The sequence below is a fragment of the Exiguobacterium sp. s157 genome, assembly GCF_018618205.1.
GTDB classification, from domain to species: Bacteria; Bacillota; Bacilli; order Exiguobacteriales; family Exiguobacteriaceae; genus Exiguobacterium; species Exiguobacterium chiriqhucha.
The window spans coordinates 281,632-337,512 of sequence record NZ_JACSLQ010000002.1 but is presented as its reverse complement, the minus strand read 5'-3'; the positions used below and the strand labels follow the sequence as shown (position 1 = coordinate 337,512).

General features: G+C 53.2%; 62 protein-coding genes (2 of these 62 cut by a window edge). 26 read left to right on the top strand and 36 right to left on the bottom strand.

Annotated features, from left to right (window positions below):
• Window positions 1-421, bottom strand: the 5' portion of a protein-coding gene (locus tag KNP67_RS05585) for a hypothetical protein (protein WP_214756157.1). The gene continues 59 nt to the left of window position 1, outside the view; only the first 421 of its 480 coding nucleotides appear in the window; it begins with the start codon at window positions 419-421; its stop codon lies beyond the left edge, outside the window.
• A gap of 123 nt (window positions 422-544) precedes the next feature.
• Window positions 545-1,165: an FMN-binding negative transcriptional regulator gene (locus KNP67_RS05580; RefSeq protein WP_251130793.1), complete on the bottom strand. Its 621-nt coding sequence runs from the start codon at window positions 1,163-1,165 to the stop codon at window positions 545-547.
• A 79-nt stretch (window positions 1,166-1,244) separates the two neighbouring features.
• Here KNP67_RS05580 and KNP67_RS05575 point away from each other — a divergent pair, with 79 nt between their 5' ends.
• Window positions 1,245-1,931 (top strand): haloacid dehalogenase type II, encoded by a 687-nt coding sequence (locus KNP67_RS05575; RefSeq protein WP_214756156.1) that lies wholly within the window; start codon window positions 1,245-1,247, stop codon window positions 1,929-1,931.
• On the opposite strand, the gene paiA is transcribed toward KNP67_RS05575, so the two are convergent.
• Together paiA and KNP67_RS05565 are read right to left on the bottom strand one after the other, a co-directional pair.
• Window positions 1,906-2,427 carry a spermidine/spermine N(1)-acetyltransferase gene (gene paiA, locus KNP67_RS05570; protein ID WP_214756352.1) on the bottom strand — a complete coding sequence of 174 codons (522 nt, stop codon included), beginning with the start codon at window positions 2,425-2,427 and terminating at the stop codon, window positions 1,906-1,908. The two genes, KNP67_RS05575 and paiA, sit on opposite strands and share 26 nt — an antisense overlap.
• 8 nt (window positions 2,428-2,435) lie before the next feature.
• Entirely contained in the window at window positions 2,436-2,888 is a 453-nt protein-coding gene (locus tag KNP67_RS05565) for a MarR family winged helix-turn-helix transcriptional regulator (protein WP_214756155.1), read from the bottom strand.
• Window positions 2,889-3,030: 142 nt separating this feature from the next.
• Between KNP67_RS05565 and KNP67_RS05560 the strand changes: the two genes are divergently transcribed.
• Window positions 3,031-3,387: a DUF2200 domain-containing protein gene (locus KNP67_RS05560; RefSeq protein WP_021066203.1), complete on the top strand. Its 357-nt coding sequence runs from the start codon at window positions 3,031-3,033 to the stop codon at window positions 3,385-3,387.
• On the top strand, window positions 3,387-3,809 hold the full coding sequence (locus KNP67_RS05555; RefSeq protein ID WP_214756153.1) for a DUF1801 domain-containing protein: 423 nt from the start codon (window positions 3,387-3,389) through the stop codon (window positions 3,807-3,809). The genes KNP67_RS05560 and KNP67_RS05555 overlap by 1 nt, the downstream gene beginning before the upstream one ends.
• Before the next feature lie 53 nt (window positions 3,810-3,862).
• Here the strand turns inward: KNP67_RS05555 and KNP67_RS05550 are convergent, their stop codons facing one another.
• The 3 genes from KNP67_RS05550 to KNP67_RS05540 all read right to left on the bottom strand — a co-directional run bounded on the left by KNP67_RS05550 (window position 3,863) and on the right by KNP67_RS05540 (window position 8,029).
• Complete coding sequence (locus tag KNP67_RS05550) at window positions 3,863-4,525, bottom strand: ABC transporter ATP-binding protein (RefSeq protein WP_214756151.1); 663 nt, start codon at window positions 4,523-4,525, stop codon at window positions 3,863-3,865.
• Complete coding sequence (locus KNP67_RS05545; protein ID WP_214756149.1) at window positions 4,522-5,742, bottom strand: ABC transporter permease; 1,221 nt, start codon at window positions 5,740-5,742, stop codon at window positions 4,522-4,524. Before KNP67_RS05545 ends, KNP67_RS05550 begins: the two co-directional genes overlap by 4 nt.
• Before the next feature lie 577 nt (window positions 5,743-6,319).
• Window positions 6,320-8,029: a methyl-accepting chemotaxis protein gene (locus tag KNP67_RS05540; RefSeq protein WP_214756148.1), complete on the bottom strand. Its 1,710-nt coding sequence runs from the start codon at window positions 8,027-8,029 to the stop codon at window positions 6,320-6,322.
• Between the two features lie 205 nt (window positions 8,030-8,234).
• Between KNP67_RS05540 and KNP67_RS05535 the strand changes: the two genes are divergently transcribed.
• Window positions 8,235-8,882, top strand: coding sequence for a TVP38/TMEM64 family protein (locus KNP67_RS05535; protein ID WP_021066195.1), 648 nt, complete (start codon window positions 8,235-8,237; stop codon window positions 8,880-8,882).
• Window positions 8,883-8,995: 113 nt separating this feature from the next.
• Complete coding sequence (locus KNP67_RS05530; protein WP_214756146.1) at window positions 8,996-10,522, top strand: methyl-accepting chemotaxis protein; 1,527 nt, start codon at window positions 8,996-8,998, stop codon at window positions 10,520-10,522.
• Between the two features lie 35 nt (window positions 10,523-10,557).
• On the opposite strand, the gene KNP67_RS05525 is transcribed toward KNP67_RS05530, so the two are convergent.
• On the bottom strand, window positions 10,558-11,418 hold the full coding sequence (locus KNP67_RS05525) for an SDR family oxidoreductase (RefSeq protein WP_214756144.1): 861 nt from the start codon (window positions 11,416-11,418) through the stop codon (window positions 10,558-10,560).
• A gap of 147 nt (window positions 11,419-11,565) precedes the next feature.
• On the opposite strand from KNP67_RS05525, the gene KNP67_RS05520 reads away from it, so the two are divergent.
• A complete protein-coding gene (locus tag KNP67_RS05520) occupies window positions 11,566-12,000 on the top strand; it encodes an Rrf2 family transcriptional regulator (protein ID WP_214756142.1) in 435 nt (144 codons plus the stop codon).
• Window positions 12,001-12,022: 22 nt separating this feature from the next.
• Here KNP67_RS05520 and KNP67_RS05515 read toward each other — a convergent pair whose 3' ends face one another.
• Together KNP67_RS05515 and KNP67_RS05510 are read right to left on the bottom strand one after the other, a co-directional pair.
• Window positions 12,023-12,859, bottom strand: a complete 837-nt coding sequence (locus KNP67_RS05515) for a Cof-type HAD-IIB family hydrolase (protein WP_214756140.1) — start codon at window positions 12,857-12,859, stop codon at window positions 12,023-12,025.
• A 145-nt stretch (window positions 12,860-13,004) separates the two neighbouring features.
• Entirely contained in the window at window positions 13,005-13,886 is an 882-nt protein-coding gene (locus KNP67_RS05510) for an AraC family transcriptional regulator (protein WP_021066189.1), read from the bottom strand.
• Between the two features lie 156 nt (window positions 13,887-14,042).
• On the opposite strand from KNP67_RS05510, the gene KNP67_RS05505 reads away from it, so the two are divergent.
• The 5 genes from KNP67_RS05505 to KNP67_RS05485 all read left to right on the top strand — a co-directional run bounded on the left by KNP67_RS05505 (window position 14,043) and on the right by KNP67_RS05485 (window position 17,573).
• The gene (locus tag KNP67_RS05505) at window positions 14,043-14,288 is read left to right on the top strand and encodes a hypothetical protein (RefSeq protein ID WP_021066188.1); all 246 of its coding nucleotides are present in this window, start codon (window positions 14,043-14,045) and stop codon (window positions 14,286-14,288) included.
• Window positions 14,289-14,301: 13 nt separating this feature from the next.
• Complete coding sequence (locus tag KNP67_RS05500; protein WP_214756138.1) at window positions 14,302-15,282, top strand: aldo/keto reductase; 981 nt, start codon at window positions 14,302-14,304, stop codon at window positions 15,280-15,282.
• A 90-nt stretch (window positions 15,283-15,372) separates the two neighbouring features.
• Window positions 15,373-15,996: a DedA family protein gene (locus KNP67_RS05495; protein ID WP_214756134.1), complete on the top strand. Its 624-nt coding sequence runs from the start codon at window positions 15,373-15,375 to the stop codon at window positions 15,994-15,996.
• Window positions 15,997-16,126: 130 nt separating this feature from the next.
• Window positions 16,127-17,044: a TerC family protein gene (locus KNP67_RS05490; RefSeq protein ID WP_214756131.1), complete on the top strand. Its 918-nt coding sequence runs from the start codon at window positions 16,127-16,129 to the stop codon at window positions 17,042-17,044.
• Window positions 17,045-17,369: 325 nt separating this feature from the next.
• The gene (locus KNP67_RS05485; RefSeq protein WP_131471395.1) at window positions 17,370-17,573 is read left to right on the top strand and encodes a hypothetical protein; all 204 of its coding nucleotides are present in this window, start codon (window positions 17,370-17,372) and stop codon (window positions 17,571-17,573) included.
• Window positions 17,574-17,587: 14 nt separating this feature from the next.
• On the opposite strand, the gene KNP67_RS05480 is transcribed toward KNP67_RS05485, so the two are convergent.
• Window positions 17,588-18,085: a DUF305 domain-containing protein gene (locus KNP67_RS05480; RefSeq protein ID WP_128123443.1), complete on the bottom strand. Its 498-nt coding sequence runs from the start codon at window positions 18,083-18,085 to the stop codon at window positions 17,588-17,590.
• 172 nt (window positions 18,086-18,257) lie between these two features.
• Here KNP67_RS05480 and KNP67_RS05475 point away from each other — a divergent pair, with 172 nt between their 5' ends.
• From KNP67_RS05475 to KNP67_RS05465, 3 genes are all read left to right on the top strand, one after another.
• Window positions 18,258-19,712, top strand: coding sequence for a UDP-N-acetylmuramoyl-L-alanyl-D-glutamate--2,6-diaminopimelate ligase (locus tag KNP67_RS05475; RefSeq protein WP_131471396.1), 1,455 nt, complete (start codon window positions 18,258-18,260; stop codon window positions 19,710-19,712).
• A 76-nt stretch (window positions 19,713-19,788) separates the two neighbouring features.
• Window positions 19,789-20,466: a response regulator transcription factor gene (locus KNP67_RS05470; protein WP_029594726.1), complete on the top strand. Its 678-nt coding sequence runs from the start codon at window positions 19,789-19,791 to the stop codon at window positions 20,464-20,466.
• Window positions 20,463-21,857, top strand: coding sequence for a sensor histidine kinase (locus KNP67_RS05465; protein ID WP_214756126.1), 1,395 nt, complete (start codon window positions 20,463-20,465; stop codon window positions 21,855-21,857). Before KNP67_RS05470 ends, KNP67_RS05465 begins: the two co-directional genes overlap by 4 nt.
• A gap of 37 nt (window positions 21,858-21,894) precedes the next feature.
• Here the strand turns inward: KNP67_RS05465 and KNP67_RS05460 are convergent, their stop codons facing one another.
• The gene (locus tag KNP67_RS05460) at window positions 21,895-22,851 is read right to left on the bottom strand and encodes a F510_1955 family glycosylhydrolase (protein WP_131471400.1); all 957 of its coding nucleotides are present in this window, start codon (window positions 22,849-22,851) and stop codon (window positions 21,895-21,897) included.
• 59 nt (window positions 22,852-22,910) lie between these two features.
• Window positions 22,911-24,767, bottom strand: coding sequence for a heavy metal translocating P-type ATPase (locus KNP67_RS05455; protein ID WP_370448607.1), 1,857 nt, complete (start codon window positions 24,765-24,767; stop codon window positions 22,911-22,913).
• Between the two features lie 282 nt (window positions 24,768-25,049).
• Between KNP67_RS05455 and KNP67_RS05450 the strand changes: the two genes are divergently transcribed.
• From KNP67_RS05450 to KNP67_RS05420, 7 genes are all read left to right on the top strand, one after another.
• Window positions 25,050-26,549 carry a multicopper oxidase family protein gene (locus KNP67_RS05450; protein WP_251130791.1) on the top strand — a complete coding sequence of 500 codons (1,500 nt, stop codon included), beginning with the start codon at window positions 25,050-25,052 and terminating at the stop codon, window positions 26,547-26,549.
• 26 nt (window positions 26,550-26,575) lie between these two features.
• Window positions 26,576-27,157 (top strand): YdhK family protein, encoded by a 582-nt coding sequence (locus KNP67_RS05445; protein WP_131471402.1) that lies wholly within the window; start codon window positions 26,576-26,578, stop codon window positions 27,155-27,157.
• A 438-nt stretch (window positions 27,158-27,595) separates the two neighbouring features.
• Window positions 27,596-28,312: a peptidoglycan DD-metalloendopeptidase family protein gene (locus KNP67_RS05440; protein WP_058764770.1), complete on the top strand. Its 717-nt coding sequence runs from the start codon at window positions 27,596-27,598 to the stop codon at window positions 28,310-28,312.
• Between the two features lie 203 nt (window positions 28,313-28,515).
• Window positions 28,516-29,682, top strand: a complete 1,167-nt coding sequence (locus tag KNP67_RS05435) for a sensor histidine kinase (RefSeq protein WP_251130790.1) — start codon at window positions 28,516-28,518, stop codon at window positions 29,680-29,682.
• A 76-nt stretch (window positions 29,683-29,758) separates the two neighbouring features.
• Entirely contained in the window at window positions 29,759-29,905 is a 147-nt protein-coding gene (locus tag KNP67_RS05430; RefSeq protein WP_021066172.1) for a hypothetical protein, read from the top strand.
• A gap of 49 nt (window positions 29,906-29,954) precedes the next feature.
• The gene (locus tag KNP67_RS05425; protein ID WP_160327095.1) at window positions 29,955-30,107 is read left to right on the top strand and encodes a hypothetical protein; all 153 of its coding nucleotides are present in this window, start codon (window positions 29,955-29,957) and stop codon (window positions 30,105-30,107) included.
• Window positions 30,108-30,188: 81 nt separating this feature from the next.
• Window positions 30,189-30,536 carry a hypothetical protein gene (locus KNP67_RS05420; RefSeq protein ID WP_214756124.1) on the top strand — a complete coding sequence of 116 codons (348 nt, stop codon included), beginning with the start codon at window positions 30,189-30,191 and terminating at the stop codon, window positions 30,534-30,536.
• Window positions 30,537-30,634: 98 nt separating this feature from the next.
• Here the strand turns inward: KNP67_RS05420 and KNP67_RS05415 are convergent, their stop codons facing one another.
• The 6 genes from KNP67_RS05415 to KNP67_RS05390 are packed head-to-tail and all read right to left on the bottom strand — an operon-like array spanning window position 30,635 to window position 36,044.
• The gene (locus KNP67_RS05415; RefSeq protein ID WP_214756122.1) at window positions 30,635-31,324 is read right to left on the bottom strand and encodes a glycerophosphodiester phosphodiesterase; all 690 of its coding nucleotides are present in this window, start codon (window positions 31,322-31,324) and stop codon (window positions 30,635-30,637) included.
• A gap of 1 nt (window position 31,325) precedes the next feature.
• Entirely contained in the window at window positions 31,326-32,636 is a 1,311-nt protein-coding gene (locus KNP67_RS05410; RefSeq protein WP_131471406.1) for an ABC transporter substrate-binding protein, read from the bottom strand.
• 15 nt (window positions 32,637-32,651) lie between these two features.
• Window positions 32,652-33,461 (bottom strand): carbohydrate ABC transporter permease, encoded by an 810-nt coding sequence (locus KNP67_RS05405; RefSeq protein ID WP_034779184.1) that lies wholly within the window; start codon window positions 33,459-33,461, stop codon window positions 32,652-32,654.
• Window positions 33,458-34,363: a carbohydrate ABC transporter permease gene (locus KNP67_RS05400; RefSeq protein ID WP_214756120.1), complete on the bottom strand. Its 906-nt coding sequence runs from the start codon at window positions 34,361-34,363 to the stop codon at window positions 33,458-33,460. The genes KNP67_RS05405 and KNP67_RS05400 overlap by 4 nt, the downstream gene beginning before the upstream one ends.
• Window positions 34,360-35,451 carry an ABC transporter ATP-binding protein gene (locus KNP67_RS05395; protein WP_214756117.1) on the bottom strand — a complete coding sequence of 364 codons (1,092 nt, stop codon included), beginning with the start codon at window positions 35,449-35,451 and terminating at the stop codon, window positions 34,360-34,362. Before KNP67_RS05395 ends, KNP67_RS05400 begins: the two co-directional genes overlap by 4 nt.
• Complete coding sequence (locus KNP67_RS05390; RefSeq protein ID WP_031200014.1) at window positions 35,448-36,044, bottom strand: glycerol-3-phosphate responsive antiterminator; 597 nt, start codon at window positions 36,042-36,044, stop codon at window positions 35,448-35,450. The genes KNP67_RS05395 and KNP67_RS05390 overlap by 4 nt, the downstream gene beginning before the upstream one ends.
• A gap of 297 nt (window positions 36,045-36,341) precedes the next feature.
• Between KNP67_RS05390 and KNP67_RS05385 the strand changes: the two genes are divergently transcribed.
• Window positions 36,342-37,013: a hypothetical protein gene (locus KNP67_RS05385; protein WP_131471409.1), complete on the top strand. Its 672-nt coding sequence runs from the start codon at window positions 36,342-36,344 to the stop codon at window positions 37,011-37,013.
• Window positions 37,014-37,101: 88 nt separating this feature from the next.
• Here the strand turns inward: KNP67_RS05385 and KNP67_RS05380 are convergent, their stop codons facing one another.
• From KNP67_RS05380 to KNP67_RS05370, 3 genes are all read right to left on the bottom strand, one after another.
• Window positions 37,102-38,142, bottom strand: coding sequence for a cryptochrome/photolyase family protein (locus KNP67_RS05380; RefSeq protein ID WP_242678945.1), 1,041 nt, complete (start codon window positions 38,140-38,142; stop codon window positions 37,102-37,104).
• An 81-nt stretch (window positions 38,143-38,223) separates the two neighbouring features.
• Complete coding sequence (tnpB, locus tag KNP67_RS05375; RefSeq protein WP_131471411.1) at window positions 38,224-39,396, bottom strand: IS200/IS605 family element RNA-guided endonuclease TnpB; 1,173 nt, start codon at window positions 39,394-39,396, stop codon at window positions 38,224-38,226.
• A gap of 71 nt (window positions 39,397-39,467) precedes the next feature.
• Window positions 39,468-39,869 carry a cryptochrome/photolyase family protein gene (locus KNP67_RS05370; protein WP_251130789.1) on the bottom strand — a complete coding sequence of 134 codons (402 nt, stop codon included), beginning with the start codon at window positions 39,867-39,869 and terminating at the stop codon, window positions 39,468-39,470.
• A gap of 74 nt (window positions 39,870-39,943) precedes the next feature.
• Here KNP67_RS05370 and KNP67_RS05365 point away from each other — a divergent pair, with 74 nt between their 5' ends.
• Window positions 39,944-40,570, top strand: a complete 627-nt coding sequence (locus KNP67_RS05365; protein WP_131471413.1) for a class I SAM-dependent methyltransferase — start codon at window positions 39,944-39,946, stop codon at window positions 40,568-40,570.
• Between the two features lie 2 nt (window positions 40,571-40,572).
• Here the strand turns inward: KNP67_RS05365 and KNP67_RS05360 are convergent, their stop codons facing one another.
• The 6 genes from KNP67_RS05360 to KNP67_RS05335 all read right to left on the bottom strand — a co-directional run bounded on the left by KNP67_RS05360 (window position 40,573) and on the right by KNP67_RS05335 (window position 45,065).
• Window positions 40,573-40,851, bottom strand: coding sequence for a hypothetical protein (locus tag KNP67_RS05360; protein WP_214756115.1), 279 nt, complete (start codon window positions 40,849-40,851; stop codon window positions 40,573-40,575).
• Window positions 40,852-40,966: 115 nt separating this feature from the next.
• Complete coding sequence (locus tag KNP67_RS05355) at window positions 40,967-42,016, bottom strand: C45 family autoproteolytic acyltransferase/hydrolase (RefSeq protein WP_034779192.1); 1,050 nt, start codon at window positions 42,014-42,016, stop codon at window positions 40,967-40,969.
• A 63-nt stretch (window positions 42,017-42,079) separates the two neighbouring features.
• Window positions 42,080-43,819, bottom strand: coding sequence for a methyl-accepting chemotaxis protein (locus tag KNP67_RS05350; protein ID WP_214756113.1), 1,740 nt, complete (start codon window positions 43,817-43,819; stop codon window positions 42,080-42,082).
• A gap of 96 nt (window positions 43,820-43,915) precedes the next feature.
• The gene (locus KNP67_RS05345; RefSeq protein ID WP_214719364.1) at window positions 43,916-44,365 is read right to left on the bottom strand and encodes a hypothetical protein; all 450 of its coding nucleotides are present in this window, start codon (window positions 44,363-44,365) and stop codon (window positions 43,916-43,918) included.
• 12 nt (window positions 44,366-44,377) lie between these two features.
• Window positions 44,378-44,800: a 3-hydroxyacyl-ACP dehydratase FabZ gene (fabZ, locus tag KNP67_RS05340; protein WP_021066156.1), complete on the bottom strand. Its 423-nt coding sequence runs from the start codon at window positions 44,798-44,800 to the stop codon at window positions 44,378-44,380.
• Window positions 44,801-44,813: 13 nt separating this feature from the next.
• Window positions 44,814-45,065 carry a DNA-directed RNA polymerase subunit beta gene (locus KNP67_RS05335; protein WP_029594701.1) on the bottom strand — a complete coding sequence of 84 codons (252 nt, stop codon included), beginning with the start codon at window positions 45,063-45,065 and terminating at the stop codon, window positions 44,814-44,816.
• Window positions 45,066-45,271: 206 nt separating this feature from the next.
• Here KNP67_RS05335 and mscL point away from each other — a divergent pair, with 206 nt between their 5' ends.
• A complete protein-coding gene (mscL, locus tag KNP67_RS05330) occupies window positions 45,272-45,649 on the top strand; it encodes a large-conductance mechanosensitive channel protein MscL (protein WP_214719362.1) in 378 nt (125 codons plus the stop codon).
• Between the two features lie 27 nt (window positions 45,650-45,676).
• On the opposite strand, the gene KNP67_RS05325 is transcribed toward mscL, so the two are convergent.
• The 4 genes from KNP67_RS05325 to KNP67_RS05310 form a co-directional block, all read right to left on the bottom strand.
• Complete coding sequence (locus KNP67_RS05325; RefSeq protein ID WP_251130788.1) at window positions 45,677-46,774, bottom strand: glycerate kinase family protein; 1,098 nt, start codon at window positions 46,772-46,774, stop codon at window positions 45,677-45,679.
• A gap of 64 nt (window positions 46,775-46,838) precedes the next feature.
• Window positions 46,839-47,618 (bottom strand): flagellar hook-basal body protein, encoded by a 780-nt coding sequence (locus tag KNP67_RS05320; RefSeq protein ID WP_131471421.1) that lies wholly within the window; start codon window positions 47,616-47,618, stop codon window positions 46,839-46,841.
• 11 nt (window positions 47,619-47,629) lie between these two features.
• Complete coding sequence (locus KNP67_RS05315) at window positions 47,630-48,403, bottom strand: flagellar hook-basal body protein (protein ID WP_214756111.1); 774 nt, start codon at window positions 48,401-48,403, stop codon at window positions 47,630-47,632.
• Between the two features lie 122 nt (window positions 48,404-48,525).
• Entirely contained in the window at window positions 48,526-50,457 is a 1,932-nt protein-coding gene (locus KNP67_RS05310; RefSeq protein ID WP_029594696.1) for a sensor histidine kinase, read from the bottom strand.
• 181 nt (window positions 50,458-50,638) lie between these two features.
• On the opposite strand from KNP67_RS05310, the gene KNP67_RS05305 reads away from it, so the two are divergent.
• Together KNP67_RS05305 and KNP67_RS05300 are read left to right on the top strand one after the other, a co-directional pair.
• Entirely contained in the window at window positions 50,639-52,450 is a 1,812-nt protein-coding gene (locus tag KNP67_RS05305) for a sensor histidine kinase (RefSeq protein ID WP_029594695.1), read from the top strand.
• Window positions 52,431-53,210: a response regulator gene (locus KNP67_RS05300; RefSeq protein ID WP_029594694.1), complete on the top strand. Its 780-nt coding sequence runs from the start codon at window positions 52,431-52,433 to the stop codon at window positions 53,208-53,210. Before KNP67_RS05305 ends, KNP67_RS05300 begins: the two co-directional genes overlap by 20 nt.
• Before the next feature lie 35 nt (window positions 53,211-53,245).
• On the opposite strand, the gene KNP67_RS05295 is transcribed toward KNP67_RS05300, so the two are convergent.
• From KNP67_RS05295 to murA, 4 genes are all read right to left on the bottom strand, one after another.
• On the bottom strand, window positions 53,246-54,007 hold the full coding sequence (locus KNP67_RS05295; protein WP_214756109.1) for an SDR family oxidoreductase: 762 nt from the start codon (window positions 54,005-54,007) through the stop codon (window positions 53,246-53,248).
• Window positions 54,008-54,442, bottom strand: coding sequence for a DUF4275 family protein (locus KNP67_RS05290; RefSeq protein WP_051627671.1), 435 nt, complete (start codon window positions 54,440-54,442; stop codon window positions 54,008-54,010).
• 102 nt (window positions 54,443-54,544) lie between these two features.
• Complete coding sequence (gene mreB / locus KNP67_RS05285) at window positions 54,545-55,531, bottom strand: rod shape-determining protein (protein WP_021066145.1); 987 nt, start codon at window positions 55,529-55,531, stop codon at window positions 54,545-54,547.
• A 77-nt stretch (window positions 55,532-55,608) separates the two neighbouring features.
• Window positions 55,609-55,881: the final stretch of a UDP-N-acetylglucosamine 1-carboxyvinyltransferase gene (gene murA / locus KNP67_RS05280; RefSeq protein ID WP_029594691.1), read on the bottom strand. It continues 1,029 nt past the right edge of the window; 273 of the gene's 1,302 nt are visible here — the last part of the coding sequence; its start codon lies off the right edge, out of view; the stop codon is at window positions 55,609-55,611.

Below are 55,881 nucleotides of genomic sequence, written 5' to 3'. Positions count from 1 at the left end.
CAAGTTCGATGGAGTTGCCATCGATGTAGTAGATGATTCGGGCAGTAAAGCCATTTTTGTTGATCCACCATAACCCTTGGGACGTCGATTCCGCCTCATCATAGAAAGCAGATGTCCCGTCCGCAAGTACATATTGGTCTCCGTATGACGAAATATCTTCCATGTCATCAGGTTCATCGACGACTTTATGGACGATGTAGCGCAACTCCTGTGTCGTCTCCTCGTTCACATAGTGAAACACGAATTGATGCATGTGGTGCGGTTTTGCGATATCAATTTCACTGTAGCGCCGAGTGATCTCAAACGGAAACGCAATCGGCTCTTCAAACTGGTGTTCAATCGGTGGGTTCGGTGGGTCTGGCCAATCCGTCGCCAGTTCAACCAAAGCCAAGATGACAATCAGCCAACCTAGCAACCTCATCAACCGTTACTTGTTCATCTGTCTTCGCTCGCTTCATCATTGAATTTGATTCCACGATTGATGATACGCCTCAACACTTCCCTTGGGTAGATGAGAATCGAACGTCCGGTCAATGAATCGAAATTATCGTTGCTTACGCATCACATCCGCCATCGGACACCCTTCCCTCTCGAGCTCAGAGACGATACGATTATAGTCCGCTTCGTTCCGGTTCTGGCTCAGCTTGAACGCCGCCTGCATGTCTTCGATGTCGATGCGGAACCCGACGACGCCATATTTCTGCCGTTGCACCGGCTCAGATAGTTCCTCCCAGACGACGGCGTGCTCGCGGTCCCCTTCATGGTCGTGGAGCAGTCCGGCCAAGTCTTCCTCAAGTTGGTCCGCATTTAAAATGGTGGCCTGTCCGTATGCATGGACGGCCTGATAGTTCCACGTCGATACGTCCTCATGTCCGTACCACGACGCCGACACATAGGCTTCCGGGCCTTGGAAGATCAAGAGCACGGTCTGGTCTTCAATCGTTTGCCACTGTGGATTGTTTTTGGTGATGTGTGTCGTGAACCAGACACGGCCGTCTTCCTCATGGAAACGGAGCGGCACATGTGTCGCAATCGGTTTCTGTCCGTCATGCGTGACGACGGTGCCGAACGGATGGGCCTTTAGAAAGGCGTGAACTTCTTGCGGGTCATTCACAGCGTATAGTTTCGGAACGTACATCGTCTTCCTCCTGTCTTGTTCGTTCATCAACCGACTGGCCCTCCCGTATAATTCACGACAACTAGGGTAAAGAGTAGATGACGCTAAATGATTGAGGAGGGATATGATGAAACCACATGTTAAAGCATTCGTATTCGATGTCTACGGGACCTTGTTCGATGTCCATTCCGTCAAGGCGGCGTGTGACGAACAGTTCCCCGGAAAAGGTGACCAAATCAGCCAGACGTGGCGGACGAAACAGCTCGACTACTTCTTCACCCGCCACATCATGGGCCGTTACGCGGACTTTTCTGTCGTCACGCGCGACGCCTTACGGTATGCCTTAGAGACGGCCGACGTGACGTGGACGACCGAGACGGAGGATGCGTTGATTGCCACCTATGCCGACCTGTCGCCATATGAAGAGGTCGCGGATGTCTTACATCAACTGCATCATAAACAGACCATCGTCCTCTCGAACGGGACGGACGCGATGCTTGAGGCGCTCATCCATAACGCCGGGTTCACCGACCTGTTCGATGAACTCGTCAGCATCGACGGCATCAAACAAGCGAAGCCGTCACCGGCCGCTTACATGCACTGGTTCAAGAACAGCGGGTTGAAGCGGGACGAGGTGCTGTTTATGTCCTCGAACGGTTGGGACATTGCCGGTGCGAAGAACTTCGGATTCCATACCGCTTGGATCAACCGCGACAGCAAACCGGTCGATATGCCCGACCTGGCTCCTGACGCCGTCTACGAGGACTTGTCAGGCATACTGGAATGGGTCACGGACGAAGCGGCTTGGCCATAATCAAATCGACTTGAGCGTCGTCACCCATATAAAACGTGTGCGCCCCGGTCTGGACGAAGCCGTGCTTTCGGTAAAAAGCGAGTGCCTTGTGGTTATGTTCCCACACACCGAGCCAGATTTCACGCTTCTTCAGTTCGTTCGCACAGCGGATGGCCTGGTCGTACAGCGCCTTGCCGACACCGCTTCCTTGGAAGGCACGTCGCACGTAAATTCGTTCGAGTTCGAACGCCTCTTCGCCCATGGCCTCGGTCTGGGCGTTGTTGGCGTTCACTTTTAGATAGCCGGCCACTTCCCCATCGAGCATGGCGAAGAAGAACTGTGAGTCCGGATTCGAAAGCTCTTTTTTAAGTTGCGCTACGTTATACGCCCGCTCGAGATACGCGGCCAGATGCGCCGGGTCATTCTCGGCTTCGAACGTTTCCGTGAACGTCTCGATGCTGATGGTGCGAAGTGCGTCGACGTCTTCGATTGTACAAGCTTTGATGGTGATCATGATTGTTCCCCCTAGTAGTCTCGTTTCTTCCCTTTCTTCACGGCATCCCAGTCCCCTTCGATATTGTGACGGACCCGTTTCAACAGTCGCAGCAGCTGCTCTGCTTCCTGGTCGCTCAGCCCGGCGAGCGCGACGTCTGTCGAATGTTCGTGCTCTCGGATGATGATTGGGTACAGCGCCTGCCCCTGTTCGGTCGGGACGAGCCGTTTGATTTTCTTATTGTGCGGGTCGTCCTGTTTGGTGATCAATCCGTTCGTCTCCAACTTTTGAATCGCTCGCGCCGCCGTCGTCCGATCGACTTTAATCAATTCGGCGAGCTTCTCTTGAATGATGCCCGGTTCCTCACAAATCCGGACCAAATATAAATATTGCCCTTTCGTCAGCTCGAGCTCTTTGAACTCGATATTGCTGATCGAGTCGAGGGCACGGGCAATCATCCCGATTTCACGTAACTGGTCTCTCATACAATCCTCCTGATTGTTGTATTTACAATATGTTACGTCTAGTATAGTTGATTTAGTTGCATTTGCAACAAAAAATATTCTCGTTACATCTTTCGAATGTGTGAGAAAATGAAGGTATCATTCCACGAAACGAGGGGATTTCATGGCACACCGCATTTACACGACGAGCTTCGCGAGCGTCTATCCGCTTTACGTCGCGAAAGCCGAACGGAAAGGCCGGACGAAAGACGAAGTCGATACGATTATCCGCTGGTTGACGGGCTATGACGAGGCCGGACTCGAGCGCCAACTCGCTGCCGAGGTCGACTTTGACACGTTCTTTGCCACGGCACCCAAGATGAACGAAGACCGCGCCTTGATTAAAGGCGTCGTCTGCGGCGTCCGCGTCGAGAATGTCGAGGAGCCGCTCATGCGCGAAATCCGTTACTTGGACAAACTCGTCGACGAACTGGCCAAAGGCAAGGCGATGGCGAAGATTTTACGAGGAGGCGACGTCTGATGGACTATACGACACTCGTCGACGACAAGCGGCTCGACGCTTTCATCCGTTTAATTGACGTCATCGATGCGAACTTACCGGCCGGGTTCGAGAAGACGACCGACGGGAACGGCATCCATTATGTCGTCCCGCTATCGACGTATCCGTCCGGGTATCACGTCACGCCGGGCACCCCGCTCCCGTTCTTGAGCGTCATCGCCCAGAAGAACCATGTCGCCGTGTATCATATGGGCGTCTATAGCGACCCGGAACTGCTCCGCTGGTTCGAGGAGTCATACGCCGCCCAAGTGCCGACGAAATTGAGCATGGGCAAGAGCTGTATCCGCTTCGGCAACGTCAAACATATCCCGTACGAGTTGATTGGCGAGCTCGTCTCGAAGATGACGCCGGAGCAATGGATTACGGCTTACGAATCACGCTAAACAGGCAGGTCGATTTTTTCTCGACCTGCCTTTCATCATGCATGGAACATATCTCATTCATTCATTTCGAGCGTGATAATCCGATCATGACGATTAGCCACATCTAAATCATGCGTCACGGTGATAATAGTCGTATTAAATTCATTGTTCATTTCAAACAATAGATCGATGATTTTTTCTTTGTTTTTTGAATCTAATGACGCCGTCGGTTCATCTGATAAGATGATTTGGGGATTCATCATGATCGCTCTCGCAAAAACAGCTCTAGACCGTTGGCCACCCGAACACTCATGCGGTTTCTTTTTCAAAATCGACTCAATCCCGATCTTCTGAACAATTCGTTCAAAGTGTTCTTGAGCGTTTCGGTCTTTTTCGATGTTGGCATACATGAGAGGCAACTTGATATTATCCTCGATGGTTAACGAATGAATAAGCGCGGAATCTTGAAGCACAAACCCAATCTTTTGATTGCGCCACTCTGCCAGTTTGTTTCGTGACAACTCATTAACCACTGAACCAAACAGCTCGTAGCTTCCTTCGTATTTTGTATCGAGCAACCCGAGAATATTAAGCAACGACGTTTTTCCGACCCCGGACTCCCCGATGATTGAAACTTTTTCCCCAGTTTGAACTTCCAACTCAAAATCATTCAAGATTGAAAAACCTTTCTGTTTGAACGTTTTGTTCTGGATTTCTAACTTCATGATACGATTCATTCTAAAACCCCCACCGAGATTGGAATCTTTTTTATTTTCCGTAATGTCAGTTCCACAATCGTTAACCCAATCATCAGATTGATTAAAAGAACTACCAGTAAAGCAAACCAATCCATACTGATTAAACCAAATAGCCCGTACGTGGCAAAAATGGCATCTTTTCTAATCCAATAGCCGTATCGATTGAACGCGATAATCACAAATAGCATGGCTAGATTCACTGTAAACAACATTCCGAAGTAACTATAAAAAATCGTTCTCAGTTTGGAATAACTTAATCCGACCAATAAGTTGAGTGTAAAATCTTTAATCATCAACCGAACACTCGTCAAACTGGTCCACGTTGCTAGACTAACAAGGATGACAAGCAGAACGAAGGTGATGGCACAGATGATTTTTATCGAGTTCGCATAATACGCCTCAAAGTAATCAAAGTTTTCTTGTTGACTAAAAAAGTTAAGTTTCAGACCTATATTTTCTTGTACGTATTCGTTCAATTCCGCGGCTTCCTCTTTTGTCGAATCGAGTAGCACCAGATCCATCAACCCGTTCACATGAAGGTCAATGTTCGCTCGTTGAATAAATTGTTCGTTCACGGGGACGAGAATCGCAAAGTTAAAATAGTTCTTTGAATTGGGCGCATAGAAATTCGACCGGTGCGTATTCTTTTCCAAAACTCCTTGAACGTTTAAAGTGACCGCTTGTTGGGTGACCGGATCTGTCATTTTTATCGTTGAACCGACAGGATATGTCGAGGCCAGACCGGCCCCTATTAAAACCGAGATTTGGTCGGTGTCCAATTGATAATCGAATTTCAAATGGTTCCCTTGCGGTAAATTTAATTGGTTGATTTGATACGCCTTTTCATTGATATAACTGACAGACACTTCCATGTTCTGTTCGTTAGGTAATGAAGTGGCAAACCCGTCGGCTTGAAAAGCGTATGTATAGTTGTCGTTTAAATAGTCGTATAGCTTTTGTGTAGCTTCGACATCGATTCCATCAAACTTCGCTTCCTGATCAGGGTCTAGGTTCGCAATGAAATTGCCTGCTTGATTAAACACACCGATATCTTGATAACCTTGAAACGTTGAAATAATGGAACGCGCGGCAATAAAAGAAAGAGAGTTGGCAAGAAACAGCAAGGCGACCGTACTCAGCACCAAAATCCATCGCGTCAAAAATATTTTAGTGATAAAAAAGTGTAAGATTTTCATTCGTTCGTCACCTGCCCCGCACTTACTAGTATGTATATAGTAAAAATAAAGACTAAGTAGAGATTGCTCGTTACAATCACATTTAAATAAAAGCCGAATAAAAGCGACGCTACAAAGCTAATCATCAATATCGTTAAACTATTTAAAATGTATCGTTTGATTATCCCTTCCCGTGTATCACCTACAAGGATGCGGCAGGATATTTCTGTCTTCTTTCGATTTAGAAATTGATAATGGAACACAATCATCATAAATGTAAGGCAAATACTTATAATCAGTCGATAGTCTACAATACTGTCTATAAAGGCCTCTAAAAGAGATGCAATTTCTACGTTCGAAGTTTGCACATAAACCAATGCCAAATTTGAAGCAAAGCACATGAGATAGATAGCAAACGCCTCTAGCGCGTCACTCAATCTAAATAACGAATATTTCATAAGCCACCCCTTACCATAGAGAATGAACACGAGCCAATTTTACATAATTTATATTTAAAAGGGAACGGAAGGAAATAATGTGCTAGCTCAATTTACGACATACGCAAAAACAGGCAGGTCGATGGCGACCTGCCTGTTCGTTACACGTTAAATCGTTTTGTCATTTGGCGCATCTCGTCTGCCATGTTCGACAACTCTTGGGCCGATGCCGTAATCTCTTCCATCGACGCCATCTGTTCTTCCGTCGCCGCCGACGTATTCTCGGTATCGGTCGCCGTCGTCTCCGTGATGCCTTGAATCTCGTTCACTGATCTCAAAATCTCGGTCGCACCGGCCGCCATCTCTTGGACAGAACCTGACACTTCCTCGACTTTTTGACCGACTTCTTCGATGGCCCGCTTGATGTCCTCGAATGCGACGCCCGCCTGTTGGACGTTCGTGACGCTATGGCCCATCTCGCTCTCGACGACATGCATCGTCTGGACGGCTTGTTTCGTCTCTGTCTGCGTATCTCCAATCAAACCAGAGATTCGTTTCGTCGCGATCGCCGACTCTTCGGCGAGCTTCCGGACTTCTGAGGCGACGACGGCGAATCCGCGTCCTTGGTCGCCGGCCCGGGCCGCTTCGATGGCCGCGTTTAAGGCGAGCAAGTTCGTCTGTTCGGCGATGCCGGAGATGGTACCGGTGATGCTGCCGATTTCTTGGGAGCGGACGTCGAGTTGGCCGATGACTGTCTGCAACGCCTTCACTTTTTCGTTCATCGCCTCAAGCTGGGACTCGAGCGTCTCAATCAACTCGTTGCCGGTCCCGACTTTTTGAAGTGCCCCGTCTGACAGTTCGGTCATATGCTGGGCACTGTCCGAGACGTGATGAATCCCGTTCGTCAGTTCGGTGAGCGTACTGCTCGATTCCTTCACACGCGTCAATTGACGGACCGAACCGGATGCAATCTCTTCCATCGTGACGGCGACCATCTCGGTCGCTTTTGTCGTCTCTTCGACGTTCGATTTCAAATCGTCCGATGACGTCGCGACGCGACCGGCTGTCGCCGTGACGTTGCCGATCAAGTCGCGAAGACTATCTTTCATCTCGTTAAATGAGTTGGCGAGCGAACCAATCTCGTCACGCGACGTGTACGTGCTGTCGACCGTCAAATCACCGGCTCCGGCACGGCTCATGAGTCCATTCAACTCACGGACCGGACGGACGATGAGGCGCGTGATGTAGACGCCGAGCCCGATTGAGATGAGTGCCCCGATGGCGACAAGCGCCCAGAACAACGTGACCGATTCCGTCCGCTCGTTCTGCATCGTCGTGCTTGCCGTCTCGGCTTCTTGATTGATGCCGTCCATGACGACCGTTGCCGTCTCGACCAAGTCTTGACGGACCGGTCGCAAGTCACTCAAATAGATGCGATACGCTGCGGCGTTCTCGCCACGTAACGCCGGCTGGAGCACGAGTTCCGTCCCTTCCAAGTAATCCGCAATCTCGGCATTCAAGTCTTCGACTCGACCTTGCATCTCGGCATCTGTTGAGGCGAACGTCTCGTTGAACAGTTCGAGGTTCGTCCCGATGCTGTCACGCCGTTCCTCGATACTTGCCTCTAGTTCTTCATTTCGAGACGCATCCATCGTCAGCATCAATTCGAGCAAATACCCGTCCAAGGCACGGTTATCCGTCCGGATTTGACCGAGGGCGCGAATCGGCAATAACCGATCTTCATAAATCGATTCTCCCGCATCGGCCATGCGTCCCATGAAGACGTGGCTGAGTGCTGCGACGAGAACGAGTGTCGCGATGAATACGCTGATCAGTACTGTCAGTTTTTTAGACATCTTCAAATTTTTCACGATGATCCCTCCCTACCTGATTTATCGTAGGAAAGAGCTTCAAAATGAAGTCCCTCGGCACATGCGTTGACCTATGTTTCCATTTTTAGCCACCCTATTGAGCACAATCGCACATTGCCGACGCATTTGTAAGCTGGCTCACCTTCATTTGGAGACGGAATGCGATACGATAAACAAAAGAACTGATGGAAAGGAGGCGTAATCTGTGCCCCGCTGGCTCAAACTTAGTCTCATGCTCATTGTGTTCGGGAGTATCTTCTACATCACTCATTTCCACTATGAACTCCGTCCATCCGATATCCGTGACATCGTCCTGTCGTTCGGCTGGTGGGGTCCTGTCGTCTTTTTCCTTATCTATGCGATTGGCCCAATCATCTTCTTGCCGACTTCGGTACTGTCACTCGGGGCCGGTCTCGCTTTCGGGGTGTGGCCGGGTGTCCTCTACATCCTGTTCGGGGCGACGGCGGCGGCCGTGACCGGTTACGTCATGGCCCGACTGTTCGGCAGGTCCGTGCTCAAGGTCGAGAGCTATCCATGGTCGGAGAAGCTGTTCACGCAGATGGAGCAACGTGGCTTCCTATACGTGTTCGTCTTGCGGCTCATCCCGCTCGTCAGCTTCGATTTGCTCAGTTACGCGGGCGGGATTGCTAAGGTCCGGTTCCGGTCGTTTATCCTCGCGACCGTCCTCGGAATGATTCCAGGGACGCTCGCCTACAGTTTTCTCGGGGCGAGTCTCGCCTCGGGAAGCATCACTTTGGTCGTCATCGCCGCCCTCGTCTTCGTCACGCTGATTGGTGTCACTTACTATTTCCGGGAACCCGTCAAACGGTGGCTCGGACTCACGTCAGACTAGAGAAGCGCATCCGCTTCTCTTTTTTTTGCTTCGGCGTGTAAAAACGATAAACATTCGTGCCAATCGGACGATACTCTAGTAGCTATATTGACCCATCACCAGGAGGAATCTATATGAGTTCTACGAAACGCAATCAATTGATGCTCGTCACCACGTTCGTCATCGTCTTGACGTCTGTTATCGTCCATCTGCTCCACCGCTTCACGGATTTTGCCTATACGTACACCGTGCTCCGAAACGGTGCCGTCGGCTACGCATATCCCATCGCGACATGGGTCCTGTTTGCAGTCCCAATCGTACTATTGATCGCCATGGTCGTCAGCCAGCGCGTAAAACCACATCTTTTCCCGTACTTGATGATGCTGACGCTCACGTTCGCGAGCATCTCGACCGTCGCCGGTGGGCAAGGGCTCGTCGAATATCATTTCTCGATTTTCGTCGTCTTGGCGATTTTGTCGTTCATGCGCCGCATCGATTTGATCGTCTACAGTACGGTCATCTTCGCCGTGCAACATCTCGCTGGATATTTCTTGGTTCCTGAAATCATTTGCGGGACGGCCGATTATCCGTTCAGCCTGTTGCTCGTCCATGCGATCTATCTCATCCTACTGAGCGCCGTGCTTATCGCGCAGATTCACTTCCGTAACCTCGAGTCGTCGCGTGTCAAAGTACAGGAAGATGAGACGCACCGTCTGTTACAGCAAGCCGTCACCGACGCCAGTCAACTCGTCATGACATTGAAGACACATGCGACCGAACTCGAGACGGCAGCCAACCAGTCGCTCCAGTCCGGGGAACAAATCGCCGTCACCGTCGATCCGATCGTCGCCCACGCGACCGAGCAAGAGACGTCGATGAACCACGGGGCCGAGGAAATTCAATCGATTCGCTCCCTCACGGCGCTCATCCAAGAACGGATGGCCCAAACAGCTGCCGCTTCGTCACGGATTGCGGCCGACGCCATCGCCGGGGACGGCGACATGAGACGGATGGAGGCGAAAGTCGAAGAAATCATTAGCGAATCGGAACGACTCGAACGCGTTGTCACGACGATGTCGAACCGATCGACCGAAATTCAAGCCATCCTGCAGCACGTCGAGACAATCAGCGACCAGACGAACATGCTGGCTTTGAACGCCTCGATTGAAGCCGCACGGGCGGGTGACGCCGGTCGTGGTTTCGCCGTCGTCGCTTCTGAGGTCGGCAAGCTCGCCGTCCAGTCCCGAGATTATGCAGCCGAGATGACCCGCGTTCTCGGTGGACTGATGGACGATACGATCGTCGTCCGCGATTCGGCACAGTTATTCAAACGCGCGACCGAGAACTGTCAAACCGTCTCGGCCGATGTGACGGCCGTGTTCCATCGTTTGACCGAAGACGTCTCTGAAATCGACGGTCAAATCAGTTCGATTCAAGAGACACGTCAACGCGTGACGTCTCAGATGGAGACGCTCGAGGCGCGCCTTGCGACGACGAAACGAGCGGCGAGCGAACTGCAGCAACAAATTCAGCACGTCGCCGCCGCGACCGAGGAACAAGTCGCCATCCAAAAAGAGTTGAGCCACATGTCGGACCGCCTCGCCTCGACCGCGAGCACGTTAGAAGACGTGACCGGTCAGCTCGAAGCCCGAGCGAACTAAAAAACAGACCGCGAATGTGGATTCGCGGTCTGTTTTTATAATGTGGCAATCAATTTTTGAAGCGCCTCTTTGAGCGGCGTCACCGGACGACCGAGCACCAACTCGAAATCGTTCGACTCGACCTCGAGCGAGCCGTTGCGGATGCTGTCTTGAATGCCGACGACGATCGGAATCGCTCCTTCCGGCACCCCGGCGCCGCGCATGACGCCAGCGTAAGCGTCGTTACTCACTTCTTGGAGGGCCACTTCACGCCCGAGCACTTCACTGAGCGCCTCGACGAGTTCGGCTTGCGTATGGAGCGGACCTGACAATTCAAAGATGTCTTGTTCGAAATCGTCTGCCATCAAAACGTTCGCGATCGCTTCAGCGTAATCTTCTTGTAGCGCCCAACCGACTTTGCCGTCACGGGCTGCCGTCACCCAAGGTGCGCCAGCAAGCACACCTTGAATGCTACCAAGTTCGTTTTCTAAGTACCAGTTGTTGCGCAAGAACGCGTGAGGGATCCCCGTCCGCTCGATTGCTCCTTCCGTCTCGACATGTGGCGGTGCCATCAAGTTTTGGCTCTCTGTCGCGTCGGCGAGACTCGTATAGGCGATGAACGATACGCCTGCGCGCTCGGCTGCTTCGACAGCGTTCGCATGTTGACGGATGCGCGTGTCGTTGTCCCCGTCCGCCGAGATGATGAGCAGTCGTTCGACACCTTTGAACGCTTCATCGAGCGTCTCGGGCTTGTCGAAGTCCCCATGTCGCACATCGACACCTTTCGCTTTCAGTGCTTCCGCTTTCTCCGGATTGCGGACGCTGACCGCGAGTTCACTTGCGGGTACCGACTTGAGTAACACATCGACAATTTTCGAACCGAGTTTCCCGGTTGCACATGTGACTAAGTATTTCATAAATCATTTCCTCCTTTTAACCTGTAATTAAATCAGTTACATGTAATCATCATAGTTACAGCATCTTCGTTTGTCAATTGTTTGTTCCCTGTTATACTAAAGATGTAACCAATTCGCTTACACGACTGTGCAGAAAGGTGGTAGCCTATGTCCATCAGTAGCCGTTTCGCGGTCGGCATTCACATCTTGACGTTGATCGAGGTCAACAAGGACGGCGTCACCTCGTCTGACTTTTTGGCCGGCAGTGTCAACACGAACCCGGCCTTGATCCGAAAAATCATGGCCATGTTGAAGAAGGCCGACTTAATCGAAGTGAAGCCTGGCGTCGCCGGAGCCAAACTGACGAAAGACTTGACCGAGATTTCGCTCTATGACGTCTATCGCGCCGTCAGTGTCGTCGAGGAGAACGAGCTGTTCAGCATCCATGACAACCCGAACCCGGCGTGCCCCGTCGGCCAACATATCCAAGCCACAATCGAACCGATTTTCATCCATGCCCAATCGGCGATGGAGTCGGTATTGAAGCACGTGACCCTCGCCGATGTCGTGAACGACGTCGTCACGAAAAGCCAAGCAACCTGAAGAGAGGTTGCTTGGCTTTTTTTCAGATGAGTCGATACTTTTTGAAGCTGTTAGAAAGCCCGTCCTGATCACACGCATCCGTCACGTCGTCTGCGACGCGTTTGACCTCGGGTTTGGCGTTTCCCATGGCGACACCGACCTTGACGTATTCAAGCATCTCGATGTCATTCAACCCGTCCCCGTAGGCGAACGTCTGCGCTCGCTCGAGACCTAGATGTTCGAGCAGCGTCGCAATCGCCGTCGCTTTGTTTACGCCCGGGATGGACAGCTCCCCGCTGTTGGCCCCGAATACGGCGACCGTGCTCGGGATGACGGTGAAACGGGATGCGAACTCTTGTTGGATGACGTCGAGCGGCACGGATGAGCCGAGGAACGAGATTTTGTTCACGTCGGGACGGACGAGGTCGACGCCTTCCATCATCGCGTCATGGAACGGCTTCAAGCCGCGCTCGATTGTCGCGCTCGCCTCCGGATTGTTCGCCATCAACTCGTCAATCATCGTCGCCACGCGCGCCTTGGCTTTGCCGCCGGCGAACAGACCGTCGTTCGACTCGAGATAGAAGTCGATGCCGTGTTCGGTGAAAAATGAGATCAGGTGGCTCAAATCATCGACGGAGACTTGTTGGTGGTACAGTACTTCCTCCTCGAGCTCGATGTAGCCCCCGGCCGCCCCGATGATGCCGTCAAAGCCGACGTCGAGAATGTCCGGGAACAGTTCCGCCTTCGAGCGCCCCGTCGACAAGAAGACGAGATGCCCGTTCTGTCGCGCCTGGCGGACGGCCTCTTTGGCCGATTCCGGGATATTGCCGTGGTCATCGACGAGCGTGCCGTCGACGTCTAGAAAGATGATGTGTCGCATAATGTCCTCCTTTTTGTCCTGAATACAAGAAAAACCTAAACCAGACGCAACATGTGCGCCCAGTTTAGGTTTTGCCTGGCAATCCAGTAACAATCCTGATGTATGTCGTTTTCCCCTCAAGCATACCGCTCGCGAATTTTCTTTGTCAAAGCTGTCGTTGTTGCCGCACGTCGGCCCGTGGCGACAGCCCGAACAACCGGGCATACTCGCGGCTGAACTGCGATTGACTCTCGTAGCCGACTTGGAACGCCGCCTCGCCCACGTCCGTCGCCTGCATGAGCAACAGCCGTCTCGCCTCTTGGAGCCGTAACTGCTTTTGGAATTGGAGCGGGCTCATCGCCGTCACTTCCTTGAAATGACGGTGGAGCGTCGAGACGCTCATGTTGGCGACGCGGGCCAATTCCTCACTTCGAATCGTCTCGTTGAAGTTCGCGATGATGTGGTCGATGACGCGTTTGATCCGGAACGCCTGACTCCCCTCGAACGCCAACTGCCGCAGCATCTCCCCGTTCGACCCTTGCGCCACCCAATACAGGAGTTCGCGCTTATAGAGCGGCGCGAGTGCCACATGATCCGGTGTGTCGACGAGACGAGCGAGACGGAGCGCGACATCGAACAACGCCTCGTCGGCATCGGCGATATACATGCCCCGCTTCGGTTCACGCGGCTCGGTCAGCTCGACGTGCCCGACGGCATCGATCAAGTCGTCAATCGTCAACTCGAGTTTCAGCGCCACGTATGGGACGTCTGCGCTCGCTTTCGTCACTTGTCCCGTCACAGGCAAGTCGACCGAGGCAACGAGGTAATGTCCGCCCTCGTAGACGAGCCGTTCGTCACCGAACAACATCTCTTTCCCCCCCTGCAGGATTAGGCAAAATGACGGTTCATTGACGCGTGTGATCGGTTCGGTCACCATTGATTCATGAATGAACGTCATCGCCGGGACGATCGTCGGATGCACCCCGTCCCCCGGTATGTGCCGTGTGATGACGTCAATCAGTTGCAGTCGTGTCTCGATGTCGTTCACCCTCCCTCGGTTTTCTCCCCTTCAGTATACGGCAGATCGTTTTCTTGGACGAGCCCTGTCCAACCTGTTGAGAGGATTAGGCAAAAACACGACATGAACGCGCTAACGCCCGCCCCACATCTCGCGTCATACTGGTGGCAAAGGAGGGGAATCGACATGGAAAAGACGTATCACGTGACGGTCGAACGTGGCTTCGCGACATTGCTCACCCGTTGTGCGCATTTCGCACTTGCCCATAACGTGGTGATTCGGCTCGATTCATTCCGACTCGAACCGACGCCAGAGGCACTTGTCGAGGCGCTAGCGCTTCCGATCGGCACCCATACCGAATTACGATTGACCGTCAACGACGACAGCACCGTGGATGAGTTCGAACGGTTCCTCTCCACGTATCAACTTTGAAGGAGGCATTTTCATGGAATACGTAAAACTTGGCAATACGGGACTCGATGTCTCAAGGCTCTGTCTCGGCTGTATGGGCTTTGGCGACGCGAACCGATGGATTCATGACTGGGTACTCGATGAGGCGGCGACCCGTCCGATCATCAAACAAGCACTCGACCTCGGTATCAACTTCTTTGACACGGCAAACATCTACTCGAAAGGCACGAGCGAGGAATACGTCGGACGTGCGCTTCGGGATTATGCGAACCGAGACGAGATCGTTCTCGCGACAAAAGTTCACGGTCGGATGCATGACGGTCCGAACGGCGGCGGTTTGTCGCGGAAGGCGATTCTTTCGGAAATCGATCATAGTTTGAAACGGCTCGGCACCGATTACGTCGACCTGTATATCATCCACCGCTGGGACTATGACACACCGATCGAAGAGACGATGGAGGCGCTCCATGACGTCGTCAAATCCGGGAAGGCCCGCTATATCGGTGCATCGGCAATGTACGCCTGGCAGTTCCAAAAAGCGCTCCACGTGGCGGAACGAAACAACTGGACCCGGTTCGTGTCGATGCAAAACCATTTGAACTTGATTTATCGGGAAGAAGAGCGTGAAATGCTGCCGCTCTGCCGGGAAGAGAAAATTGGGGTCACACCGTACAGTCCGCTCGCCTCGGGGCGCCTGACACGCGACGTGTCGACCGTGACCCACCGCTCTGAGACGGACGTGATTCAACGTTCGAAGTATGACGCGACGATGGACGCCGACCGGCTCATCATCGAGCGGGTCGCCGCAATCGCTGAGACGCGGGGAATTACCCGGACACAAGTCGCCCTCGCCTGGCTCTTGCAACAAGACACGGTCACCTCGCCAATCGTCGGTGCCACGAAGCAGCGTCATTTGGACGAGGCGGTCGGTGCGTTGGCCGTCACGTTGACACAAGAAGAGATGGCTTCGCTCGAAGAACCGTACATCCCACACGCGGTCGTCGGTGCGATTTGAGTCAAAATTCAACCTCAAGTCGTATGGGCGTGCTCCTTGCCGTCGGGTAAAGTAGACAGAGATGTCACAATACGCAAGGAGAACCGATTCATGGAACAATGGATTCAACAAATGATTGAGCAGTTCGGCTATTGGGGCGTGCTCTTCCTCATCTTTATCGAGAACGTCTTCCCACCTATCCCGTCCGAGCTCATTTTAATATTCGGCGGCTTCTTCACGACAACGACCACGCTTACACCCGTCTGGATGATTCTCGCCGCGACGGTCGGTGCGGTCATCGGAGCCATCGTTTTGTATAGCGTCGGATTATTTTTCGACAAGGAGCGTCTCGAGTCATGGGTCGCGCGTTACGGCAAACGTCTCTATTTGAAAGTGGATGACGTCCGCATGGCCGATCGCTGGTTCGACCGCTTTGGACCGAAACTCGTCTTTTTCGGTCGATTCGTCCCCGTCGTCCGTAGCCTCATCTCGATTCCGGCCGGCATGTCGAACATGCCGTTCGTCAAATTTTTGATGCTGACGACACTCGGGACGCTCATTTGGAACACGGTGCTCATCTTTGTCGGCGTGTACGTCGGGGAGAATTGGCAAGTGTGGCTCGGCCAAATCGAGACGTATTCGCATGTCATGTATGGCGTCCTCGCCGTCATCCTTCTCGGACTAGGCGCTTTCATCGTCCGGGTCATCTGGTCACGTCGCTCTGAACAGCGTTAAGTTTGCACACTCCGAAATCGATTCGGAGTGTTTTTTTGTGGAATCGCAGTTTACCCTCTTGACTTTAAATTCTTATGACCTTAAATTAAACAGATAGAGTTCACATGAACTTAAAAAGGAGGAATTATTGTTGACATTACTCATCGCCTTTTTGGCACTCGTCATCTTCATGCTCGCACTTGACCTCGGGGTGTTCCACCGCAAGGCACACGAAGTCTCGCTCCGCGAGGCATGGACATGGACGTTCGTCTGGATCGGAATCGCCATCGCGTTCGGCGGTTGGTTGTTCTACTCGCAAGGCAGCACGGTCGCGACGGAATATGCGAGCGTCTACTTCATCGAGAAGGCACTCGCCATCGATAACGTGTTCGTCTTCTCGCTCGTATTCGCCTACTTCGCGATTCCGCTCAAGTATCAGCACAAGGTGTTGTTCTGGGGTATTCTCGGGGCGATTTTCTTCCGGGCCGTCTTTATCGTCGCCGGGGTGTCGTTGTTAGAAAACTTCGGTTGGATTTACTACGTGTTCGGCGCTTTCCTCGTCTACACAGGTTGGATGATGTTCAAAAATATCGGCAAGGACGAGTCGCTCGAAGAGAACAAAACCATTCGCTGGCTCGAGCGACGCTTACCGATCACGCAAGACATCTCGTCTGGTAAGTTCACGAAGCGAATCAACGGCAAACTCTTCTTCACGCCGCTCTTCATCGCGCTCATCTTTATCGAGATCTCGGATATCGTCTTCGCCGTCGACTCGGTCGCAGCCAGTTTCGCCTACTCGCGTGACCCGTACGTCATCTTCTATGCGAACATCATGGCGATTCTTGGACTTCGTAGTCTCTACTTCGTCCTCGCCAACTTGATTGACCGCTTCTACTACTTGAAGCACGGACTCAGCTTCATGCTCGTCTTCATCGGGACGAAGATGATTTTCGGTGATGTTTACAAAATGCCGATCTGGATGTCGCTCGGCACAATCGTACTTGTCATCTTGATTAGTGTCGTCTACAGTTTCTATAAAACGAAACCTGGACAGGACAAAAACGTATAACCAAAGGGAGACGTGCTAGCCTCCCAGGTGGTTCACTTCTCAATCGTGGGTAAACCTTTAGTCTAGCAAACACAGAAAAGGTGGTTACAAATGTTTGACCGTATGGGTGATGTGAGTATTGGACTCGTCTTCGGGATCGTGTTGATGCTTTTGTTCAACAGTCTTTGGGGACTTGGGGTCGGTGTGATGTTAGGAATCTTCTTCCTCGTCGCACCGCGCTCGACAAACCGCCGTACTAGAAAATATATACCGCAAATACGCTAAACCGGGGCAATCGCCTCGGTTTTTATTATGTATACTGAAGAAAACCCATCTAGGAGGACCTATGGATTATTCAACGACAGAACTGACGGAAGCGAAACGTCAAATCGATTCGATTCTCCATAAACTGCACGAGACCGTGAAAACGCTCGAGGCGAAAGATCACCCCGAGCGTTACAAATCACAACTGACACTCGCCAAACGGCGCATCCGGGCGCTTACGATTGCCGTCGCATTGATCGAGGCCCAACTTCATCCGGACACATGACAACAGCGACCGCATCACTCGGTCGCTGTTGTTGTCGATTTAGCTTCTTTTGCTGCTTCCTCTTCTTCTTTTTCTAACTCTTCAATCAACCGCTTCATCTCTTCGATTTCACGTCGTTGTGCTTCGATGATATCTTCTGACAGCTGCTTCACGCGTGGGTCTTCAATCTCGGCCCGCTCGCTCGTCAAGATAGCGATCGAATGGTGCGGGATCATCGCCTTCATCCAACTGACGTCATCGACCGTCGTCTGGCTCCGGACGAGCCATAGCGAGAGCCCGAACACGAGCGCGCTCACACCTAAGATGACGGCGTTCAACTTCTTGTTTTTGTACATGCCCCACATGAACAACAACATGACGAACGCCATGACCGAGCCCATGATGAGCGCCATATACAAACGTGTCTGACTGAAGAAGACGTGGTCGAGTTGGAACACGTTCAAATACATGAGCCAATACATGAGGAATGTCGACACGAGAATCATCACTCCGAATTTTGCGTAAGGTTTCATCGTCTACTCCTCCTTTGCTGATGGTCTGTCTACACAATTGATTGCCTAATCCATTTTTGTTAAAACATCGAGACCTCATGCACGACACGAGACCTCCTCTCATTTCACTTCTTTTTCACAAACAAGGGCTATACTGTCAAAATGGACTTTGCCGACAAAGGAGAAATTCGAAGTGTTGAAAACCTTGCAAGACCTGTTGACAGAGCTGAAACAGCTCGTGACATGGACGTATTTAGACAACCCTGCCGAAACGATGATTGAGGGCATTTCCTTCTCCTCAAAAGAAATTAAACAAAATTTTTTATTTGTTTGTATCTCAGGCTATCGCCATGATGGCCATGACTACGTGAACGAGGCGATTCATAACGGGGCGGTCGCCATCGTCGCCGAACGTCCGATTGAGGCCCGGGTACCTGTCATCTATTGTAAAGATACGAAACATGCCCTCGCCGAACTCGCCAGTGCGTTTTATGACCATCCCTCGACGCGACTTCGTCTGCATGGCGTCACCGGGACGAACGGAAAAACGACGACGACGGCGCTCGCCCATCAATTGTTTGATCACGTCGGCATGTCAGCCGGACTCATCGGCACACTCGGCATCACGTACGCCGGGAAGACGTTTCAGACACCGAACACGACGCCTGACCCGTTGACCATCAATCGCCACCTTCATGCCATGGTCGAGGCCGGTGTCACCGATTGTATGATGGAAGTCTCATCCCAAGCCATCGCGGAGGCACGGATTGCCGGCTTGGAATTCGAGACGACTTCATTCCTCAACCTGTCCCACGATCACTTGGACTATCATGGGACGATGGAGACGTACGCCTACACGAAAGCCCAGTTGTTTGCACAGTTGACGGAGTCTGGATGTGGGATCGTCAATGAAGATGATCCGCATCACACGCTCATGCTGTCGATGGCACCGTCCGCCGCCAACTCGTTTTTGTTCAGCCGTCAGTCGACTGCCGCGGACTTGGTCGGGCATCGAAAAGACGAGCAGTTCATGCTCGAATTGGGTGACGAAGCGGTCCAATCTCCCCTCCCATTCTATGAGGACTATAACCTCGATAACACGTTGTGCGCCATCAGCATCGTCCTGCAAACCGGGGTTCCGTTGGCAGAGGTCCTTCCTCATGTTAAGAAGTTGACGTTGCCGAGCGGACGCCTCGAACGAGTGACCGGAATCGAACAATCGGTCTATATCGACTATGGACATACGCCGGACGCCATCAAACAAGTCGTGACGGCATTGACGGCCCGCTATCCTCGTGTACTCGTGCTGCTCAGTGCTGCCGGCGAACGTGACCGAATGAAGCGAAACATCATGACAGAGGTCGTCGTTGCTTCAGGCGCGGATATGATTTTGACGGTCCATGACCCACGTCACGAAGATCCGCAACAAATCCTTGACGATTTGGCGACGGGACAATCTGCCGAGCTTGCACGTTTCGACGAACGCGAAGCAGCCATCCGGTTCTTCTGCGAACGGATGGACGGCTACGACTGTGGTGTCTTATTCGGGAAAGGGCATGACCGCGTCGAGCGCATCGGAGACGAGGCCGTACCGTTCGACGAACCCGCACTCGTCCGACTGTTTCTGCAATCGCCCGAACTGCCCTGAGGGACAAGGAGAACGTTCCCCTTCTCTCGAAACCGTTACGTAGACGAGACGGCTCAGAATCATAGGAGGACCATATATGAAAATTTTGATTGTCGATGACGAAATGAAAATGAGACGATTGCTCCGCCTATTCTTAGAAGGCGACGGCTACACCTGTATCGAGGCCGCTGACGGACGAGAAGCGATGGAACGGATTTCCGAACGTCCGGACTTAGTGATGCTCGACATCATGATGCCCGGCGTCGATGGGATCACGTTGTGCCGCCAAATCAAGGCGCTCGATGCCGAACTGCCCGTCGTCTTGTTGACGGCCCGCTCGGACAGTGAGACAACGATCCGCGGGTTGGACGCAGGTGCCGACGATTATGTCACGAAGCCGTTCGAAGGAAATGTGCTCCTGGCCCGGATTCGTGCGGTGTTGCGACGGAGCCGTGTCACCAATGTGAACTACGGACAGCTGCGCTATGAAGAAGCGAGCGGACGGATTCTCTATCAAGAACAAGAAGTCGTCATGACGCCGAAAGCAACGGCCATTTTGAAACTGTTCTTGCAACATCCGAACCGGCTATATAACCGGATGGATTTATACGACTTGGTGTGGCCCTACTCGTCCGAGTCGGACCCGCGCACGGTCGATGCCCATATCCGCATGATTCGCGACAAACTCGGCGAGGCCGGCTTCCCGATTGACGATTATTTGAAGACGGTGTGGGGCCGCGGCTATCGCTGGACCGAGGAGCGGTCGGACTCATGACATTCCGACGCAACAGCCTCCCGTTCCGAATCAGTCTGATTTTTTTATTGACGACGTTATTGATTGAAGGTGTCTTGTTCTTATTGCTCTACCATACGCTCCTGGGTGAACGTGTCGTCGAAGAGATCGACCGGCTCGAATCGAGAGCGGAAAGCCATGCGAGCGTGCTGGCGATGAGTTTTGACGAGGAGACGATCGACCACGTCGCGACGATGGAGAGCGAGACCGACACGAAAGTCGCCATCACCGCACCCGACCACTCAATTCTACAGACATCCAACCGCTTCCCTGACCCACTCTCGATGCTCGTCCAAGCTGAAGCAGAGCGAGGGGATGCCAATATGACGACCGTCCTCGAAGACGATTGGGAGAACGAGCCGTATCTCGCAGTACGGACCCCGATTGATGCAATGGAAAATGACACCCGTTACGGGTATGTGTATATGTTTCTACCGACCGAGATTATTCATGGCATCAGCCATCGGCTCCAACTCCGGTTTCTTTATATCACCGGCATCGCCCTCGTCATCACCATCATGACGTTCGTCTTGCTGAGCCGGTTGATTTCAAACCCGATTCAGCTGTTGCGCCGAGCGACCGAGGATGTCTTGACGAATCCCGAAACGTTGACCCTGCCGACGTCCCGAGAAGATGAGATCGGAGAGTTGGCCCGTTCAATTGAAGCGATGTCGCTTGAACTGGATCGTCTCCGGAAAGAACGAAATCAGTTCTTGTCGGACCTCGCCCACGAGATTAAAACGCCGCTCACGTATCTGCAAGGATATGCCGAAATCGCATCCAAACCGCAGACGCCAGAGTCGTTAAAAGAACAGTCGATTCAGACGATTCTCGAAGAGAGCCAAGCGTTGACCGAGCTCGTCGAGAACGCGTTCCAGCTCGCCCAGTTGGACGAGAACACGTTCACGTTGCATCGCGAACCCGTGGCCGTCGATGCGCTCTGCGACGATTTGCAACGCGTGCTCACCACGATGTTCCGAGTGACACCGATCGCGTTTGCTAGTAGCACCGATTGCTCCTCCAAGGACGTCGTCTTACAGTTAGATCGACATCGCATCTTACAAGTGTTCCGCTCCATCGCCCACAACGCGATTCAACATAGCGAGGCACGCCACGTCCAATTCGATATGCAACTTACGGATGAAGCTCTCCACTTCACGATTCAAGACGACGGGAAAGGTATCCCTCAAGAAGATCTGCCTTACATCTTCGATCGTCTGTACCGGGTCGAAAAATCACGCTCCCGTCGTACGGGTGGCAGTGGACTCGGGCTTGCCATCGCCCATCAAATCATCCGGTTGCATGATGGTACGTTGACCGTCGCCTCTGATTCATCTGGGACGATGTTCACCATCACGCTTCCGCTCCACTAAAAAAATCCGGCACCTGAGCTCAGGCGCCGGATTTTTTTCATTTCACTTTTCCTGCTTGCAACAGTTGCGTCCATTCCTCGTCTTCAAAGACGTACACACTGTTATCCGATGTCGCTAGCAAAAATCGCCCGTTTTGGCTGACCAGTTCGATCGGGACGCTGTCCGCGTTCAGCGAGGGCAGCTCCACGGTCGTCTCCGTCTCGTCGGTCAAATCCGAGACCACAAGATCGAACGAGGCACCGTCTTTCGTGATTGACGCCAATTTCCCTTTCGTCGATGCCATCGTGACGATATTCTTCTGTTCCAGGAACGGCTCGAACGTGTCTCCCCCGTCGTCTGAGACGAGGATGCCGTCCGGACCATAGACGAAGACGCGTTTCGGTTCACTTGCATCGGCCGTGATACCGGCGATGCCTCGACCTTCGATGCCATCCATCTCCATCGGCTCAAACGACGTACCGCCGTCGAGCGACCGATAAAAACCTGGTTCGAGTTCACTGGTCGCCGTTTCCAAATACACGTAGAGGCTCTCGGATTCGAAACCCGCACTCATATAGTGAAAATCGGCCTCACCTTCTAACGAGCGAATCTCGAGCGTCTCCCCTTTATCGGTCCCACGGACGACACCGAGGGGATTTTTATACGGCGAATCCTGTGCCGGGTGACCACTCGCATAGAATCCGTCTTTGACGAGCTCGAAGCCCATATAGTCGTGACGGTTCGACGACAATTCGTACCAGCCGTCTTCTCTGAATTCCATCAGTCCCGTATGCGTCGCGATGACCGGACGCCCGTCTGGCCAAAAGCCGGCACCGTGAATATGGGAGACCGCGGTGCCTGTTTTTGTCGCTGTCCAGCGGTCCGGCACCTGTTCCGTCGACGTCTCTTTTTCTTCCGTGACCGGTTCCTTCGACTCGCTCGCTGGTGTCGCACCCCCACACGAGGCAAGAAATACAGTCGTCAAAAACATCGGTACGAGTAGCTTTCGTTTCATAATAGTTCCCTCCATCTTTAGCATCCTCCTCATTATAGAGACCAAAGATGAAAGAATTGTTAAAGCTTGAGCGTCCGGGCATTGAGCGCGACGATGACGGTACTGAGACTCATGAGCACGGCACCGACGGCCGGTGACAAGATGATGCCGATTGGGGCCAACACACCGGCCGCGAGCGGGATGGCGACGATGTTATAGCCGGCGGCCCACCACAGATTCTGAATCATCTTGTTGTATGTGTTGCGAGACAAGTCGAGAATCGACAGCACGTCTTTCGGGTTGCTCCGGACGAGAACGATATCGGCCGTTTCGACGGCGACGTCGGTGCCGCTCCCGATGGCAATGCCGACGTCCGCTTGGGCCAAAGCCGGTGCATCATTAATGCCGTCCCCGACCATCGCCACTTTGCTGCCGTCGGCTTGGACGGTTTGCACTTGCCGTGATTTATCATCCGGCAACACTTCGGCGTACACTTCCTCGATATGAAGTTGCGACGCCACCCAGTCGGCCACTTTTCGGTTGTCACCAGTGAGCATGATCGAACGGACGCCCCGGTCTTTCAACGCTCGGACCGTCTCTTTCGCTTCATCGCGAACCATGTCCGCCAAGGCGATCATACCGACCAAGTCTCCGTCTCGAATCGTGAAGACGACGGTCTTCCCGGCGGCTGATAACTGGTCGAACGCCGTTTCGTCAATTGAGAGCTCATGCTCCCGAATATAGCGGGGGCTGACGACTTGAACGTGACCTCCCTCTACCTGTCCTTCTAATCCAACCCCCGTGATCGAAGCGAAATCGACGACTTCAGGCAACGTCAATTTGCGTGCTTCCGCTTCCCGAAGAATGCCTCGTGCGAGCGGATGCTGCGAGGCCGTCTCGACCGCGGCGGCCAGACGTAACACGTCCTCTTCTGTATGAGCAGATGCGGCTTCAATGTCCGTCACCCCGAAATCGCCTTGCGTCAACGTTCCCGTCTTATCGAAAATGACCGCATCGAGATGACGCGCCTCTTCGAATTGAGTCCGATTCCGAATCAACAGTCCGCGTTTCGCCGACAGGGCTGTCGAGACCGCCACGACGAGCGGAGACGCGAGACCGAGCGCGTGCGGACATGAGATGACCATGACGGTGACCATTCGTTCGACAGCCATACTGACCGGATATCCGAGAGCGACCCAAATGGCGAACGTCAGAACTCCCGATCCGACGGCGACATAAAACAAGAGCTTGGCGGCCCGATTGGCTAGGTTTTGCGTTTTCGATTTGGATTCCTGCGCTTCTTTGACCAAGTCGATGACTTTCGCCAAGTATGTGCTCTCTCCCGTGCTTGTCGTCGAAATCGTCATGCTACCTTCTTGGTTGATTGATCCTGCGATGACGACATCCCCGGTCTCTTTTTCGACAGGCATCGATTCACCGGTCAACATCGACTCATCGACCGTCGTCCGCCCTTTCAGCAGTTCCCCGTCGACAGGAATCTGCTCGCCCGGTTTGACGAGAATCAAATCCCCAGCAGCGAGCGCCGAGACGGGAACGTCCTCGATGTCACTCCCGTTGATGCGGTGTGCCACGCTCGGTAATAGACGAACGAGCTGTTGCAACGCGTTCGACGCACCCATGATTGAGCGCATCTCAATCCAGTGCCCGAGCAACATGATGACGATTAACGTCGCCAACTCCCAAAAGAAGTCATGCCCATGCCCGTATCCGAACACGATGGCAACACTATAGAAGTACGCGACGCTGATGGCAAGTCCAATCAGCATCATCATCCCCGGATTTCGTTGACGCAATTCATCGATGCTCCCTTTCAAAAACGGCCACCCTCCGTAGACGTACACAATCGTCGCCAACACGAATAGCGTCTCCTTTTCATAAGGAAACGTGAGTTCGAAACCGGCCCACTCTTGAATCATATCTGACAAGATGAGAATCGGGATCGTCAGCCCTAACGAGACGAAAAATCGACGCTTATACTCTTCAATCATCCCTTCATGTCCGCCGGTATGCGAGTCATGCGCTTCCCCGTGTTCATGATGAGATGACGCGTGGTGTGAATGTTCCACGTTGACCACCTCCTATGCATACCATATACCCCTATATAGTATATAAAAACTTATTTTCCGTTTAACAAATATTTCATAACTTGTTGGTATAACTAAATAGGCTCTCGCTTTTAACCGAAAGGATGATGCCTTATGAACCGCGTAACGAAATGGGTCATTGGGATGGTTATAGTCAGTATCGTGATTGGATTGTTCTTGCTTTTGTTCACGTTTGCTCCTGGAAACTGGATGATGGGAAACGGTTCATTCATGGGAGATCGAAACGATGGTGGCATGATGCATGGCAACGGCGGGATGGGACGTGGGGGTACCGTCGAGCTCGTCGCGTCGAACGAACCGAATCAACGACTCCCCATCCCGGAACGGCTACGACCTGACCGTGTCACGGACGAGGCGCTCTATTATACGGTTCGTACCGAACGTGGCGAGCACCGATTTTTCAATCAAGGTGTCAGTACCGAGACGCTCGGCTATAACGGGAATTTGCTCGGACCGATGATTGAATTACCAGCTGGAAAGACCGTCTATATCAATACAATCAATCAGCTCGATGAACCGACCTCGTTCCATTGGCACGGTCTCGTCATCCCGGGAGCCGAAGACGGCGGACCCCATCAATCGATTGCCCCGGGTGAACAAAGACAAGTTCGTCTCGATATCGACCAAGAACCGGGCACACTCTGGTTTCACCCGCATCCGATGGGCGCGACGGCCGAACAAGTATACCTTGGTTTGGCCGGACTCTTGTACGTGACGAACCAAGCGGAGACCGGGTTGCCGAATGAATACGGTGTTGATGACATCCCGCTCATCGTTCAAGACCGTCTCTTCACAGCCGACGGACAACTCGATTACGACCGCCAGATGAACATCGATGGGACGGTCGGTGATACGTTGATTGCGAACGGAGCGATCAATACAACGTTCGACGTGACGACGAACACGTTACGCGTCCGTCTCGTCAACGGCTCTAACGCCCGGAATCTCGACTTCTCCCTATCGAACGGGGAGGCGTTCACTCAAATCGCGACTGACGGCGGGTTGCTCGACCAACCGGTTTCGCTTGAGACGTTGACGCTCACACCTAGTGAACGGGCCGAGATTTTAATCGACTTTTCCGACTTGTCTCTCGAGGACGACATCGCTCTTCAAGCAGATGGGATCCCGTTCACGACGTTCACGGTGCGCGACCACATCGAGCAAGACGGTGATTGGACGGCAGCTTTCACGGAAGCCCCTGTCACTAACGAGTCGAGCGAGGCCGACCGACGCCTCACGTTGTTCGGGATGGGCAATATGGTGACGATTGACGGCAAACAGTTCGACCCTGACCGGATTGACATTAACGTCCGGCAAGGCTCGACCGAGGTGTGGGAAATTTATAACCGAGAGGACATGATGGGCGGGATGACCCACCCGTTCCACGTCCATGGCGTCCAATTCCGGATACTTGAACGGGACGGCAAGCCTCCGCCTGACAACGAACGTGGCTGGAAAGATACGGTCGCCGTCGCACCGGGCGAGAAAGTGAACATTGAAATGACGTTTCGAGAGACAGGGACGTTTATGTATCACTGCCACATCCTGGAGCATGAAGAAAACGGGATGATGGGACAATTGAAAGTAGACTAATCACACTTTACTTGGAGGGAATATGAATGAAATGGAATAAGAAACTCGGAATGATGACGATGGCACTCTCACTGAGCGGTTTACTCGTTGCTTGTGGTGAAAACGACACGACGAATAATGATACGAACATGAATGATCAAATGGAAGAGACGATGGACGGGAACGACCATTCAGGAATGGACATGTCCGGGTCTGGTGACGTCCCCGAAGGCTTGAAGTCAGCAGAGAACCCGACGTTCGCGGTCGGCGACACGGCCGTCATCACAGAGGCCCATATGCCTGGCATGGAAGGCGCGGAAGCGACCATCGTCGGCGCCTACGATACGGTCGCCTACAGTATCTCGTACGACCCGATGCACGGAGGCGAGCGCGTCAAAGACCATAAATGGATCATTCATGAAGAGATTGAAGGTGCACAGGACGACCCGTACGAGGTCGGCGACGAGGTTGAAGTCAATGCCGAGCATATGAGCGGTATGGGCGGAACGACTGCTACCATCGATTCTGTCGAAGAGACGACGGTCTATATGGTCGACTTCACGTTAGAATCCGGCGAAGAAGTGACCAACCATAAATGGGTCACCGAGGAAGAACTGTCGGCACCTTAATCGAGACGTTTGTCGGAACGTGGTCACGCCTTCTCAGTAAGAGCAGGCAAGTGAAACCGGGGCACATGCCTCGGTTTTTCTTATGTATGGGACGAAGCATTTCAAGGAAACAACTGACAAAAGAGATTGATTCTCATTAGCCTTTTTTTATCTAGGCTAAACTAATTAAAATTACCCTGTTTTTCAAAAGCTAAACAGCGAGAAATCGGAGTTTTTTTGAATTTTAGGCACATATCCTTTTACCAACAAAACGTTGTATGTCTCATTTTCGTTGATATGACTGGACTTTCTCTAATACATAATCGTTTTCATAACGATTATACTTTTTTGAAATATAAATGACATATTAGAATCTATTTTTTGATGGTAAAATTTTTTTATAAGGTAATTATCATTGTTCTGTCGCATTGTTCCATAATTGAAAGGATTTACCATACTATGAAAAAACAACTGATGACGATCACATTAGGCGCCCTTCTTGTTTCCGGCTTGACACTTCCCGCTTCGACACCGGTAGAGGCAGCTACATCGTATAAAGTCAAAGTCACGACGAATGTTTTGAACGTGCGGAGCGGCCCATCGACGTCTTATCAAAAAGTCGGCAGTGCCAAACTCGGCCAAACGTTCACCTATCTCGGCGCGACCGGTTCATGGACAAAAATCAATTATAACGGCAGTACAAAATACGTCTCGAGTACATATGTTAAAAAATATAGCAGCACGTCACTCCAAACAGCGACAGCGGGCAAGTTCTTGATTCCTGCGAAAGGCACGTTGACGCAAGGGTATGGCCCGGCGAGCGGCAAATACGGCTACACGTTCCATAACGGCATCGACTTGGCGGCCGCGAAAGGCACGACAGTCCAAGCTGGAGCATACGGTGAAGTCATCGTCGCCCGCAACTATGGAGCGTACGGTAACCACGTCATGATTTCGCACACGATCAACGGTCAAGCGTACACGAGCGTCTACGCCCATATGGATCGTTTGAACGTCGTCAAAGGACAAAAAGTCGCCAAAGGCGCGAAAATTGGAACGGTCGGCAACACCGGCAACTCGTTCGGAAGCCACCTTCATTTCGAAATCCATAAAAATAAATACGTCTACAGCAGCTCGACGGCTGCCAATAGCGTCAACCCGTATACGTTGTTCTAATCCTACCACCTTCCTCTAACATACGAGGAAGGTGTTTTTTCCTAGAATCGTGCGCATTCCGTCCGACTATCCCGGTTGTGACCCATTTCTAGCTAGGTCTATGGGGGGTATAGGGAATCATCGGCGAATATCGTATAATAAAGGAGTATGTCGATATTACTTTACGTATATATATAGCTTTATATCGAAGGGAGGTTCGCGCGATGACTCGAAAGTCATTCTATCCGGCTCGCCGGTACCATGGGCGCTCGACGGCTAAACGAATGAACCAGATTCACGCACCCCAGTCGTTACCGATTCATTCACTTGTCGAAGAAGTTCAAGATGCGGTCTGTTATATCGACTTCACACGGAACCATCTGTATTCGAACAAACAGCTTCGCGCCATCTGTCCCTCGATGGTCAACCAGCGTTTCTCGCGCCCAGAAGACATGGCCCGGTTCTTCCACGAAGCGTTCGAGCGGAACGGCGCAGATATGAACGATGTAACGCTGTTTTGGGAAGAACTCATGACGAACCGGTTCGGCTGTTGCCCGAGCATGGATGCGAAGTCGCTCCGCATCGGCGAGCGCACGATGCAAGTCATCGTGAACTTCACACATACGCCGCGCGGCGCATTCCTCATGTGGCGAGACATCACCGACTCGATCCGCTTCGAGGAGCAGAAAGACGCCTTCCTGGCCGAACTGTCCCACGAGTTCCGTTCCCCGCTCACGGCCATCAATGGTTACGCGGAACTGCTCATGTACCAACATGGCGACGACGAGAAAACACATGGGATGTTGACGCTCGTCAAACGGGAGGCCGAGCGACTCGAGCGGCTCGTCGATAATTTCCTCGACTACCAGCGTGTGAACTATTCCGTGGAGTTATTGTCGTTGTCGACGTTCGACTTGCGACCATTGCTCGAGGACATCGTCGTGCACTATCAAGCGACGGCCCCCCAGCATGACGTCATCTTGTCCGCGGATGACATGACCCTCGAGGCCGATCAGGAGAAGCTGTTGCAACTACTCCATAACTTGATCGGCAACGCGATCAAGTATTCGCCGAACGGCGGCACGGTCTACGTCGAGCTGACGACCGAAGACGACACGTATGTCCTGTCGGTCCGTGACACCGGAATCGGCATCCCGAGTGACGCCATCCCGTATGTGTTCGATGAGTATTACCGGGTCGACTCGGATGCACACCGTCCGATCAAAGGAACCGGTCTCGGCCTTCGCATCTGTAAACGGATCGCCGAAGCGCACGGCTGGGGCATCCATGCCGACTCCGTGTACGGGGAAGGCACGACGTTCTCCATCTACTTATATCCCAATAGTTCGACGCATGCGACGTCCCTCGCCGAACGGGAGACGTCCGACTGACAAGACCGTCTTTTTTGAATGAATCACCTTTAAAGCGGGAACAGACGAGAAGAGAAACGTAGAAAGGATGATTCGCATGAAACGTCAACGTGGCTTTTTGGCACTCCCGGTCGCCGTCGCCTTTATTCTCATTTTCGGACTGTTGTTCGACAACTGGTGGCTCGGACTCGGGATTGGCATCGCGATGTTCTTCGCGTTCCAAGGGACGAAGAAGAAGGCTTGAAACTTTTTGAGGCGGCGCCCGTAGTAATTGGACAAAGGAGGCATGCTCCATGTCCAATAAACAAACGACCGGCAGCTACGCCTTTCCGCTCGCCCTCGGCGTCGGTGTCTCGACTGCCATCGCGCTCGATCACTACTTGATTGGACTCGCAATTGGCATCGGGTTGTATTTTGCTTTTAGTGATTCGCCGAAGAAGACATGACAAAGACCGCTTCATTGAGCGGTCTTTGTCATATTTACTCGGTAGCAGTTGATTGATCTCATTTAAGGAAGGCTGATGTAGATGGCATCTACCAAACCTATACCCAAGTTTCAACTCGCTTTTGCGTTACTCCTGTTAGGAGGTGTCTTTTTCCTTCTTCATGAGGTAGATCAGCGAGAAACTTTTTTGAACGAAACGTTAACTGAGCATTTTTCAATCGATCAGAGCGCCTATGATGTCGAGTTCAGCATGAATCAATTTGGGTACTTATATCGCTTGAATTTCGAGGACGAAAACAGAGTCGAGTATGAATTTTTCGTCAAAACCAATCAAGAGAAAGAGTACGTCGTCACCTATTATGGACATAATTCAAAAGGCGATTCACCTTTGAAAGAAGATGAATTTACTACTTTGAACAAAGAATACTAAATCTAGAGAATTGCCATGAGAAGAGGCCAGCTGATGCGAACACGTCGCGCCAGCTGGCCTCTTTTTACAAATCGACTGAGGCATATCCCAGCCTCACTTCAATGACGCGACTTCGATTGGAACCGCTCGACTTCGTCCGTCATGATGGCGTCGACACCGGTCATGTCCGGCAACTCGCTCGGGTCATTGATGGTGTACAGGCGAAGCAACCGATTTTGTTCGCGCATCGCCGCCGCGTCCCTCGTCCCGATAAACTCCGGTTGGGCATGGACCGCCTCGGCACCGACTCGTTCGACGAACTCGACGAGCCGTGGATGCCCGTCCCCGGTCAAGACGGCGATTCGCGCCTCGCGGGCGACGTCCCGCAACCGGACGAGCGTGTCCGGGTTGAACGAGGAGAAGACGACACGCTCTTCTAACTTGAACTCGGTGACGGCGAGCCACGTCAAATACTCGATTCCTTCATAATCAAATTGATCCGTCTTCAACTCGATATTGAGCGTGACGTCGGAAGGTTCAATCAAGACGAGTACTTCCTCGAGCGTCGGGATCCGTTCCCCGCTCTCCGTCCGGAGCAAGCGGAGCTGTCGAAGCGTCATATCCTTGACGAAGCCGCTTCCGTTCGTCGTCCGGTCGACCGTCTCGTCATGGATCACGACGAGGCGTCCGTCGCGCGTCAATTGGACATCGAGCTCAATGCCGTCGACGTGAGGCAACGCCGCCTTGAACGCGCTGATCGTGTTCTCCGGATACTTGGCGCTATAGCCGCGATGTGCGTAAATCAACATGTCATTGTCCCAAGGTGGAAGTTGTCTCATCGGCCGCGCGCTTCAATGCCTCTTCGACCGATACGCCTTGGTATAGGCTCTCCATGGCGTTGACGACGCTTTGACGTGACTGCGGGAACGTCGAGATGAGGGCGCCTTGTGTCGCTGGCGAGGCTTTCGTCTCACTCAATTGATCGACCGTCACTTTCAGTTGCGGGTACTCAGCCCACATCTCTTTGACGATCGGCTCGTCATACGCCTCCGGGTTGATGGCGAAGTAGCCCGTCTCGACGTGCCATTTGGCCTGTGCTTCTTTCGACGCCGCATACTTCATGAACTCCCATGCGCCCTGCTTCGTCTCGTCGGCGATCCCGTCACCCATCCAGAGCGAGGCCCCACCGATGATGACACCTTCACGATCGGCTTCGTTCGGCACCGGCAAATACGACGCCCCGACCTCGAAGTCAGCGTTGTCCGCCACGGTACGAATCCCAGCCGACGAGTCGAGATACATGGCAACTTTTCCGGATTGGAAAGCGGCACGCATGTCGTCCCAGTTTTGACCGACGTTCATGAACGTCTTCTCGTCATACATCTCTTTAATCAAGTTGAAGGCGTTCTGCCCTTCTTCCCCATCAAAGACAGCTTTCGTAGGTGCCCCGCTACGGCCGTTGTCGTTGTCGACATAGAGCCCGCCTTGCGCGGCGACAAGTTGCTCGAAGAACCAACCGTAGTTGAGCATCGTGAAACCGGTCTGCCCGTCGGTCGTCAGTGCCTTCGCCGCTTGCTTCAGCTCGTCATACGTGCGCGGCGCTTTCTCTGGGTCGAGGCCTGCTTTTTCGAACGCGTCTTTGTTGTAGATGAGTACCGGTGTCGACGAGTTGAACGGCATCGAGTACTGCTTGCCGTCGACTTGATAATAGCTCAAGATGTTCTCTTCCCAGACGCCCGTATCGAAGTCCTCTTTGTCGATGAACTCCTGGACCGGCGTGATTTTGTTCGAGTCGATCATATACTTCGTGCCGACCTCGAACGTCTGCATGATGGCTGGTGCGTCCGGTGACCCTGCGACGGCGTTGAACTTCGTGAGCGCCTCTTCATACGTGCCTTGGAACACCGGTTTCACTTCATAGTCGTCCTGTGACTCGTTGAAAGCGTCGACTTGGTTGTTGAGTGCGGTCTCTAAGTCCCCGCTCATCGCGTGCCAAAACACGACTTCTGTCTTCCCATCCGTCGTCGTGGTCGCCGCGGCCTCTTCCGCCTCTTGACTGCCACATGCCCCGAGCAATAACACCGAACTGGCCAACCCTGCGAATAATGCTTTCTTTTTCATGAACGTTTCCCCCTATTATTTGATCGCACCTTGCGTCAAGCCTTCCTGTAACTGCTTTTGTCCTGCGAATAACAGCATCAGCGTCGGGATGATAATCATGATGACCGCCGCCATGACGACGCCCCAATCCGAGGCGACCTCGTTCGACTGCATCTGCTTAATCCCGATTTGAACCGTGCGCGCCTGCTCCGTGTTTGTCACGAGGAGCGGCCATAAGTACATGTTCCATGTCGTCAAGAAGCTATATACCGACAACGTGACGAGCGGTGTCTTCGACACCGGCAAGACGACGTTCCAAAAGAAACGGAAGCGGCTGATGCCGGCGATTTGTGACGCCTCGTACATCTCGTACGGAATCGTCTTGAACTGTTGTCTTAGCAAAAACGTTCCGAACGCGAGCGCGAAGAACGGCACCGACAGCCCCCACACCGAGTTGAGCCAGCCGAGCGACTGAATCGTCAAGAAGTTCGGTACCATCGTCGCTTCCCAGGGCACCATCATCGTCGCGAGGAAGAGCATGAAGATGAGCCCTTTCCCTTTGAAGTCGATGAAGACGAACGCGAAGGCGGCAAGACTCGACAAGACGACTTGACCGACCATGACGAGGAGTGCGACGACGAGACTGTTCCATAAGTACGTTATGAGCGGGATCCGCTCGAACGCGGCGACATAGTTGTCGAATGTGACGTCGCGCGGGATGAGGTTGCCTTTTAATACCTCACTCCCATCCATCAGGCTGATCGAGAACGCGTAGGCAATCGGGAACAGCATGACGACGGCGCTCAAGACGAGGAGCGTATACGTGACTACTTTCCGAAGCGTCATTGGTAATGCACCTTCCTTTCGACGAGCTTGAACTGGAGCCACGTCAATGCCAGCACCGCGAGAAACAAGAGCACGGCCTGCGCACTCGCCCCGCCGACGTTATAGTTGATAAACGCGTCCTTATAGATGGCGTAGACGATGACGTTCGTCGAATTCGTCGGCCCGCCTTTCGTGAGCAAATCGATTTGCCCGAACGTCTGGAACGCATTGATGAGCGAGATGATGCCGACGAAGAACAGCGTCGGGGACAGCATCGGGATGGTGATGGCCCGGAGTTGCGTCCAGTAGTTCGTCCCGGCGATGTCCGCACTCTCGTACAGCGTCCGGTCGATGTTTTGCAGCCCGCCGAGAAGAATCAAGAACGTGAAGCCGATGTTCATCCAGACGGTCGCGAGCGACACGGATAGGAGCGCGTACTGCGGGTCGAGGAGCCACTGCACCCCACTCGCTCCGACCGCTTCCAAGAAACGGTTGAAGATGCCGATGGACGGGTTGTACATAAACATCCAAATGACCGATGAGGCCGCGACGCTCATCCCCATCGTCGCCGAGAATGCCGTCCGGAAGATGCCAATGCCGCGCAGCTTCTCGTTGGCGAGGAGCGCCAGACCGAGCGCGATGATGATTGTGAGCGGGACGGTCAACAGAACGAAGCCGACTGTCGCCTGAATGCTCTGCCAAAACGAGGCGCTCGTGAACAGCTTGGCGTAATGCTCGCCGCCGACGTAGCTAAGTGGCGTCCCTTGTGTGTCCGTTTGAAAGAAACTCAAGTAAATCGTCCGGAACAACGGATAGACGAGGAAGATTCCAAATAACGCGATCGACGGGGACAAGTAGAGGAGTCCGCTCGTCGCGTCCGATAATCGGGTCCGGACGCGTTGTCTCGGAAGGGCGACCGTCATTGGAACACCTCCAACGCCTCGAACAGTTTCGGTTGCCGCGGTTCGATACGATTGCCGTTCGTATCAAACAAAGATATTTGTTTCGGGTCGACGTAACAGGCGATCTTCTCCCCGATCGACAGCGGCCATTGTCCCGGCCATTTGGCGAGCCATTCGACGCCACCCATATCGAAGGCGAGAATCGTCTCCGTGCCGAGCACCTCGATGTTCTTCAGTTCGGCATAGAACGTGACATCCTCTTTCGCCGGCGTGATTTGTTCCGGACGGATACCGAGCGTCGCCGTATCTTCTCGCGTCAGAGTGTTCGGATGGAACAGGCGTCCGTCCGAGGCGATCCAGCCCTTGTCACTCCGCTGCACCGGCGTCAAATTCATCGGCGGTGAACCGATGAACGAGGCGACGAACGTGTTCGCCGGCTTATTGTACAAATCGAGCGGTTGACCGACTTGTTGGACCTCACCATCGTTCAACAGCATCATCCGGTCGGCCATCGTCATCGCCTCGACTTGGTCGTGCGTAACGTAAATCATCGTCAGCTTGAGCTTGCGTTGCAGCTGCCGGATCTCCGAGCGCATTTTGGCCCGAAGTTTCGCGTCCAAGTTCGAGAGCGGCTCGTCCATGAGGCAGATCGGTGACTCGGTGACGATGGCCCGGGCCAGTGCGACCCGTTGCCGTTGCCCGCCCGACAGTTCACGCGGCTTTCGCTTCAAATAGTCGGTCAGTCCGAGCGTTTCGGCCGCTTCCATGCAGCGTTCGCGCTGCTCGAGCTTCGTCAGTCCTTTCGTATGTAACCCGAACGTGATGTTTTTCTCGACGGTCATATGCGGATAGAGCGCATAGTTTTGGAACACCATCGACAGTTGGCGTTCGCTCGGTTTCAAGTCGTTCGCGGCGACGCCGTCGATGCGGAGCGTCCCGCTCGTGATTGACTCGAGCCCGGCAATCATCCGGAGCATCGTGCTCTTCCCGCAACCCGACGGTCCGACGAGGGCGAAGAATTCACCGGCCTCGATCGTCACGTCGATGCCACGGATGACTTCCGTCTCGTCGTATGACTTTTTGATATTCTGCAGTTGAATCGATTTCATATGATATCCTCCTTCATTCCTTGCGACGCCCATAATCGCTCATCCCCGGTCGAGACGGCGAACGCCCCGTGAGAAAGTGCTTCATGCACGTGAATCGGTTTTCGGATCATCCCACCCGTCACAATCGGCAACGAGACGTGTTCCGCGACGTGCTCGATGACACTCGGAATGAGACCCGGCATCAGTTCGAGCGCGTCCGGCTGTTGGTCTTTCGCCATCTTGATGCCTGAGGTGATCGCGTCCGAGTCGACGAGGAATAGGCGCTGCACCGTCATCAGGCCGGCCCGTTTGGCGTGTTGGATGACAGACGCCTTCGTCGTCACAATCCCGTCGGCGCCGACGCGTTTCGCCAAATAGTCGATGCCGTCCCGGTCGAGACTGATGCCGTTGATGCGTTCGGCGTGCAGGAACACGGTCCGATTCTCGCGCTTCAAATGGGCGACATAGCGGTCGAGCGTGCTGAGCGTCCCCATCATGAGGAACGTCGTCGTCACGTCCGACTGCAGGAACTTCTCGAGTTGTTTCGGTGATTTGATGGAGGCAATCATCTTCTCTTGTCCGATCGTGCGGAGCGTTTCATTCACTTGAATCATCCTTCCCTAAAAAAAGGACCAACAGAAACAGGACGTCATCGACGTACGGGCTTCTGTTGGTCTCTCGAATGTTCTACCGGTTGCTATTCACTTGGCATGAGGGGTCTCACAAGTCATATCGTACCGGATGAATGTAAAGTGTCTGTGAAGCGTGTGAAAAAAAGCGTAAACCTTTCATGAATGAGATTTACAAACCAGCCGAACTAACATCAATGTCTACTTGTTAACCGAGTTATACTGTTAGTGAGCGGAAATCGAGTAAAGCCTTCATTTGAGAATAACTAGGGGGGAATAGACGTGAAAAAAATTCAACTCACCGAACATGAGTGGACCCGCCAAAACATATGGGAAGGATGCATACTCGCCTCGATTGCCCATGCTGTTTTTATAGCGGATGCTCCTGATCTTGCGTACGAACATTCATGGGATGGTGACAACTACAGTACGAATGATGGCCAAGGAAGCAGAGGGACGGTGGCATTCGGTCAAGAGGTATATGCCGCAGGTTTCCGAAATGACCATCTCGCTTTGAACCCAGTAGATGCAAAGCAATACTTTATCGAAGCTCCGGACCAGGTACAACAAACAGCTGAACAAGAAACGCTTCAATACTTGTTAGATGAAGTGGATGGAGAGGTTCGTCCAGTCGTCACGACCGTCTTATGGGAAAGTGAACAGCACGTTTTTTCGAGTCATCCTTATGACATCATGCTTGAACGAGGAGCGGATCTTTTAGAAGTACAGGCATCAGAGTATGAAGCGGCTATTGAATTTTGGGAAGAAAATTACGAACTCACGGAACAACAACTAGCATTAGTGGAAAAACTATATCATTTAAAGTTGGAAGACCCTACTAGGCGTATTCTTTTAACGGAAGAGGACATTCAATCAATTAACGCAAATGATGTTGAAGGAATTGAAGAAAGTAGATGTTCTTTTTCTGAAATTGGAATTGAATGGCCAAGTTAATGATGATTCGATGAACAAAAGTTCTTATAAAAACGTGAGCCTGGAAGTTTACCAGGCTCACGTCATTTGTTTCTCATCATTTTTATCGTTAGGACATATCCGTTAGCGTCTGCCTCGCCTTCGCCAAGATGTCCGCTTTGACGGCATCATCCCGCCCTTGCCAGTTGCGGACCATCATCTTCATGCGTTGGTTCTTCGCGAATCGCTCCTCGTGCTTGTCGATAAAGTGCCAATACAACGCGTTGAACGGACAGGCGTCGTCCTCGGTCGTATGTTTCGGGTTGTATGTGCATCCTTTACAGTAGTCACTCATCTTATCGATATATTTTCCCGAGGCGATGTACGGCTTCGTCGCCAGCTTTCCGCCGTCCGCATGGAGCGCCATCCCGAGCACGTTCGGCAAGACGACCCAGTCGTAAGCGTCGATGTACATCTTATTGAACCAGTCGCTCGTCTGTTGTGGCGACACCTCGAACAGCGTCGCGAAGTTACCGAGCACCATGAGCCGTTGGATGTGATGGTTGTGCGCCTTCTCGATGACGGGCTTCACGCTCTGATGGATGCAGTTCATCTCCGTCTCGGCGTCCCAAAAGTAATCGGGTAAATCGCGTTCATACTTGAACGTATTGACCGACTCGTAGCCCGGCATCGACGCCACGTAGACGGCGCGCATAAATTCTCGCCATCCGAGAATTTGACGGACGAATCCTTCCACCGAGGCGAGCGGTGCGTCCGATTCCACCGCCGCTTGGACGACCTCATCCGGAGTCAGCAGTCCGATGTTGATTGCTGCGGACAACAGACTGTGTGACATGTCTTGATTGTCCGACAGCATCGCGTCTTGATACGGACCGAACGTCTCGAGTCGCTCCTCAACGAACCGTTTCAATGCCCGCCGTGCCTCACTGCGCGTCACCGGCCAGACGAACGGAGTGATGTCTCCCGGATGGTCGGCGAAATCGCGATTCACTTTTTCGATGACGTCTTTCGTGATGACGTCCGGCCGGAAATGAATCGGTGCCGGGAACGTCAGCCCGGCTTTCGGCGGCTGGCGGTTGTCCGCATCGAACGACCATTTGCCACCCCTCGGTTTCCCATCCTCGAGCAAGACGTCAAACCGTTTCCGCATCTGGCGTTGAACTACCCCCACCTACGCTTCGCTTAGAGGTGGAGGATTCCTGAGTTATTCGACCTAACGGTCGAAACCTTATCAGGCTAACCCCGTCGTCCCGACGGTTGAAGAAGCTAAGATGCGTTCTGCTTCTTGTTTGAGGTTTATTCCTGCATTCACATCGCGGTCGTGATGAATCCCGCAACTCGGGCATCTCCATTCACGCAAGCCAAGATGCTTCACGTCTTTGTGTTGATGGCCGCAACTAGAACAGAGCTGGCTCGAGGCAAAGGTTTTCCCGACCTTCACGACGGTCTTCCCGTACCAGTCGGCTTTATACTCGAGCATGCTGAAGAATTCTGACCAACTGACCTCGGAAATCGACTTGCTCAACTTGCGGTTCTTTTGCATGTTCTTCACTTGCAAAGTCTCGATTCCGATGACGTCGTGGTTTTTGACGATCTCGGTCGATACCTTATGCAGGAAGTCAGTACGCTTGTTGGCAATCTTCTCATGGATGCGCGCGACTTTTCGCTTTTGCTTCTGATAGTTCTTCGCCTCGGAAAGTCTCACTTTCCTGTTTAGGGCGATGAGCTGACGACGTGACAACTTGCGCTGTTCGCGCGCAAGTTTCTTCTCGAGCGTGCGGAAGTAGCGGTCGTTCTTGTACACCGTGCCGTCCGACAGGATGGCGAAGTTCTTCAGCCCGACGTCGACGCCGACAGATGATTCTGTCTTCGGCAGTTCGTTGATCTCATGCTCTGCGAGCAGGGACACAAAGTACTTACCCGAAGCTGTGCGTCGGATCGTGGCGTTCAAGATTCGCCCCTCGACCTGTCTGGAGTTGGAAAAACGAACCCACTTCAACTTCGGAAGTTTGAGCTTGTTACCTACGATCGAGACTTCAGGAAGTTGATTCTTCTTCTCGATATTCGTCTTGTAAGATTGTACAGGGTTGCGCTTCGACTTGAATCGAGGCCGTTCGTTCTGCTTCTTAAAGAAACGATCATACGCATCGGCTAGGTGCTTGACGCTGGATTGAAGCGAATGACTATCTACTTCCTTGAGCCAGCCGAACTCTTGTTTTAGTAAAGGAATTTCTTTCGAACAAGAACCGTAGGACAGTCCTTTGCCTGTCTCTTTGTAGGTTTCATCCCACTTCGCTAAGAAGTGGTTGAACACGAAACGCGAACAACCGATCGTCTTGGCGATCAGGATTTCCTGTTCTTTTGTCGGGTAAATTCTGAATTTGTAAGCCTTATGTTTCAACATGAATTTCACCTCCTTGGAAGGAATTATACCCAAAAGAGAGGTTGGCGATTCACCTCCCACTTTCACTTCGTTTAGAAGTGGGAGTACTCTCGCCTAATTTGATAGAAGAGCGGCACGTCCGAATGTTCGACGAGCTTATATTTCTTCCCGAACTGACGCAACTTCTTCTCCATCGCGACGTCGGTGACGGCCGTATAATGGATTGCCTCCGGTTCGTATCGCTTGAAGTGGTCGTCCCACGCGTCCTGGAACGAATCGGCCTCATGATAGTCGACAGTGTAGCCCTTTTCTCGCAGTTCCTCAGCGAAGTGACGCATCGCCGAGAAGATGAGGACGAGTTTTTGTTTATGGTACGGCCGCCACGTCGACCGTGACGTCGCCTCAATCATGACGATGACGTCATCCTCCTCGATGTGATTGAATAGCTCGAGTTCGTGCGACAACTGATTGCCGAAAATCCAAAAGGAACGCATCGATTCAACTCCCCTCCTAAAATGGTTATGCTACACTCAATCTACCTCGATGTTATTTAGAAAGGAATGGTTCGATGCGCTTCACACGTCTCCAAACATGGATTGACAGTCAATACGAAAACCCGCGCGGCATCGTCGGGACGTATATCGGCGAGAAGATGGTCCGCCAACATCGGGTCGAAGTCGATTGGACGATTGAACAACTTCACATTCAGCCCGACCATCGTGTTCTCGACCTCGGTTGCGGGGCCGGCGACGCACTAGCACAGATCCTGCGTGGCTATGAGCACGTGCATGTGACCGGGCTCGACCGTTCCCCGACCATCGTCCGCTCGGCGCTCCGACGAAATCAAACGGACGTGCATGTTGGAAGAGCCGAAATCGTCGAAGGTGACCTCGGGACGCTCCCGTTTCCAGACGCACAGTTTGACCGTGTCTTCAGCATCCATACGCTCTATTTTTGGGAAGACGTGGCCGCCGTCCTCGCTGAAGTCGAACGCATCCTCGCACCAGGAGGGTCGTTCGTCATCACTTACTGCGACGGGAAAGGCGATGTGACGTGGGACGGCATCGCATCCATCGTGCGGGAACAGTTCATCCCTGCCGCTTCCACGCTCGGGTTCATTGACGTTCAAGAACGCCGTGGACCTGACTCGCGCGATTATCATACGGTCGCCGTAATGGGACGAAAACCAGTCTAACGTCAGCCCCGGCTCTTCCGTGTGACTGCTACACCGCCGAACCCGCTGATGATGGCAATATAGAAACCTAAATCATAGAACCAGCCGGTGTTGTTCACCTCATAGACGCGATACGTGTCATTGAACAATCCTAAAATGAGTGACACCGGTGCGATCCACCCGTGCCAGACGCCCCAAAAGAAGCCGGCCGGGTCGGTCGTGTACGTCCCGTCGCCCGGCACACAGCCGCCGAGGACGAGCATCAAACTGAGCATGATGGCTAACAATCCGATTCGTTTCATCTGAATCCCTCCTGCTATAAGTATTCCCGGTTTTAAAGAATTCAGTACGGTCTAACGTGCGCCAGACGAACGAAAAACAAGCAGCGACTCATCATGAGCCTCTGCTTGTTTTTCGTTACCGCCACAGTTGGACCGTGTTCGCGAACTCGATGTCGGTCGCGATTTCCCCATCGAGGGCATGTAAATCAAAATCCTTGCCGTCGAGCCACTCCTGAAAATCAAAGATGACCGGGTCGCGGTCGCCACCGAGGGCGAACCACGTCTCGAGCGTCTCCGGGAAATAAGCCGCCGTATGAATCGTGCCGGCCCAGCTCTTGTACAGCTCCGAGAAGACGCCTTTGTCCGAGTCGTTCATGAGCCGGAACGCACTCTCGGCGTCCTGGACGATATGTTGATACATCTTGATTTCCATCATCCGGCGTGTTGAATCATCAAGATGGTAACGGTTCTCGTGTTGTAGCAACTCGAAATGGTTCGTACAGATATTCGACTCGCGGACGCGAATGTCGCGCGGTGTCGCTTCGATGACACGCGTCTTCGACGACTTGTCGTGGACGACATACGTGAACGAGCCGCGGTGCGGAATCTCTTGAAGCAAATCGACCGCCTCCTCGACCGTGGCGCACGTCTCGAGAATCATTCGGCCAATCATCTGACAGACGAACCCATCCCCCGGGCGCCGGCGGTTGATGAAGTTATAACCCATGGCGAGCCCTTTCTCGTTCATCCCGTCCATCCGGCCGGTGACACGTGAGACGGGACCGATAACGGCGTAACCCTCATCTGGCTGGAACACGTTATAGCGTCCATCGTACGTCATCGGGTGATAGTCATAGTTGCGGACGAGGAAGTTGTCCCCCGTCAAAATCGAACAGCCGCTGACCGGGTTATTGACCCGGAAATGACCGAAGTGAAGGAGCGTGTCGGCGAGCGTCAATTCGAGCTCATCCTGCAGGCCGAGCAGTTCTTCCCAAATCTTCGGAGCGAACCGGTCGAACGCCTGCTTCGCCTCGCGCTCGTCAATCTCAAAGCGCGGGACGCGGAGCTTCCACTGGTCGGTCCGGTTCTCGAGCAGTTTGCTGCGCTTGATGTATTGTCCTTGAAAGCGGCCAAAGTCATAGTGACTGCCGCGGAATTGTGTGAGTTCACTTGAGACGCGTTGCATGAAAAAACCTCCCTTGCGCCTAGTATAACGGACGCAACGGAGGTATGTCTGACTTGAGACTGTTTACAACTTGAACTGTCGGCTCATGCGTTGCATGTCCTCGGCCGTGTGCGACAAATCTTTAACGAGCCGGTTCATCGTCTCGCTCGTCGCCGACATCTGTTCGGTCGAGGCGGCCACTTCCTCGTTACCAGCCGTACTCTCTTCAGAAATCGACGCGATGTCAGAAAGACCACGTTTGATGTCGTCTTGGTTCGTCTTGACGCGTCCGAGCTGCCCTTGCATCGAGTTCGTCAGGCGCTGCATCTCCCGCACACTCTGTTCAATCTCATTGAAGGCGCGCTTCGTCTCCTCGAGCGTCCGCTTGCCGTCCTCGGCAGCGTGCATGCTGTCCGTGAACGTCTCGCCGAGCGCGATCGAGTTTCGTTTGACGCTGCCAACGATTTCCGAAATCTCACTGACCGACCGCGCAACGCTGTCGGATAACTTGCGAATCTCAGAAGCGACGACGGCGAAGCCTTTTCCATGCTCCCCGGCACGAGCCGCCTCGATGGCTGCGTTCAAGGCGAGCAAGTTCGTCTGCTCAGAGATTTGACGGATCATCGTGACGAGCGCCGTCACTTCGTCCGCCTGTTGCTCGAAGTCCTTCACCTGGCCTTGCGACTCGCGCACTTGCAGATGGATGTTCGTCATCTTGCCGACGGCATCCTCCATCAGTTCGAGCCCTTCTGCCGTCACACGACTGACGACTTCCGCTTGTTCGCTCACGCCGTTCCCGTCGTGCGCCGTCTGGTCGACCAGTCCCGAGAACTCATTCATATGTCCGTACAGTTTCATCGTGAGCACGCTCTGATTCTCGACACCGCCCGCGATTTCTTCCATCGTGAACGCGATTTGACGCGAGGCATCGTTCACTTCTTCCGAGATGCTCGCCACGTTGCCGCTCTCGTCACGCACCGTCTGGGCGGACGTTTGTAATCCGGAGATCAAGTCGCGGAGCATTTTCGTCATCTGATCCATCGAGGCGGTGAGCCGCTTGATTTCGTCATTCGCCTTCAACTGGATGTTGTCCATCTCACGAGCCGCCGTCGCCAAGTCCCCGCTCGCGATATGGGTCGCGACACGCTCGAGCTCCCGGAGCGGACGAAGTTTCCAGCCAAGGTAGCGCCAAATGATGACTGAAGCCACCCCGAGCAAGATAACGAGCCCGATGAGAATCGGCGGCAAGCTCTCTTGCAACACGTCTTCCGTCACCGCTGCGACATCACTCGCCCCTTTGTCGATTCCAAGTACACCGATGACGTCCCCGCCTTGTTTAATCGGAACGAGCACCGTCATATAGTCTCCATATTCCGGGTCCTCGACGATCGGCGTCGTGACGGTCCCACCCTCAAACGCCGCTTTAGCATCTTCGAAAGACGTCGCCGTCGTCGGCGTGCCGATTTCGACCGCATCGCTCGCGCTCATACCGTCGACGATGATTTGAAGCTCTTCCCCGTCGGCCGCGAGTGTATAGACGTACATCGCCCCGATTTGCGTGCGATACGTATCGAGCTGTTCTCGAAACTGCTCGAACCGTTCATCTTTCGCAGGGTTCTGTAAAAATGAAGCATACGCTTCCGCGTCGATCGCCTCGCTAATCCGGGCCCCGTCCGCCAACAGGACGGCTTGCATCGAGCTCTGTACCGTATGCTTCGTACTGACGTACTGCAACACGCCGAATGTGACGATGAGTAGCGTGATGAATGCCAACATCATCGCCAAAATCCGCGTCTGTAGCGATTGTGGTTTATTTCGTTTCATGTGATTCCCTCCATTCGTCCTTACTGTATGTATCGGACAATCTCCGAAAAACTGCACAAAAAAACGGATGATTTTCGACAAAAATCATCCGTTCGTTCATTCATTTGTCGAATCTACAACCTCGAGCGGCATCGACACCTCAGCCTCGCCCTCTTCTCCGACATGGAAGAGAGGCAGCGTCTCGGTGACGAATAGATCGGGGTTTAAATCCGCTTGATAGACGTAAGTTCGCACATCCCCTTCGCGTTCCGCGACGAGTTCACCGAACGGAATCGGGACACGCGTGCCGTCGACTTCATAACTAATGATCGTCGTCGGATCGAGGCGACGGTCTTCGAGCATCCGAATCGTGAACAACATCGTTGAGCTGTTCGTCCGCTCGAGCGAGACCGCAATCGATTCCGATTGGCCGGCTCGCTTGTCGATCATCGCATCATCAACGTCCTGTTCGAACACGACGTTCTCCTCGACCGGATCATCTTGCACTTGTTGGCAACCGACGATGGTCGCCAATCCGAGAATCAAGGCAATCACCAATACGCGCATCTCGTTCTCTCCTCACTTCAAGGCGAAAGTGAGTTCCGCTTCACAAGCAACTTCTCCATCGACTGTCGCCACGGCGCGTCCTTTACCGATCGGTCCGCGCACTTTCAAGATTTCGACCTCGAGGCGCAATTGATCGCCCGGGACGACTTGACGTTTGAAGCGACATCCGTCGATGCCTGCGAAGAACGCGAGCTTGCCGCGGTTCGACTCTTGCTTGAGCATCGCGAACGCGCCTACTTGCGCGAGCGCTTCGACGATCAAGACGCCAGGCATGACGTTATAGTCCGGGAAATGTCCATTGAAGAACTCTTCATTCGCCGTCACATTCTTTAATCCAACGGCCCGTTTGCCTTCTTCGACTTCAAGAATTCGGTCGATGAGCAAAAACGGGTACCGATGCGGGATCACTTCTTTAATCTGTTCAATCGTGTACATGGTTCCACCACCCTTATGATGTTAGCCAAAAATCGGTGATATGGCGCCACGTGTCGATGTTGAACACGTCCTTCCACTCGCCTCCGCCAATCACGCTGTACCCAATGATGGCCCCAATCGCAAGCATCACGAAAGCCAACAGCAGGACAACGATGACGCGTAACAAGATCGGGAAACGTCGATGGTTCGATAATCGCTTCCGCTCCGTCCGCTCTTTGGACTCGGTCTGTTCCGAGCCGTTCTGTTCTTCGTTCGCCACGTCCATACATCCTTTCAGCTGAATTAATCATAACATATTAGTACCTGGTATTAAAACTATTGCATGAGTTCTATATAAGTGTAACGTATCTACCATACGTCGAACAAGCGCCCGGCCTAGGGCAAGGGCGACGCTTCTGTGAAAAATACTGCCCGCTTCCGCCTATGCTGTGCTACCATAAGAGTATTCATCATTTAGGAGGGTTTATTTTTATGTGGAAAGAATTCAAAGAGTTTGCAATCAAAGGCAATGTGATCGACCTGGCCGTCGCCTTCATCCTCGGGGCCGCCTTCACGGCCATCGTCACGTCGCTCGTCAATGACATCTTCATGCCGTTCCTCGGCATCCTCATCGGCGGCATCGACTTCTCGACGCTCGCGGTGTCGGTGCTCGGCGTGAACGTGACGTATGGCAACTTCCTGCAAGAAATCGTCAAGTTCTTCCTCATCGCCTTCGCCTTGTTCATGATGGTCAAAGTGCTGAACCGTCTGAAGCGAGAAAAAGCGGTCGAAGAGACACCGGAGCCGGAACTGTCGCGTGAAGAACAGCTCCTCTCGGAGATTCGTGACCTATTAAAAGAACGCTCGTGACCCAAAGACGCCTGAACCGAAGTTGGTTCAGGCGTCTTTGTCGATTAACCGGAACGCTCGGCTGACGGCGTCCGTCAAGAGCGCTGCCGCTTGCTGCATCGCTTCCTCGAGCGTCATCACCCGGGAAACAATCGGGAAGACGGCCTGAATCCCCACGTCCGGGACGGCAATCAGTTCCGATTGTCCGGCGAAGACGAGCGTCGGTACGTCGTACGTATGGGCAAGACGTGCCAACCCGTAAGGCGCTTTCCCGTGAAGCGACTGCGCATCGAAGTGGCCTTCTCCGGTAATCAACCAGTCGACCGTCCGTAACGTCTCCTCTAGATTCGACCACCGCACGACGTCCTCGATTCCGCTCACATACACGGCCCTGAGCTGATAGAGCGCGAAACCAATCCCGCCGGCCGCACCCGCTCCCGGTTCTCCCGTCACATCACGCTCGAAACAACGGGCGTATGAGGAAAGTCGTTCCTCGTAGCTAACGACGTCTTGTGGGGCCAGTCCCTTCTGTGGTCCAAACACGGCCGCCGCCCCCTTTGGTCCGAGCAACGGGTTCGTCACGTCCGAGGCCATCCGCCACTCGACTTGACGTGCTTCCGGGAGGAGCCCTGACCAGTCGATACGACTGACGCGCTCGATGTGATGCGGGAACGGTCCAATGACATGTCCAAACTCATCGAAGAAGCGGACACCGATCGCCTCGAGCAAACCTTTTCCCCCGTCGACGGTCGCGCTCCCGCCGAGGCCGACAGTGATGCGCTTCGCCCCGCTCTTGAGCGCATGCTTGATTTGTAGCCCCGTCCCATAGGAGCTGTAGCGCCACGGGTCAAGTGTATCGACAAGTGTGAGCCCAGACGCCTCGGCCACTTCGATGACCGCTTCTCGTCCCGCCTCGAGCCACGCGTAGCGCGTTGTTCGTAACGTCCCGTTGAGCGACATGACGTCCTGCGTGACGATTTCGGCATCCGGATGTGTCAGGAGCCACGCATCTAAAAATCCTTCGCCTCCGTCTGAAATCGGCACCTCGATGACATCGCGTCCAGCGAGTGCCCGACAAACCGCCCGATTCGCTTCCACGCTCGTCAACGACCCTTTGAACGAATCCATCGCCACGACAATCCGCATGTCCATCCCTCCTCCTATTCAGTGTAACGCAAAAACCGCCCTTCCTAAGAAGAACGGTCTGTGATTAACGGAGTGACGTGACGAGTCCCATCATCTGGTCACTCATCGACAACGCCCGTGAATTCATCTGGTAGGCACGTTGCGTAATCGTCATGTCGGTCATCTCTTTCGTCAAATCGACGTTCGACGATTCGAGCGTCCCTTCGATCAACAGATTGCCGAGCGGACGGTCAACGTCCGCCGCCAAATCAGCCGCATAGACGTTGTTGCCGAGCGGTTGGAGCGCTGACGTGTTGCGCACCTCGACGATATCGAGACGGCCGAACTCTTGCTCGGCCCCGTTCACGCTGGCGACGACCATCCCATCTTGACGGACGCGATGCGCCGTCGCCTCATTCGGCATGACGATCGGGTTCCCGTCCGCACCCAGGAGGGCGTTGCCGTTCACGTCGACGAGCGTCGTCGTATCACCGACCGACAGCTGCATGTTCCCGCTTCGGGTCAATCCGACACCGTTCTCTGTCTCGACGGCGAAGAACTGGCGGCTCGCTTTCAAGAACACATCAAGGCCACGGTCCGTCTTCCGGATTTGGCCGATATTGAACTGTTGACTGATGTCAGCGACGTGGCCGCCAACGCCGATGCGAATCCCGTTCGGGGTGTCGCGTCCGACTTCAAGCTCGGCACGCGGTTGATTGTCGTACGCCTGCGACAAGAGCGAGGCGAAGTGGGTCTGTTCCCGCTTATAGCCGGCCGTGTCGACGTTGGCGATGTTATGACCGGTCACATCGAGCTGGCGCTGAAGCTGCGTGAGCGACGAGACCGAGTTATAGATCGATTGCATAGGCTTCCTCCTTAACGAATCCGAGCGATCTCAATGGCCCGCTCGGCACTCTTGTCATACGCTTGGACGACTTTTTGGTTCGCCTCGAACTGACGGTACGTCGTCATCAAGTCGGCCATCGTCCGATCGAGATCGACGTTTGCCTCTTCGATAAATCCTTGTTGGAACTGAACGTTCGCTGCTGGCGGTGCGTCTCCGTTGACCCGGTAATCGTTCCCGACCTGTTCGAGCGTCGCTAAGTCATTAACTTGGACGGCACCGAGTGTCGCCACATTCTCACCGAGCGACGTGATTTGACCATCGACCGACAGCGTGAACTCACTTGACGGCAGCTGGATGCGCTCGCCTGCGTCAGAGAGGATATAACCGCCATCCGCCGAGCGTAAGAAACGCTCCTCATCGACCGCGAAGCGTCCGTTCGTCGTATAGAGCGTCTCGCCGTTCTGTTCGACGGCGAACATGGCGGCACCCGTCACGTCAGCCGGCACCTTCATATATACGTCGGTCGGGCTGCCCGTCTCCGAGATGCTCCCGCTCGAGAACCGAGGCATCGTCTCTTGAAGGTAGACACCTGTCGATAACGTGCCAACTTCACCTTGCACGCGTGAACCCGAATTTCCCGGGTGGCTCACTTGAGCGAGCAACATTTCCGGGAACGAGCGAACGACGCCGTTCGATGCCTTGAATCCTGGTGTTCGGACGTTACCGAGGTTATTGCTCAAAATCTCTTGTTGGCGCTGGAGCGCGTTCATCGCGCCCGCCGCCGTATATAATCCGCGTAACATGGTTCGTCTTCCTTTCATCGTTCAAAGTCTTCACTCTGTATATCGTACCAAATGAATGTTTCATTCACCGTTTTTTGAAAAAAAACTAAAAAAAACCACTTCGCAATGTGAAGTGGTTTTCGTCAAGCGACAATCGGGAGTTCGACCGTCATAATCGTCCCATTCCCAAGTTCAGAACGAACGCTGATCGTCCCGCCGTGCGATTCAATAATCTCCTTACAGATCGCAAGCCCAAGGCCGGTGCCTCCAATATTGCGACTCTGTTCGTTTTGGACACGGTAGAACTTCTCAAACAGTCGTTCGGCATCTGCGGGTGCCACACCCATGCCTTCGTCTTCGATGGCGATCCGGATGACATCGTCATCGCACGAGACGTTGACGGCTATATTGCCGCCGTCGGGTGAATATTTAATGGCGTTATTCAAGATATTCGAGAACACTTGACGCAGTTGCGCCGGGTCCCCGGAGACGCGAATCGTTTCATCACAATCGAAATGGAACGCATGCAACTCGGTCGAACCGGCATGAATCTCAAGAATATCGGACAATAGTTCGAACAAACTCTCGACTTTGAAGTCTTGCTGCGCGTTACCGGACTCTATCTTCTGCACGTCGAGCAGATTGCTGACGAGCCGCTCGAGCCGGGTCGTCTCGCTATGAATCATACTCAAGTAGCGTTTCCGCTTCTCTTCGTCGACCTGTCGGTGTTCAAGCAGTTCGGTAAAACCAAGAATGGATGTGAGCGGGGTACGAAGTTCGTGTGAGACCGTCGCGACGAGTTCCGTCTTCAAGCGGTCAATCTCAATCTCTTTCGTAATGTCCCGCGACACAAACATCACGCCGAAACGTTCGTCCTGCAGTTCAATCGGTTCGGCGTACATCCGTATGATACGTCTTCCCCCTTGCATCGAATACGTAAACGTTTCATCGAAGATTCCACAGTTTTTAGCCCGGTGTGTGAAGCGATTGAGACCGTCCTGATCATCGATTTGGTCCATGAACGGCTCATAAAACGCGTCAATCGGATACAAGCTCTGACGGTCGCCGAACGGGAACGGCTGCTCATACAGTTCGAACAGCGCCTCGTTGGCGAAGCGTTGGTTTGTGTCTACCTCGACAAAGACAATCGCGTCGCGCATCGTATGCAAAATGCGGGCCGTCTTCTCGCGCTCTTTCTCAAGTTCAGTATGTTGATGAATCAACGAGCTCGACATCTCCGTGAACGATTTCGATAGTTGACCAACCTCGTTTTTCATTGGATTGATTGGAATAAGCGTGGCATGCGGATCGACGGCCAGCCGTTCACTGTTCGTGATGAGCGCCTCAAGCTGTTTCGTCAACCGCACAATATATGGTTGTAGGCTAACAAAGAGGATGAACAACGCGCCGAGCAAAATGAGTAGCCACATCCATTGGGCTTTGGCGAGCTGCTCCGACAGTTCTTCCCGGAGACCCGACTCTTGAAAGTCGAGCTCGGAGCGATAGTCCGTGAATACCGATTCCATGTCGACGATGCTCGCACTCATATCGGCCGCACTATTCGAATTGAATTTGAATCGTGTCTGATTCGACGATGCATTCTTCGGCATGAGTTGGCCGACGGTCGCCATCTGTAAGAACGGCTCATCGACTTCGCCGTTCGCTTTGGCGACAACGTAACGTTCGAGACCAGGCATGACGCGCGTCGTATAGATGGTAAAGAGCAAACGCGCCTCTTCCGCGAACGTCGTCTCTTCGTTCGTCTCGGCGTTCTGTTCAAACCAGCTCGTCTGGTCGTCGATTCGGTCTTGGGCTTGCTTGACTTCTGCTAGCAATGCATCCTCCCCAAGTAAAACGTGGCCGCGCATCTCGTATTGCATCGACTGCCATGTCTCGAACAAATCAGTCGCCCGCGAACGATGTTCACTGATCCGCTCAAGCTCGACCGTGGTTTCGCGGATCGCCTGCTGGGTATAAAAGTATGTGCCGAGTGACGTCAACGTGATTAAGGCAATCAATACATAAAACACGGTGAGGACTTGGCGGCTAATTCGTTGTTCAATCCAGCGTTTCATATATAGCCTTCTTTCATATCGATGATTAATCGGATTAGATAGTTTCGTATGTTCGGCTATTCAAAAAAGTCAGTTTCGTGTACGATAAGAAAACATTCGTCACGTTAATATGTGAACGATTAGTGTCAGTATATCGTTCGTTTCTCACAAAAAACTCACAAACCACGAAGGGAATATGCAGATGACCCCTAAATCGATTGGGCTGGTCATGTTGATGGTCTTCTTCGCGCTCGTTGGCGGCTTCGCCTTAACGCGCGGACAGACGATTGACGATTCAGTCACCGTCACACAAGGAACGGCCGATTTGACCGATTCTCGTGTGACCGAACAACTCATGCGTCTCGATGGGACGTGGCGCTTTCAATCGAGCCTGCTCGAGCGAGTCGACCGCGAGTCTTATCGACAACTCCCGCATGTGACACCACACAAGATGGCTACTTATGAAGCTGACATTTCACTGCCTCCCGGACAATACGCTTTGCGTGTGCCGCGTAACCACCCACATGTCAACCTTCTCATTGATGGAGAAGCTGTTTCACCCGTCTACGCATCGACAGATGAAGACCTTCGGCATGCCTACCTCGTTCTTCTGGATACGCATACCCCGACGTTCCGTCTGACGATTCAAACGGCTGAGACGAATGAGCTCTCGACTGGAATTTCCGATAGCCTGCTCATCGGTCCAACGAGCAATATGATGACCTATCATAATCAATACTTCAGTTATGAGTTCGTGATTATCCTCATCTCGCTCCTCATTTTTTCATTCTACGCAATCGTTCGGCTGTTCCATCGTAAGGAATCGCTCTATTTATATGGGGCTGCTTTCTTTTTCCTCGTCAGCGTCTCGCTTATGACGAATGATCAAATGATCGTATTCGAAATCGTCCCTATGATGTCTTACGTTTTGGCCCATAAATTAAATTTGATTACGGCATTACTGAGTGTCGCGATGTTAATCAACTTTGCGTTACGTCTCGAACGCGTCCCGTTTCGACACTTTTTGAAGTACGCGTCCTACCCGTTCTATGCGTTCAGTCTGATCGCCTTGGTGCTGCCAGAAGGTGCGCACGCGACGTTCGACCAATTCCCTTGGGTGTATGTCTTGTTCATCACGTTCTTCTGGACCGGGCTGAACATCAATTGGCTGTTCGAACGAAAAAACGACGGCTATCCGTTCGAATTTCTCGTGTTCACGATCTCACTCATCATCGGCTATGTCGGCCAGTTGATCAACGTTCTGATTGACCACCCGAACCAAGAACTGTATACGAGCGTCATGTCGCTCATTTACTTCCTGCTCATGTTCACGTTGCTCCCGATTCACTTGTCGACGGATAAACGGAAAAAGCGTGAAGTGCAGACGTTCGCCAACCAAAGTGAGATTTCGTTCTTCAACGCCCAAATCAAGCCGCACTTCCTATACAACACGTTCGGGAACGTGATTGCGCTCTGTTACACGGCACCGACCGAGGCGGCACGTTTGCTCAGCCATTTGAGCACATATGTCCGCTTCATCTTCGAGAATGGGCGGACCGAGAACGATATCTCGCTCAAGCAAGAACTCGACGTCATCGACTCGTATTTGATGATTGAGCAGACTCGCTTCAATGATGCGTTCACCATCACGAAAGATATCGACGAATCCGTCCTCAACGCCTTGATTCCACCGCTGTTATTGCAACCGCTCGTCGAGAACGCGGTACAGCATGGGTTGATGAAGCAACCAGGTATCAAACGGCTCATGTTGTCGATCCAGTCCTCAGATGATGCAATCGATATCCGGATTGCCGACAACGGCATCGGGTTCAATCCGACACCGCACTTGAGAAAATCGAATGGAATTGGTATCCCGAATGTCAAGAATCGGATCGACTTCATATCAGATGCCACATTTAAATTAAATTCTGAACCAGGGGTCGGAACGCATGTGCATATCCGACTCCCAAAACGAGAGAGGATGAACGAGCAACATGCGCACGATTTTGATTGAAGATGAGCACCATATTTTAAGGATGATGGAACGCCTCATCCAAGCTGAACCAAACTTGAAATGGATGGGGTCGTTCCACGATCCGTTCCAAGCACTTGAATTTTTAGCAAACCAGGAAGTCGACCTCGTCTTTCTCGATATCGAGATGCCCCAGATGAACGGTCTCGATTTCGCCAAACGATTGCCCGAGACGACTCAAGTCGTCTTCACGACGGCGCACAGCCAATACGCGGTCGATGCGTTCAACCTGCAAGCGACGCACTATCTGCTCAAACCGATTACCGAACAGATGATTCACGACCTCATTCCTCGCGTCGAGAAACGATACAAGGAGACAATGTCGACCGAGCATCACCGGACGTGTACGATTCAATGTCTCGACCACTTCTCGGTCAAGACGCAAGACGGTGACCTCGTCAAATGGCCGACACAGAAGACCGAGGAGCTGTTCGCCTACTTGATTTTCCATCGTGATAAAGTGGTCAATAAATGGCTGATTGCCGAGACGCTCTATCCAGAGATTGATGAGCCGCAGCGGGCGCTCCACAACGTCTATAACCTCGTCTACCGCTTGAAGAAGACGCTCGCCGAGTATGATTTGAGTATCTCGGTCCAGACGATCAACAACGGCTACTCGCTCCATTTGGACGACGTCTGTCTTTGCGATTACCATGACTGGTTAGATGCGAAAGAAAAGCCGTTCCCGCAAACGGATTTGTCCACTCGACTCTTCGTCGACAAAGACTATACATGGCATTAAAAAGAGCTTCTCCCTTGAATTGGGAGAAGCTCTTTTTAGCGTCCGACGAAGCCACCGTCGACGTGAAGATGTTGCCCATTGACCCAGGCCCCGTCCGACCCCATGAGGAACGCGATATAGCGGGCCGTGTCTTCGGATGTCCCGACACGTCCATGCGGGAACAGCGGTACGAGTTGTTGACGGAGCCCGTCATCAATCCAACCCGAATCGGTCGGGCCCGGGTCGAGCGCATTCACAGAGATTCCGTACTGCCCTGCCCCGTTAGCGAGCGCCGGCGTGATGGCGATTAACATGCCTTTCGTGGCGATATAAGCCAAGTTGGATGCATCTGCTCCCCCGGACACCATGAACAGGATGCGTCCGTCCGTATGCCCAGCCTGTTTGTATCGCTCGATGAAGGCGAACGTCAGACCGAGCGTCCCTTCATTGTTGACGAGATAATGCCGGCGAAGTGTCTCGGTCGTGAACGTATCGACGCTCACGTGCCGTTCATACGTCGCGTTGTTGATGAGACGGCTCGGAGTACCGAGCGCCGCTTCGACGCGGTTGAGTAGCCCTTCTGCGTCTCCAGACGCCAAATCATACGCTTCGTGTGCGACACGGGCCCCTGATGCCCGTAATTCGTCGACGAAGCCGTCGATGAAGTCCGGTTCCGCTCCGACGCCTTCCGTGCCGTCAAACGGGCTCCAATGCGTGAGATACAAGTCATGGCCTGACGTAGCGAGTTTTCGCGCGATGGCTGCCCCGATGCCTTGCGTCCGACTGACGCCGGTAATGAGTGTGAGTGGTCGTGTCATTTAATGATCCCCTTTAGTCCCTAATTTGGTGAGAAAATACGGTCCCCAGTCCGCTTCGTGCGGAATGACATACGTCCACGTGTAAGCCGGGTCGACGATATAGATGTCCGCATAGTCCATGGTTTCGACAATCAACTCTTTCCTGGCAAGTGGTTGTGCTTTCGTCAAGTCGAGTTCGAGCACATCGTTCGAGTGTTGAAAAAAGAGCATCGCTTTCCACTTCCCTGCCCGTTCGAACGCATGCTCAGCAGCCGTTCCGACGAGACAGCCGTCAGCCCCTGCCCCGATATCCTCCCATAGATAAGGGGAAAGCCGTGTCCGCTGTTCCGGTCGTATGAAGTGCGCCACCCATGTCTGACGCGCTTCCTCACCTCGGTCTTCAACCTCCGTGACCTCGACTCCTTTCGCCGTCAATCGCTCAATCAATGGATTCATCTGCAGCCCTCCCTCTCTTATTCTATCCATTTCCAGGAAATTCAGACAGTGTTGAACGCAAAAAAAGCACGACGCCTACTGACGTCGTGCCTTTAGATGATCTTACTTCAAACGATCCAAGTGCTCGAGCATGATGCCCGTGCCATGCGCGACGCTGAGCGTCGGCTCTTCGGCAATCATGACCGGCAATCCGACACGCTCGGCGACGAGCTGGTCGATCCCGTGGAGGAGCGAGCCGCCACCTGTCATGATGATGCCGCGGTCGATGATATCGGCCGCAAGTTCCGGAGGCGTCTGTTCGAGGACGCGCTTCGTTGCTTCGACGATCTCATTTGCCGATTCAGCCATCGCTTCACGGAGTTCTTCCGACGTGATGGTTACCGTACGCGGAAGCCCACGCACCATGTCACGACCTCGGATATCCATCGTCTCGTTACGTCCGCCTGGGAAGACCGTCGCAATCTCTTTCTTGATTTGCTCGGCCGTCCGCTCACCGATGACGAGCTTATGCTTGTCTTTGATGGCGCGGAGGATGTCCGTATCGAACCGATCCCCGGCGATTTTAATCGTTTCGCCGCAGACGATATCGCCCATCGAGAGGATGGCAACGTCTGTCGTCCCGCCACCGATGTCGACAATCATATGACCGACCGGCTTCCAGATGTCCATGCCTGAACCGACGGCTGCTGCCTTCGGTTCTACGGCGAGGAAGACTTCTTTCGCGCCGGCCTTCTCGGCCGCCTCACGGATCGCTTTCGCTTCAACCGGTGTCACGTTTGCCGGTGTACAGATGAGCATGCGGATGCCGCCAAAGAAACCGCGGACTTGGATCTTCTCGACGAAATGGCGAAGCATCTCTTCGGTTGTCGCGAAGTCAGCGATGACCCCATCACGGAGTGGACGGATGGCGACGATGTCACCTGGCGTACGTCCGACCATCTGATACGCTTCCGTTCCGACAGCGAGTACTTTCCCTGTCGAACGCTTGATGGCAACGACGGATGGCTCGTCGAGGACGATGCCTCGACCTTTGACGTGGATGACGACGTTTGCTGTTCCTAAATCAATCCCGATATCTTTTGAAAACATGGTGTGTAGGTTCCTCCGTTCGTTACTTCATTGAAAAGAGCGAGAAGAGTCTCTCCTCGCTCCTATGAGTCTATTAATTAGTTCTTGACCATTTCTTCGGCAACTTCGACGTTCCCTTGGATTCGCTCGATGTCAGCACCAAGCGCTTGCAATTTCTTGTGGAAGTCGACGTAGCCACGGTCGATGTGGTAGAGATCGCCAACGCGTGTCTCTTCGTCCGCGATGAGTCCCGCGAGGACGAGGGCTGCTCCGGCACGAAGGTCAGTCGAGACGACTTCAGCACCTTGGAGGCGAACGCCGCCTTTGATGATTGCCGAGCGTCCTTCGATTTTAATGTCTGCGTTCATGCG

Excerpts from the sequence above, each read along its gene's own strand:
- KNP67_RS05455 (WP_370448607.1), bottom strand. The coding sequence starts at position 24,767 with ATGATTCAAGAGTGGGCCGGTTTCGAACTCACGTTTCCTTATGAAAAG.
- KNP67_RS05325 (WP_251130788.1), bottom strand. The coding sequence starts at position 46,774 with ATGCGGATTGTCGTGGCGATGGATTCGTTCAAAGGGTCGTTGACGAGC.
- KNP67_RS05480 (WP_128123443.1), bottom strand. The coding sequence starts at position 18,085 with ATGAAACCTTACGCAAAATTCGGAGTGATGATTCTCGTGTCGACATTC.
- KNP67_RS05310 (WP_029594696.1), bottom strand. The coding sequence starts at position 50,457 with ATGAAACGCTGGATTGAACAACGAATTAGCCGCCAAGTCCTCACCGTG.
- KNP67_RS05345 (WP_214719364.1), bottom strand. The coding sequence starts at position 44,365 with ATGCGCGTATTGGTGATTGCCTTGATTCTCGGATTGGCGACCATCGTC.
- KNP67_RS05420 (WP_214756124.1), top strand. The coding sequence starts at position 30,189 with ATGGCATCTACCAAACCTATACCCAAGTTTCAACTCGCTTTTGCGTTA.
- KNP67_RS05460 (WP_131471400.1), bottom strand. The coding sequence starts at position 22,851 with ATGAAACGAAAGCTACTCGTACCGATGTTTTTGACGACTGTATTTCTT.
- KNP67_RS05485 (WP_131471395.1), top strand. The coding sequence starts at position 17,370 with ATGGATTATTCAACGACAGAACTGACGGAAGCGAAACGTCAAATCGAT.
- KNP67_RS05365 (WP_131471413.1), top strand. The coding sequence starts at position 39,944 with ATGCGCTTCACACGTCTCCAAACATGGATTGACAGTCAATACGAAAAC.
- KNP67_RS05530 (WP_214756146.1), top strand. The coding sequence starts at position 8,996 with ATGAGTTCTACGAAACGCAATCAATTGATGCTCGTCACCACGTTCGTC.
- KNP67_RS05360 (WP_214756115.1), bottom strand. The coding sequence starts at position 40,851 with ATGAAACGAATCGGATTGTTAGCCATCATGCTCAGTTTGATGCTCGTC.
- KNP67_RS05450 (WP_251130791.1), top strand. The coding sequence starts at position 25,050 with ATGAACCGCGTAACGAAATGGGTCATTGGGATGGTTATAGTCAGTATC.
- KNP67_RS05400 (WP_214756120.1), bottom strand. The coding sequence starts at position 34,363 with ATGACGGTCGCCCTTCCGAGACAACGCGTCCGGACCCGATTATCGGAC.
- KNP67_RS05470 (WP_029594726.1), top strand. The coding sequence starts at position 19,789 with ATGAAAATTTTGATTGTCGATGACGAAATGAAAATGAGACGATTGCTC.
- KNP67_RS05515 (WP_214756140.1), bottom strand. The coding sequence starts at position 12,859 with ATGCGACACATCATCTTTCTAGACGTCGACGGCACGCTCGTCGATGAC.
- KNP67_RS05355 (WP_034779192.1), bottom strand. The coding sequence starts at position 42,016 with ATGCAACGCGTCTCAAGTGAACTCACACAATTCCGCGGCAGTCACTAT.
- KNP67_RS05445 (WP_131471402.1), top strand. The coding sequence starts at position 26,576 with ATGAAATGGAATAAGAAACTCGGAATGATGACGATGGCACTCTCACTG.
- KNP67_RS05290 (WP_051627671.1), bottom strand. The coding sequence starts at position 54,442 with ATGAATCCATTGATTGAGCGATTGACGGCGAAAGGAGTCGAGGTCACG.
- KNP67_RS05550 (WP_214756151.1), bottom strand. The coding sequence starts at position 4,525 with ATGAATCGTATCATGAAGTTAGAAATCCAGAACAAAACGTTCAAACAG.
- KNP67_RS05440 (WP_058764770.1), top strand. The coding sequence starts at position 27,596 with ATGAAAAAACAACTGATGACGATCACATTAGGCGCCCTTCTTGTTTCC.
- KNP67_RS05580 (WP_251130793.1), bottom strand. The coding sequence starts at position 1,165 with ATGAACGAACAAGACAGGAGGAAGACGATGTACGTTCCGAAACTATAC.
- KNP67_RS05305 (WP_029594695.1), top strand. The coding sequence starts at position 50,639 with ATGACCCCTAAATCGATTGGGCTGGTCATGTTGATGGTCTTCTTCGCG.
- KNP67_RS05555 (WP_214756153.1), top strand. The coding sequence starts at position 3,387 with ATGGACTATACGACACTCGTCGACGACAAGCGGCTCGACGCTTTCATC.
- KNP67_RS05320 (WP_131471421.1), bottom strand. The coding sequence starts at position 47,618 with ATGCAATCGATCTATAACTCGGTCTCGTCGCTCACGCAGCTTCAGCGC.
- KNP67_RS05465 (WP_214756126.1), top strand. The coding sequence starts at position 20,463 with ATGACATTCCGACGCAACAGCCTCCCGTTCCGAATCAGTCTGATTTTT.
- KNP67_RS05395 (WP_214756117.1), bottom strand. The coding sequence starts at position 35,451 with ATGAAATCGATTCAACTGCAGAATATCAAAAAGTCATACGACGAGACG.
- KNP67_RS05520 (WP_214756142.1), top strand. The coding sequence starts at position 11,566 with ATGTCCATCAGTAGCCGTTTCGCGGTCGGCATTCACATCTTGACGTTG.
- mscL (WP_214719362.1), top strand. The coding sequence starts at position 45,272 with ATGTGGAAAGAATTCAAAGAGTTTGCAATCAAAGGCAATGTGATCGAC.
- KNP67_RS05430 (WP_021066172.1), top strand. The coding sequence starts at position 29,759 with ATGAAACGTCAACGTGGCTTTTTGGCACTCCCGGTCGCCGTCGCCTTT.
- KNP67_RS05335 (WP_029594701.1), bottom strand. The coding sequence starts at position 45,065 with ATGGACGTGGCGAACGAAGAACAGAACGGCTCGGAACAGACCGAGTCC.
- KNP67_RS05370 (WP_251130789.1), bottom strand. The coding sequence starts at position 39,869 with ATGCGTTCCTTTTGGATTTTCGGCAATCAGTTGTCGCACGAACTCGAG.
- KNP67_RS05565 (WP_214756155.1), bottom strand. The coding sequence starts at position 2,888 with ATGAGAGACCAGTTACGTGAAATCGGGATGATTGCCCGTGCCCTCGAC.
- KNP67_RS05505 (WP_021066188.1), top strand. The coding sequence starts at position 14,043 with ATGGAAAAGACGTATCACGTGACGGTCGAACGTGGCTTCGCGACATTG.
- tnpB (WP_131471411.1), bottom strand. The coding sequence starts at position 39,396 with ATGTTGAAACATAAGGCTTACAAATTCAGAATTTACCCGACAAAAGAA.
- KNP67_RS05525 (WP_214756144.1), bottom strand. The coding sequence starts at position 11,418 with ATGAAATACTTAGTCACATGTGCAACCGGGAAACTCGGTTCGAAAATT.
- KNP67_RS05410 (WP_131471406.1), bottom strand. The coding sequence starts at position 32,636 with ATGAAAAAGAAAGCATTATTCGCAGGGTTGGCCAGTTCGGTGTTATTG.
- KNP67_RS05350 (WP_214756113.1), bottom strand. The coding sequence starts at position 43,819 with ATGAAACGAAATAAACCACAATCGCTACAGACGCGGATTTTGGCGATG.
- KNP67_RS05495 (WP_214756134.1), top strand. The coding sequence starts at position 15,373 with ATGGAACAATGGATTCAACAAATGATTGAGCAGTTCGGCTATTGGGGC.
- KNP67_RS05390 (WP_031200014.1), bottom strand. The coding sequence starts at position 36,044 with ATGATTCAAGTGAATGAAACGCTCCGCACGATCGGACAAGAGAAGATG.
- KNP67_RS05405 (WP_034779184.1), bottom strand. The coding sequence starts at position 33,461 with ATGACGCTTCGGAAAGTAGTCACGTATACGCTCCTCGTCTTGAGCGCC.
- KNP67_RS05415 (WP_214756122.1), bottom strand. The coding sequence starts at position 31,324 with ATGTTGATTTACGCACATCGCGGCTATAGCGCCAAGTATCCGGAGAAC.
- KNP67_RS05315 (WP_214756111.1), bottom strand. The coding sequence starts at position 48,403 with ATGTTACGCGGATTATATACGGCGGCGGGCGCGATGAACGCGCTCCAG.
- fabZ (WP_021066156.1), bottom strand. The coding sequence starts at position 44,800 with ATGTACACGATTGAACAGATTAAAGAAGTGATCCCGCATCGGTACCCG.
- KNP67_RS05575 (WP_214756156.1), top strand. The coding sequence starts at position 1,245 with ATGAAACCACATGTTAAAGCATTCGTATTCGATGTCTACGGGACCTTG.
- KNP67_RS05300 (WP_029594694.1), top strand. The coding sequence starts at position 52,431 with ATGCGCACGATTTTGATTGAAGATGAGCACCATATTTTAAGGATGATG.
- mreB (WP_021066145.1), bottom strand. The coding sequence starts at position 55,531 with ATGTTTTCAAAAGATATCGGGATTGATTTAGGAACAGCAAACGTCGTC.
- KNP67_RS05380 (WP_242678945.1), bottom strand. The coding sequence starts at position 38,142 with ATGCGGAAACGGTTTGACGTCTTGCTCGAGGATGGGAAACCGAGGGGT.
- KNP67_RS05295 (WP_214756109.1), bottom strand. The coding sequence starts at position 54,007 with ATGACACGACCACTCACACTCATTACCGGCGTCAGTCGGACGCAAGGC.
- KNP67_RS05425 (WP_160327095.1), top strand. The coding sequence starts at position 29,955 with ATGTCCAATAAACAAACGACCGGCAGCTACGCCTTTCCGCTCGCCCTC.
- KNP67_RS05500 (WP_214756138.1), top strand. The coding sequence starts at position 14,302 with ATGGAATACGTAAAACTTGGCAATACGGGACTCGATGTCTCAAGGCTC.
- KNP67_RS05435 (WP_251130790.1), top strand. The coding sequence starts at position 28,516 with ATGACTCGAAAGTCATTCTATCCGGCTCGCCGGTACCATGGGCGCTCG.
- KNP67_RS05545 (WP_214756149.1), bottom strand. The coding sequence starts at position 5,742 with ATGAAAATCTTACACTTTTTTATCACTAAAATATTTTTGACGCGATGG.
- KNP67_RS05560 (WP_021066203.1), top strand. The coding sequence starts at position 3,031 with ATGGCACACCGCATTTACACGACGAGCTTCGCGAGCGTCTATCCGCTT.